48 protein-coding genes (2 of these 48 only partly in view) are annotated in these 57,671 nt (G+C 55.1%); 19 read left to right on the forward strand and 29 right to left on the reverse strand.

The features are described from left to right. From gspE to nadC, 3 genes are all read right to left on the reverse strand, one after another. Positions 1–876, reverse strand: the 5' portion of a protein-coding gene (gene gspE, locus OGX93_RS13745) for a type II secretion system protein GspE (protein WP_286449864.1). It extends 510 nt beyond the left edge of the window; only the first 876 of its 1,386 coding nucleotides appear in the window; it begins with the start codon at positions 874–876; its stop codon lies beyond the left edge, outside the window. Positions 877–886: 10 nt separating this feature from the next. Then, positions 887–1,324: a prepilin peptidase-dependent pilin gene (ppdD, locus tag OGX93_RS13750; RefSeq protein ID WP_200028976.1), complete on the reverse strand. Its 438-nt coding sequence runs from the start codon at positions 1,322–1,324 to the stop codon at positions 887–889. A gap of 357 nt (positions 1,325–1,681) precedes the next feature. After that, complete coding sequence (gene nadC, locus OGX93_RS13755) at positions 1,682–2,575, reverse strand: carboxylating nicotinate-nucleotide diphosphorylase (protein ID WP_012134056.1); 894 nt, start codon at positions 2,573–2,575, stop codon at positions 1,682–1,684. 87 nt (positions 2,576–2,662) lie between these two features. Here nadC and ampD point away from each other — a divergent pair, with 87 nt between their 5' ends. Next, positions 2,663–3,226: a 1,6-anhydro-N-acetylmuramyl-L-alanine amidase AmpD gene (gene ampD / locus OGX93_RS13760; protein WP_049008869.1), complete on the forward strand. Its 564-nt coding sequence runs from the start codon at positions 2,663–2,665 to the stop codon at positions 3,224–3,226. Beyond that, positions 3,223–4,077, forward strand: a complete 855-nt coding sequence (gene ampE / locus OGX93_RS13765) for a beta-lactamase regulator AmpE (RefSeq protein ID WP_012134054.1) — start codon at positions 3,223–3,225, stop codon at positions 4,075–4,077. The genes ampD and ampE overlap by 4 nt, the downstream gene beginning before the upstream one ends. A gap of 89 nt (positions 4,078–4,166) precedes the next feature. Here ampE and OGX93_RS13770 read toward each other — a convergent pair whose 3' ends face one another. The 3 genes from OGX93_RS13770 to aroP all read right to left on the reverse strand — a co-directional run bounded on the left by OGX93_RS13770 (position 4,167) and on the right by aroP (position 8,051). Then, positions 4,167–5,117, reverse strand: coding sequence for a glycoside hydrolase family 43 protein (locus OGX93_RS13770; protein WP_199976508.1), 951 nt, complete (start codon positions 5,115–5,117; stop codon positions 4,167–4,169). Then, positions 5,117–6,523 (reverse strand): glycoside-pentoside-hexuronide (GPH):cation symporter, encoded by a 1,407-nt coding sequence (locus OGX93_RS13775; RefSeq protein ID WP_101744240.1) that lies wholly within the window; start codon positions 6,521–6,523, stop codon positions 5,117–5,119. The genes OGX93_RS13770 and OGX93_RS13775 overlap by 1 nt, the downstream gene beginning before the upstream one ends. Positions 6,524–6,677: 154 nt before the next feature. Beyond that, positions 6,678–8,051, reverse strand: a complete 1,374-nt coding sequence (aroP, locus tag OGX93_RS13780) for an aromatic amino acid transporter AroP (protein WP_012134051.1) — start codon at positions 8,049–8,051, stop codon at positions 6,678–6,680. Positions 8,052–8,591: 540 nt separating this feature from the next. Here aroP and pdhR point away from each other — a divergent pair. The 4 genes from pdhR (at position 8,592) to lpdA (ending at position 15,718) form a co-directional block, all read left to right on the forward strand. Further along, complete coding sequence (pdhR, locus tag OGX93_RS13785) at positions 8,592–9,356, forward strand: pyruvate dehydrogenase complex transcriptional repressor PdhR (protein WP_012134049.1); 765 nt, start codon at positions 8,592–8,594, stop codon at positions 9,354–9,356. A 163-nt stretch (positions 9,357–9,519) separates the two neighbouring features. Further along, a complete protein-coding gene (aceE, locus tag OGX93_RS13790; RefSeq protein ID WP_012134048.1) occupies positions 9,520–12,183 on the forward strand; it encodes a pyruvate dehydrogenase (acetyl-transferring), homodimeric type in 2,664 nt (887 codons plus the stop codon). A 14-nt stretch (positions 12,184–12,197) separates the two neighbouring features. After that, positions 12,198–14,090, forward strand: coding sequence for a pyruvate dehydrogenase complex dihydrolipoyllysine-residue acetyltransferase (aceF, locus tag OGX93_RS13795; protein ID WP_286449863.1), 1,893 nt, complete (start codon positions 12,198–12,200; stop codon positions 14,088–14,090). A gap of 203 nt (positions 14,091–14,293) precedes the next feature. Then, on the forward strand, positions 14,294–15,718 hold the full coding sequence (gene lpdA / locus OGX93_RS13800; protein WP_047463778.1) for a dihydrolipoyl dehydrogenase: 1,425 nt from the start codon (positions 14,294–14,296) through the stop codon (positions 15,716–15,718). 125 nt (positions 15,719–15,843) lie between these two features. On the opposite strand, the gene OGX93_RS13805 is transcribed toward lpdA, so the two are convergent. Further along, positions 15,844–16,635, reverse strand: coding sequence for a DUF2950 family protein (locus OGX93_RS13805; protein WP_153258779.1), 792 nt, complete (start codon positions 16,633–16,635; stop codon positions 15,844–15,846). A gap of 12 nt (positions 16,636–16,647) precedes the next feature. Continuing rightward, positions 16,648–18,189, reverse strand: a complete 1,542-nt coding sequence (locus tag OGX93_RS13810; RefSeq protein WP_286449862.1) for a DUF3300 domain-containing protein — start codon at positions 18,187–18,189, stop codon at positions 16,648–16,650. A 400-nt stretch (positions 18,190–18,589) separates the two neighbouring features. On the opposite strand from OGX93_RS13810, the gene acnB reads away from it, so the two are divergent. Both acnB and yacL read left to right on the forward strand, forming a co-directional pair. Then, complete coding sequence (gene acnB, locus OGX93_RS13815; RefSeq protein WP_047458888.1) at positions 18,590–21,187, forward strand: bifunctional aconitate hydratase 2/2-methylisocitrate dehydratase; 2,598 nt, start codon at positions 18,590–18,592, stop codon at positions 21,185–21,187. A gap of 176 nt (positions 21,188–21,363) precedes the next feature. Further along, the gene (gene yacL, locus OGX93_RS13820; protein WP_286449861.1) at positions 21,364–21,726 is read left to right on the forward strand and encodes a protein YacL; all 363 of its coding nucleotides are present in this window, start codon (positions 21,364–21,366) and stop codon (positions 21,724–21,726) included. Between the two features lie 33 nt (positions 21,727–21,759). Here yacL and speD read toward each other — a convergent pair whose 3' ends face one another. The 3 genes from speD to OGX93_RS13835 form a co-directional block, all read right to left on the reverse strand. Next, positions 21,760–22,554: an adenosylmethionine decarboxylase gene (speD, locus tag OGX93_RS13825; protein ID WP_012134037.1), complete on the reverse strand. Its 795-nt coding sequence runs from the start codon at positions 22,552–22,554 to the stop codon at positions 21,760–21,762. Between the two features lie 15 nt (positions 22,555–22,569). Continuing rightward, positions 22,570–23,436: a polyamine aminopropyltransferase gene (speE, locus tag OGX93_RS13830; RefSeq protein WP_012134036.1), complete on the reverse strand. Its 867-nt coding sequence runs from the start codon at positions 23,434–23,436 to the stop codon at positions 22,570–22,572. A 118-nt stretch (positions 23,437–23,554) separates the two neighbouring features. Further along, entirely contained in the window at positions 23,555–23,902 is a 348-nt protein-coding gene (locus OGX93_RS13835; protein ID WP_012134034.1) for a YacC family pilotin-like protein, read from the reverse strand. 167 nt (positions 23,903–24,069) lie between these two features. Between OGX93_RS13835 and cueO the strand changes: the two genes are divergently transcribed. Further along, positions 24,070–25,620 carry a multicopper oxidase CueO gene (gene cueO / locus OGX93_RS13840; RefSeq protein WP_286449860.1) on the forward strand — a complete coding sequence of 517 codons (1,551 nt, stop codon included), beginning with the start codon at positions 24,070–24,072 and terminating at the stop codon, positions 25,618–25,620. A 91-nt stretch (positions 25,621–25,711) separates the two neighbouring features. On the opposite strand, the gene OGX93_RS13845 is transcribed toward cueO, so the two are convergent. Next, entirely contained in the window at positions 25,712–28,102 is a 2,391-nt protein-coding gene (locus OGX93_RS13845) for a glucose/quinate/shikimate family membrane-bound PQQ-dependent dehydrogenase (RefSeq protein ID WP_071257587.1), read from the reverse strand. 205 nt (positions 28,103–28,307) lie between these two features. Between OGX93_RS13845 and hpt the strand changes: the two genes are divergently transcribed. Next, complete coding sequence (gene hpt / locus OGX93_RS13850; RefSeq protein WP_024130701.1) at positions 28,308–28,844, forward strand: hypoxanthine phosphoribosyltransferase; 537 nt, start codon at positions 28,308–28,310, stop codon at positions 28,842–28,844. An 86-nt stretch (positions 28,845–28,930) separates the two neighbouring features. Here the strand turns inward: hpt and can are convergent, their stop codons facing one another. Then, positions 28,931–29,593, reverse strand: a complete 663-nt coding sequence (can, locus tag OGX93_RS13855) for a carbonate dehydratase (RefSeq protein ID WP_012134030.1) — start codon at positions 29,591–29,593, stop codon at positions 28,931–28,933. A gap of 232 nt (positions 29,594–29,825) precedes the next feature. On the opposite strand from can, the gene OGX93_RS13860 reads away from it, so the two are divergent. The 3 genes from OGX93_RS13860 (at position 29,826) to OGX93_RS13870 (ending at position 32,062) form a co-directional block, all read left to right on the forward strand. Next, complete coding sequence (locus OGX93_RS13860) at positions 29,826–30,752, forward strand: ABC transporter ATP-binding protein (protein WP_058668582.1); 927 nt, start codon at positions 29,826–29,828, stop codon at positions 30,750–30,752. Beyond that, positions 30,749–31,519 (forward strand): ABC transporter permease, encoded by a 771-nt coding sequence (locus OGX93_RS13865; RefSeq protein ID WP_286449859.1) that lies wholly within the window; start codon positions 30,749–30,751, stop codon positions 31,517–31,519. Before OGX93_RS13860 ends, OGX93_RS13865 begins: the two co-directional genes overlap by 4 nt. A gap of 102 nt (positions 31,520–31,621) precedes the next feature. Further along, positions 31,622–32,062, forward strand: a complete 441-nt coding sequence (locus OGX93_RS13870; RefSeq protein ID WP_012134027.1) for a PTS sugar transporter subunit IIA — start codon at positions 31,622–31,624, stop codon at positions 32,060–32,062. A gap of 55 nt (positions 32,063–32,117) precedes the next feature. On the opposite strand, the gene OGX93_RS13875 is transcribed toward OGX93_RS13870, so the two are convergent. From OGX93_RS13875 to thpR, 16 genes are all read right to left on the reverse strand, one after another. Next, positions 32,118–33,233, reverse strand: coding sequence for a fimbrial protein (locus OGX93_RS13875; RefSeq protein ID WP_080750331.1), 1,116 nt, complete (start codon positions 33,231–33,233; stop codon positions 32,118–32,120). A gap of 8 nt (positions 33,234–33,241) precedes the next feature. After that, the gene (locus OGX93_RS13880; RefSeq protein WP_012134025.1) at positions 33,242–33,850 is read right to left on the reverse strand and encodes a fimbrial-like protein; all 609 of its coding nucleotides are present in this window, start codon (positions 33,848–33,850) and stop codon (positions 33,242–33,244) included. An 18-nt stretch (positions 33,851–33,868) separates the two neighbouring features. Then, positions 33,869–34,435: a fimbrial protein gene (locus OGX93_RS13885; protein WP_012134024.1), complete on the reverse strand. Its 567-nt coding sequence runs from the start codon at positions 34,433–34,435 to the stop codon at positions 33,869–33,871. A 26-nt stretch (positions 34,436–34,461) separates the two neighbouring features. Then, entirely contained in the window at positions 34,462–35,094 is a 633-nt protein-coding gene (locus OGX93_RS13890; RefSeq protein WP_286449858.1) for a fimbrial protein, read from the reverse strand. A gap of 27 nt (positions 35,095–35,121) precedes the next feature. Continuing rightward, positions 35,122–37,722 carry an outer membrane usher protein gene (locus OGX93_RS13895; RefSeq protein ID WP_047458871.1) on the reverse strand — a complete coding sequence of 867 codons (2,601 nt, stop codon included), beginning with the start codon at positions 37,720–37,722 and terminating at the stop codon, positions 35,122–35,124. Positions 37,723–37,786: 64 nt separating this feature from the next. Beyond that, positions 37,787–38,530 (reverse strand): fimbrial chaperone, encoded by a 744-nt coding sequence (locus tag OGX93_RS13900; RefSeq protein WP_047458866.1) that lies wholly within the window; start codon positions 38,528–38,530, stop codon positions 37,787–37,789. A gap of 80 nt (positions 38,531–38,610) precedes the next feature. Continuing rightward, positions 38,611–39,201 (reverse strand): fimbrial protein, encoded by a 591-nt coding sequence (locus OGX93_RS13905; RefSeq protein WP_024130696.1) that lies wholly within the window; start codon positions 39,199–39,201, stop codon positions 38,611–38,613. Between the two features lie 421 nt (positions 39,202–39,622). Then, entirely contained in the window at positions 39,623–40,003 is a 381-nt protein-coding gene (gene panD, locus OGX93_RS13910; protein WP_012134019.1) for an aspartate 1-decarboxylase, read from the reverse strand. Positions 40,004–40,095: 92 nt separating this feature from the next. Further along, entirely contained in the window at positions 40,096–40,950 is an 855-nt protein-coding gene (panC, locus tag OGX93_RS13915; RefSeq protein ID WP_024130695.1) for a pantoate--beta-alanine ligase, read from the reverse strand. A 118-nt stretch (positions 40,951–41,068) separates the two neighbouring features. Then, entirely contained in the window at positions 41,069–41,860 is a 792-nt protein-coding gene (gene panB, locus OGX93_RS13920) for a 3-methyl-2-oxobutanoate hydroxymethyltransferase (RefSeq protein ID WP_012134017.1), read from the reverse strand. A gap of 120 nt (positions 41,861–41,980) precedes the next feature. Beyond that, a complete protein-coding gene (gene folK, locus OGX93_RS13925) occupies positions 41,981–42,460 on the reverse strand; it encodes a 2-amino-4-hydroxy-6-hydroxymethyldihydropteridine diphosphokinase (RefSeq protein WP_012134016.1) in 480 nt (159 codons plus the stop codon). Beyond that, positions 42,457–43,854: a polynucleotide adenylyltransferase PcnB gene (gene pcnB, locus OGX93_RS13930; protein ID WP_204267647.1), complete on the reverse strand. Its 1,398-nt coding sequence runs from the start codon at positions 43,852–43,854 to the stop codon at positions 42,457–42,459. Before pcnB ends, folK begins: the two co-directional genes overlap by 4 nt. Positions 43,855–43,923: 69 nt before the next feature. Continuing rightward, positions 43,924–44,820, reverse strand: a complete 897-nt coding sequence (gene gluQRS / locus OGX93_RS13935) for a tRNA glutamyl-Q(34) synthetase GluQRS (RefSeq protein ID WP_012134014.1) — start codon at positions 44,818–44,820, stop codon at positions 43,924–43,926. 145 nt (positions 44,821–44,965) lie between these two features. Beyond that, positions 44,966–45,421 carry an RNA polymerase-binding protein DksA gene (gene dksA / locus OGX93_RS13940; protein ID WP_001155232.1) on the reverse strand — a complete coding sequence of 152 codons (456 nt, stop codon included), beginning with the start codon at positions 45,419–45,421 and terminating at the stop codon, positions 44,966–44,968. A gap of 177 nt (positions 45,422–45,598) precedes the next feature. Then, entirely contained in the window at positions 45,599–46,303 is a 705-nt protein-coding gene (gene sfsA, locus OGX93_RS13945; RefSeq protein ID WP_012134013.1) for a DNA/RNA nuclease SfsA, read from the reverse strand. A 34-nt stretch (positions 46,304–46,337) separates the two neighbouring features. After that, on the reverse strand, positions 46,338–46,868 hold the full coding sequence (thpR, locus tag OGX93_RS13950; RefSeq protein WP_047458852.1) for an RNA 2',3'-cyclic phosphodiesterase: 531 nt from the start codon (positions 46,866–46,868) through the stop codon (positions 46,338–46,340). Positions 46,869–46,941: 73 nt separating this feature from the next. Here thpR and hrpB point away from each other — a divergent pair, with 73 nt between their 5' ends. From hrpB to fhuB, 6 genes are all read left to right on the forward strand, one after another. Further along, positions 46,942–49,371, forward strand: coding sequence for an ATP-dependent helicase HrpB (hrpB, locus tag OGX93_RS13955; RefSeq protein ID WP_286449857.1), 2,430 nt, complete (start codon positions 46,942–46,944; stop codon positions 49,369–49,371). A gap of 170 nt (positions 49,372–49,541) precedes the next feature. Further along, the gene (gene mrcB / locus OGX93_RS13960) at positions 49,542–52,082 is read left to right on the forward strand and encodes a bifunctional glycosyl transferase/transpeptidase (protein ID WP_012134009.1); all 2,541 of its coding nucleotides are present in this window, start codon (positions 49,542–49,544) and stop codon (positions 52,080–52,082) included. Positions 52,083–52,432: 350 nt separating this feature from the next. Continuing rightward, the gene (fhuA, locus tag OGX93_RS13965; RefSeq protein ID WP_153258115.1) at positions 52,433–54,682 is read left to right on the forward strand and encodes a ferrichrome porin FhuA; all 2,250 of its coding nucleotides are present in this window, start codon (positions 52,433–52,435) and stop codon (positions 54,680–54,682) included. 48 nt (positions 54,683–54,730) lie between these two features. After that, complete coding sequence (gene fhuC, locus OGX93_RS13970) at positions 54,731–55,528, forward strand: Fe3+-hydroxamate ABC transporter ATP-binding protein FhuC (RefSeq protein ID WP_012134007.1); 798 nt, start codon at positions 54,731–54,733, stop codon at positions 55,526–55,528. Beyond that, the gene (gene fhuD / locus OGX93_RS13975) at positions 55,528–56,418 is read left to right on the forward strand and encodes a Fe(3+)-hydroxamate ABC transporter substrate-binding protein FhuD (protein WP_200076018.1); all 891 of its coding nucleotides are present in this window, start codon (positions 55,528–55,530) and stop codon (positions 56,416–56,418) included. The genes fhuC and fhuD overlap by 1 nt, the downstream gene beginning before the upstream one ends. Then, positions 56,415–57,671: the 5' portion of a Fe(3+)-hydroxamate ABC transporter permease FhuB gene (fhuB, locus tag OGX93_RS13980; protein ID WP_286449856.1), read on the forward strand. It continues 723 nt past the right edge of the window; only the first 1,257 of its 1,980 coding nucleotides appear in the window; it begins with the start codon at positions 56,415–56,417; its stop codon lies off the right edge, out of view. The genes fhuD and fhuB overlap by 4 nt, the downstream gene beginning before the upstream one ends.

Consider the following 57,671-nt stretch of genomic DNA (forward strand, 5'->3'; position numbering starts at 1 on the left):
TTCGCCCACCATTATAATGTCGGGGTCCTGACGCAGCAGCGCGCGTAATACGCTCTGAAAGGTAAGTCCGGCGCGCGGATGAATTTGTGTCTGATTAAGGCCCTCGACAGGAATTTCGACCGGGTCCTCTACGCTACAGAGATTCACATCCTGGGTGTTGCGCGCCTGTAGCGCGCTGTAGAGCGTTACGGTTTTTCCACTGCCGGTAGGGCCTGTCACCAGAACCAGTCCCTGCGGTTGCCGTAGCGCCTGCATGAACAGGGCGAGTTGCGTATCAGGCATGCCTAACGCGTTGAGATCAAGCGCCTGCTCGACCTGGTGAAGTAACCGCAGTACCACTTTCTCACCGTCCCGGCAGGGGATGACCGCGACACGAAATGAAACCGCATTGCCCGCAATCGTCACGGTAAATTGCCCGTCTTGCGGGAGTCGATGTTCGGCAATATCCAGATTGCCCAGTACCTTTAACCTTGCCGTCAGTGCCGCGCCAGTGACGGATGACACGCCGGGCAAGGCATGAAGTACGCCATCCACGCGCAGCCTGATTCGGTAGTGGTTTTCCGCAGGTTCAATGTGGATGTCGGAAGCGTGTTTTGCCAGAGCGGATTCCAGCGTCTGCTGCAAAAGTTCCGCCGCCGTGCGGCTATCGTCGGCGATGACGGCCGGGAGCATTTTTCGGGGCTTATGCATATGGCCTTCCATTTGTTGACGAGTCCAGCAGACAATGTCGATCCGCTTTGTTGTGGCAAAGTGCAGGGCGTCCAGCAGTTCATGGGACGGTGAATCTACGACCGCGACGTGAACCACCTCGTTATCGGCATCGAGCAATATTCCCTGATGACGCAGGCACAGCGCCGTAAGTTGCGTGATGTTCATCGCGTTCTCCTTAGCTGGCGTCAAAGCGGAAAACATCTTCACAAGCCTGTTGCAGCGCGCTGTCGCTCTGGATGTTGCAACTGCGCGTCCAGCCGGTGATGCCGTTGGCGTTATCCCAGTTGGGCGTCATGGTGATGCTCAGGCCGTTGAGACTCTCCTGCCCGGTGAGCATTACCACGCCTTTTTCTATGCTCATGCCAGAGACATAGCGGGTGGTGGTCGGAGAGGGGATGCCGTTGCTGCTGGCGTCGCAGGTTGCAATACCGCCGTGTTCCAGCGCGCAGAGTTCGACGGCGGTGCGGTAAGGAACGAATGTCTGCAACATATCCGTCAGTGCGGCTTTGCGCAGGTAGTTCTGGTAGGCCGGAATGCCGGTGGCGCTCAGGATGGCGATAATGCCGATCACCACCATCAGTTCGATAAGCGTAAATCCGCGTTGTTTGTCCATTGTCTGCTCCTTGAGTTAACAGGCGCTACTTTGGCAAACGTAGGGGATAATTCGCGAGCGGCAAAAATCGAAACGGGAAAGGGGATTCAGAAGATTGTTAGCGGGTTGCATAGCAGGGCAGCAGGTTTGCGAGGCCGCCCGAAAAAATGTGCCGGATGGCGGCGTAAACGCCTTATCCGGCCTACGGATTTACATCGTTTGTAGGCCCGATAAGCGAAGCGCCATCGGGCATTATCGGCAGGGCGTTGCATCGTTTGTAGGCCCTGATAAGCGGAGCGCCACCGGGCATTATCAGCCGGGATTTGCATCATTTGTCGGCCCGATAAGCAAAGCGCCATCGGGCATGACAATCCGGCGTTAGCGAAAACGCATGGAGAGATCGAGCGCTCTCACATGTTTGGTCAGCGCGCCAACGGAGATAAAATCCACACCGGTTTCGGCAAATTCGCGCAGGGTTTCATCAGTGACATTGCCGGAAACTTCCAGCCGCGCCTGTCCGTTGGTGCGTTTCACCGCTTCACGCATCTGATCCGTTTCGAAGTTATCCAGCATGATGATGTCTGCGCCCGCTTTCAGCGCGTCGTCCAGCTCATCCAGATTCTCAACTTCAACTTCAACCGGCACATCAGGATGCAGCCAGAAGGCTTTCTCGACCGCCTGGCGCACTGAGCCGGAAGCGATGATGTGGTTCTCTTTAATCAGAAAGGCGTCGGAAAGCCCCAGACGGTGATTCGCGCCGCCGCCGCACAATACGGCGTATTTTAATGCGGTTCGCAGACCCGGCAGGGTTTTGCGGGTGTCCAGCAGTTGCGTTTTTGTCCCCGCCAGTAAATCAACGTATTTACGGACTTCGCTTGCGACGCCGGAAAGCGTCTGAACAAAGTTCAACGCGGTGCGCTCGCCGGTCAGCAGGATGCGAGACGGGCCGTCCAGTTCAAACAGCGGCTGGTTGGCTTTAATGCTGTCGCCGTCCTGTACGCGCCAGGTGATGCTGACATCATCGCCGGCCAGTTGAATAAAGACCTCTTCTACCCAACGTTTTCCGCAGAATACGCCATCTTCACGGGTAATCACCGTGGCGTGAGAACGGGTGTTCTCCGGTAAAAGCTGCGCGGTAATATCGTTATTTGCGTCAACTTCTCCGCCTAAATCTTCACGCAGCGCCTGGGCGACAGCGGTGGGGATATCCAGATTTATGCGTTCCAACAGCGCGTCACGTCGGTAGTCGGGGTTGTAGCGGCGAGGCGGCATGATAAAACTCCAAATTGGTAACGAATCATAAGGTAGAAACATGCTACTCTGAACCGGATAACTGCACCATATAAAAGGAGGTTCTGTATGCTGTTAGACAAGGGCTGGCTGGCGGAGGCGCGACGCGTCCCCTCTCCCCATTTTGACTGCCGCCCGGATGACGAAACCCCTTCTTTGCTGGTGGTGCACAATATCAGCCTGCCGCCAGGCGAGTTTGGTGGTCCGTGGATTGATGCGCTATTCACCGGAACACTCGATCCCGCTGCCCATCCTTTTTTTGCCGAGATTGTCCATTTGCGCGTTTCGGCACATTGTCTGATTCGCCGTGATGGCGAAATTGTGCAGTATGTCCCTTTCGACAAGCGTGCCTGGCATGCGGGCGTGTCGAACTATCAGGGGCGTGAGCGCTGTAATGATTTTTCCATTGGTATCGAGCTGGAGGGAACGGACACGCTAGCTTATACCGATGCGCAGTATCAGCAACTGGCCGCCGTGACGCGCACGCTGATTGCGCTTTACCCGGCGATAGCCGACAACATGACCGGACACTGCAATATTGCGCCTGAGCGTAAAACCGATCCCGGTCCGTCTTTCGACTGGGCGAAGTTTCGCGCGCTGGTCACCGCCTCGTCACACAAGGAGATGACATGACGCTGTTTACGACATTACTGGTGCTGATTGTTGAGCGCCTGTTCAAGCTGGGTGAGCACTGGCACCTCGACCACCGACTGGAGGTCCTGTTCCGCCGGACGACGCATTTTTCGATGGTGCGTACGCTGGGGATGACGATTGTTGCGATGGCGGTGACGTTCCTGCTGCTGCGTGCGCTGGAAGGTTTACTGTTTAACGCTCCCACGCTGGTGGTCTGGATACTGATTGGTGTGTTGTGTATTGGCGCAGGGAAGGTTCGTCTACATTATCACGCGTACCTGAACGCGGCTTCCCGTAATGATGCCCATGCCCGTGAAGCGATGGCTAACGAACTGACGCTGATCCACGGCGTGCCGCCAGACTGCAACGAACGGGAGTTTTTGCGCGAGCTGCAAAATGCGCTGCTCTGGATAAATTTCCGCTTTTATCTGGCGCCGCTGTTCTGGTTTATTGTCGGCGGCCCGTGGGGGCCGGTGACGCTGGTCGGCTATGCGTTTCTGCGCGCCTGGCAGTCCTGGCTGGCGCGTTATCAAACGCCGCATCAACGTTTGCAGTCTGGCATTGACGCGATTCTTCATGTTCTGGACTGGATTCCGGTGCGTCTGGCTGGCGTGGTTTATGCGCTGCTGGGGCATGGCGAGAAGGCGCTGCCCGCCTGGTTTGTTTCGCTGGCGGATCTGCGCACGTCTCAGTACCAGGTGTTGACGCGTCTGGCACAGTTCTCGCTGGCCCGCGAGCCGCACACGGATAAGGTCGAAACGCCGAAAGCCGCTGTCTCAATGGCGAAGAAAACGTCTCTGGCGGTGGTGGTGGCGATCGCATTTCTGACCATTTACGGAGCGCTGGTGTAATGTCGTTTTGCCGGATGGCGCTGCGCTTATCCGGCCTACGTTTGCACGGACTGTAGGCCCGGCAAGCGTAGCGCCGCCGGGCAACGTGCTCAGACGGTATCCGCAGGCGGGATGCCAAAATCTGGCATCCCGTTGTCGTCCCAGCGAATTAACTTCAGGCGGGTATGACGGTTCGGATCGTACAGCGGATCGCCTTCAATCTCCGTATAATTTCGCGCATGGTAGACCAGTACATCATCGCCTTCCGGCGTTTGGGTAAAGCTGTTGTGCCCTGGCCCATACTGGCGGTTTTCATTGCTGGTGGTAAAGACCGGACGCGGTGATTTGTGCCAGTTTGCCGGGTTTTGCGGATCGGCATGCATATCAATCCACAGCAGACCCATACAGTAGTTTTCGTCGGTGGCGCTGGCGGAATAGCTGATAAACAGCTTATCGCCGTGCGTGATAACCGCAGGCCCTTCATTGACGCGAAAACCCCGGCACTCCCAGTCGTATTTCGGCTTGCTGAGCATCACCGGCGCGCCTTTGATCGTCCACGGATTTTCCAGCCCGGCAAGATAGATATTGGAATTTCCGGCGATATCCGGCGCTTTCTGCGCCCACAAATACCACTGTTTTCCCTGATGGCTAAAAGTCGTGGCATCCAGCGCGAAGGTATCAAATGGTGTTTTGACCTGACCTTTTTCTTCCCAGACGCCGCTGAGTGGGTCGGCATCTGTACACTCCAGGACAAACATACGGTGCTGGAACATTCCCAGTTTGTCGAGCGCCTGGGTATGCGCGGCGGCGAAATAGATGTACCACTTGCCGTCGATGCGGTGAATCTCTGGCGCCCAGATAAGCTCGCACATCGGGCCGCTTTCAGGTTTACGCCAGACGACGACAGGGGAGGCGGTGCGTAAGTTTTCCAGCGAGTTTGCCCGACGGATCTCCAGCCGGTCATACTCCGGCACCGAGGCGATAAAGTAATAATGGTTGCCGTCGCGAAGGATAAACGGATCGGCGCGTTGTTCAATAAACGGGTTGGGCCAGTTTTGCATCAGGCTTTCCTTACTGTTTCAGCGACGTTAAATTGCGGGTCATCGTTGAGCTCGCGGTAGCTGGCGCGGCGTTTTTCCAGGTCCTTCTGAATCTGTTTCATCAGTTCGCGATCCACTTTCAGCAGGCGAACCACGCCGGCGGTGATCAGATAGCCGACGCCGGGGATCACCGTGAAGAGCAGAACAATACCGCCGATTGCCGTGTCGCTCTGCGCTTTAGCGCCAGCGTCGTAGCCATACCAGGATAACAGGAAACCGACCATTGCTCCGGCAATCGCCAGGCCCAGTTTCAGGAAGAACAGGTTGCCGGAAAAACTGATGCCGGTGATGCGCTTGCCGGTTTTCCATTCGCCGTAGTCATCGACGTCTGCCATCAGCGACCAGTGCAGCGGGGAAGGGATCTGATGCAGGATGTTAAGCAGGAAGTAGAGCACCACGATAAGCGTAGTGGCTTTTGGATCGAAGAAGTAAAAAGCGCAGGAGAACAGCGCCAGCGCGATATTGGTCCAGAAGAAGACCTTCAGTTTGCACCAGCGGTCGGTCAGCACTTTCGCCAGCATACTGCCGATCATCATTCCCACCACGCCGAGGCTAATGAAAAGGGTGGCGAAGTGAGTGCTTTGCCCCATTACCCAGGTCACGTAATACATGGTTGCCGCCATGCGGATAAACCCCGGACAGACGTTGCACAATGTCAGCAGCAGGATGCGCACCCATTGATCGTTTTTCCATACGTCTTTGAAATCGTTCTTCATGTCATCATGGGTAGGAACGGCAGGACGAATGCGTTCACGAACGGTGGCGAAGCAGAACAGGAACATGCACATGCCGATAATCGCCAGTACGGTCATCGCCATCTGGTAGCCTTTGGCTTTATTGTCGCCGCCAAACCACTCCACCATCGGCAGCAGCGTTAATGACAACAGCAGAGTGGCAATCCCGACCAGCACAAAACGGTATGACTGGCAGGCCACGCGCTCTTGCGGATCGTTGGTGATGACGCCGCCTAATGAGCAGTAGGGAATATTGATGGCGGTGTAGGTAATCGACAGCAGGAAATAGGTGACAAACGCATAGATAACCTTGCTGTTATATGTCCATTCCGGGGTGGTGAACATCAGGATGCTGAACAGCGCATAAGGGAAGGCAATCCACAGTAGCCAGGGACGAAATCGCCCGTATTTGCTTTGGGTACGATCGGCGATTGCGCCCATAATCGGGTCGGTAACGGCATCAATCACGCGAACGGAGAGGAGTAATACGCCGACCAGAGCGGGAGCCAGCCCAAAAATATCTGTATAAAAATAGTTAACAAACAGCATTATGGCGCCAAAGATGATGTTGCATCCGGCGTCACCCATGCCATAGCCGATTTTTTCTTTTATCGACAGCTTACCCTTTTCCATTGAAACGTCTCCCATCAGATGATGTAGAGAATTATTCTGCGCAAGCGAAGTAATTGCGTTGCAGGATAACGCCGCTGATATGGATAAAATGGCTATACAGAGGAAAATGTGAGGCAGGTTGCAACCCTCACTCTTGCAAGTGAGGGCTGTGGGATTAATGCGCTTTAACGGTTTTTGCGGTTTTCTGTTTACACAGATAGCCTACGCCCAGAATGACAATCCACACCGGAATCAGGTAAACCGAGATGGCCATGCCCGGCGTCATCAGCATAATGACCAGCACCGCCGCCATGAACAGCAGGCAGACCCAGTTACCCAGCGGGTAGAACAGCGCCGGGAAGCGAGTTTTCACTCCCTGCTGCTGTTTGGCGCGACGGAACTTTATGTGCGCGAGGCTGATCATTGCCCAGTTGATCACCAGAGCAGAGACCACCAGCGCCATCAGCAAGCCGAATGCCGAGTCCGGCGCCATATAGTTAATCAGCACGCAGAGCGCGGTAACCAGTGCGGAAACCAGAATGGTGTTCACCGGCACGCCGCGTTTATCCACGCTTAAAAACACTTTCGGCGCGTTGCCCTGCTGAGCCAGGCCGAACAGCATACGGCTGTTGCAGTATACGCAGCTGTTATAGACGGACAGCGCCGCGGTCAGTACCACGATATTCAGCGCGTTGGCTACGAGGGTATCGCCCAGTTCGTGGAAGATCAGGACGAACGGGCTGGTATCAGCCGTTACGCGCGTCCACGGCAGCAGAGAAAGCAGCACCGCCAGCGAACCAATATAGAAAATCAAAATACGGTAGATAACCTGGTTCGTCGCTTTCGGAATGCTTTGCTCTGGGTTGTCCGCTTCCGCCGCCGTGATCCCGACCAGCTCCAGTCCGCCGAAGGAGAACATGATAATCGCCATCATCATGACCAGCCCGGTGAAACCATGCGGCAGGAAGCCGCCCTGTTCCCACAGGTTACGCACGGTTGCCTGCGGGCCGCCGTTGCCGCTAAACAGCAGCCAGCCGCCGAAGAGGATCATCGCCACCACTGCGATAACTTTAATGATGGCAAACCAGAACTCCATCTCACCAAACACTTTCACGTTGGTCAGGTTGATGGCGTTGATGAGCACAAAGAAGGCCGCAGCGGAGACCCAGGTGGGGATTTCAGGCCACCAGAACTGAATGTATTTCCCGACCGCCGTCAGTTCCGCCATCGCAACCAGCACATACAGCACCCAATAGTTCCAGCCGGAAGCGAAGCCTGCAAATCCGCCCCAGTATTTATAGGCGAAGTGGCTGAACGAACCGGCAACCGGCTCTTCAACCACCATTTCACCTAACTGACGCATGATCAGAAAAGCGATAAAGCCCGCGATGGCATAACCCAGAATAATCCCTGGCCCTGCTGACTGGATAACGGATGCGCTGCCCAGAAACAGCCCGGTACCGATTGCGCCCCCCAGGGCGATTAGCTGGATATGGCGGTTTTTAAGACCGCGCTTTAGCTGCTCGCCATGCTGTTGACCTTCCATCATGAAACCTCGTGTGTGGTTATTTTTGAACTACGCAGTGACGCGTGTGTAAGTTTGCAATTCCATTTGTTGTATTAATATGTTTACGCTGATAACAATCTTAATTGTTACCGAAAGTCTTTCGTCGGCTAAAGAATAATGGTATGCGGGCGTTAATGCACCTGCTTTATGAAGGGACGATGACGAGTTGAATAAAAAGAAACCATTTGTAAATACCACCTCTCCCACCTCAAATTTTAGCCGATAAATATTTATTCATTATTTGTGAATATAAAAGCATTAAATAAGCGGTTGAATCGGTTCAGATAAAATTTTTCTTCGTTTCAATTACGTTAAATCTACTCCCAGGGGAGTAAATTTAACATTTGTGCATAGTTACATCTTTGAAACGTTATTTCTGTAATCTTGTTAAAATGTGCGTGGTTTACTGATTTCAATCAAAACCTGTATGGACAGAAGGTGAATACTTTGTTACTTTAGCGTCACGAACGTGAAATTGGTAAGACCAATTGACTCCGGGCAAATGGCTTAAGACAGGAAATCATGGCCTACAGCAAAATCCGCCAACCAAAACTATCCGATGTGATTGAGCAGCAGCTGGAGTTTTTAATTCTTGAGGGGACTTTGCGCCCCGGCGAAAAACTCCCACCGGAACGTGAACTGGCTAAACAGTTCGACGTCTCCCGCCCCTCTTTACGCGAGGCGATCCAACGTCTCGAAGCGAAGGGTTTGCTGCTTCGTCGCCAGGGCGGCGGAACTTTTGTGCAGAGCAGTCTGTGGCAGAGCTTTAGCGACCCACTGGTAGAACTGCTCTCCGATCATCCTGAATCCCAATTTGACCTGCTTGAGACGCGCCATGCGCTGGAAGGCATTGCCGCTTATTACGCGGCATTGCGTAGCACGGATGAAGACAAAACCCGCATTCGTGAACTCCATCATGCCATCGAGCTTGCACAACAGTCCGGCGATCTGGATGCCGAATCCGACGCGGTTCTCCAGTATCAAATCGCTGTCACCGAAGCGGCGCACAATGTGGTGCTGCTCCATCTGCTAAGGTGTATGGAGCCGATGCTGGCGCAAAACGTTCGTCAGAACTTTGAATTGCTGTATGCGCGCCGGGAGATGCTTCCGCTGGTGAGCAGTCATCGTACCCGTATTTTTGAAGCGATCATCGCCGGTAATCCGATCGATGCGCGTGAAGCGTCGCATCGTCACCTGGCGTTTATCGAAGAGATTCTCCTGGACAGAAGCCGTGAGGAAAGCCGTCGTGAACGCGCCTTACGCCGTCTGGAGCAACGAAAGAATTAGTGATTTTTCTGGCAGAACGTTAACCAGAAGATGTTGTAAATCAAGCGCAAATTATAGCGCGCGGCAACTAAACGCAGAACCTGTCTTATTGCGCTTTCTGGCGAAAGCTCAATGGGACAGGTTCCAGACAAATCAACGTATTAGATAGATAAGGAATACCCCCATGTCAGAACGTTTCCCAAATGACGTGGATCCGATCGAAACTCGCGACTGGCTACAGGCGATCGAATCGGTCATCCGTGAAGAAGGTGTTGAGCGTGCTCAGTATCTGATTGACCAGCTTCTTTCTGAAGCCCGCAAAGGCGGCGTGAAAGTAGCGGCAGGTGCAGGGGCTAGCAACTATGTAAACACTATTGCCGTTGAAGATGAACCGGAATACCCGGGCAATCTGGAACTGGAGCGTCGTATCCGTTCAGCTATCCGCTGGAACGCCATCATGACCGTACTGCGTGCGTCTAAAAAAGACCTCGAACTGGGTGGCCACATGGCTTCCTTCCAGTCTTCCGCAACCGTTTATGATGTTTGCTTCAACCACTTCTTCCGCGCACGCAATGAGCAGGATGGCGGCGACCTGGTATACTTCCAGGGCCACATCTCCCCGGGCGTGTATGCACGCGCATTCCTGGAAGGCCGTCTGACTGAAGAGCAGATGGACAACTTCCGTCAGGAAGTTCATGGCAAAGGCCTCTCTTCCTACCCGCACCCGAAACTGATGCCGGAATTCTGGCAGTTCCCGACCGTATCTATGGGTCTGGGGCCAATTGGTGCGATCTACCAGGCTAAATTCCTGAAATATCTGGAACACCGTGGTCTGAAAGACACGTCCAAACAGACCGTTTACGCTTTCCTGGGCGACGGCGAGATGGACGAGCCGGAATCCAAAGGGGCTATCACCATCGCCACCCGTGAGAAACTGGACAACCTGGTCTTCATCATCAACTGTAACCTGCAACGTCTGGACGGCCCGGTAACCGGTAACGGCAAGATCGTTAACGAACTGGAAGGCATCTTTGACGGCGCTGGCTGGAACGTGATCAAAGTGATGTGGGGCGGTCGTTGGGATGAGCTGCTGCGTAAAGACACCAGCGGTAAACTGATCCAGCTGATGAACGAAACCGTTGACGGCGACTACCAGACCTTCAAATCCAAAGATGGCGCTTACGTACGTGAGCACTTCTTCGGTAAATATCCAGAAACCGCAGCCCTGGTTGCTGACTGGACTGATGAGCAGATCTGGGCACTGAACCGTGGTGGTCACGATCCGAAGAAAGTCTACGCTGCACTGAAAAAAGCGCAGGAAACCAAAGGCAAAGCAACGGTAATCCTGGCCCATACCATCAAAGGTTATGGCATGGGTGACACTGCCGAAGGTAAAAACATCGCGCACCAGGTTAAGAAAATGAACATGGACGGCGTTCGTTACGTCCGCGATCGTTTCAACGTGCCGGTATCCGATGCTGACATCGAAAAACTGCCGTACATTACCTTCCCGGAAGGTTCTGAAGAGCACACTTATCTGCACGCACAGCGTCAGAAACTGCACGGCTACCTGCCGAGCCGCCAGCCGAACTTCACTGAGAAGCTGGAACTGCCGACCCTGGAAGACTTCGGCGCGCTGCTGGAAGAGCAGAACAAAGAGATCTCCACCACTATCGCTTTCGTTCGTGCCCTGAACGTGATGCTGAAAAACAAGTCGATCAAAGATCGTCTGGTTCCGATCATCGCCGACGAAGCGCGTACTTTCGGTATGGAAGGTCTGTTCCGTCAGATCGGTATTTACAGCCCGAACGGCCAGCAGTACACCCCGCAGGACCGTGAGCAGGTTGCTTACTACAAAGAAGACGAGAAAGGTCAGATTTTGCAAGAAGGCATCAACGAGCTGGGCGCAGGTTCTTCCTGGCTGGCCGCTGCGACCTCTTACAGCACCAACAACCTGCCGATGATCCCGTTCTACATCTACTACTCCATGTTCGGGTTCCAGCGTATCGGCGACCTGTGCTGGGCAGCAGGTGACCAACAGGCGCGCGGCTTCCTGATCGGTGGTACTTCCGGTCGTACGACGCTGAACGGCGAAGGTTTGCAGCACGAAGATGGTCACAGCCACATTCAGTCTCTGACTATCCCGAACTGTATCTCTTACGATCCGTCTTACGCGTACGAAGTTGCGGTCATCATGCACGATGGTCTGGAGCGTATGTACGGTGAGAAACAAGAGAACGTTTACTACTACATCACCACGCTGAACGAAAACTACCACATGCCAGCCATGCCGGAAGGTGCTGAGGAAGGTATCCGTAAAGGTATCTACAAACTCGAAACCCTCGAAGGTAAGAAAGGTAAAGTTCAGCTGCTGGGCTCCGGTTCTATCCTGCGTCACGTTCGTGAAGCAGCAGAGATCCTGGCGAAAGATTACGGCGTAGGTTCTGACGTTTACAGCGTCACCTCCTTCACTGAACTGGCGCGTGATGGCCAGGATTGTGAGCGCTGGAACATGCTGCACCCGCTGGAAACTCCACGCGTTCCGTACATTGCTCAGGTAATGAACGACGCGCCGGCAGTGGCATCGACTGACTATATGAAACTGTTCGCCGAGCAGGTTCGTACTTATGTACCGGCTGATGATTACCGCGTACTGGGTACTGACGGTTTCGGCCGCTCTGACAGCCGTGAGAACCTGCGTCACCACTTCGAAGTGGATGCATCTTATGTGGTTGTTGCGGCTCTGGGCGAGCTGGCTAAACGTGGCGAAATCGATAAGAAAGTGGTAGCGGAAGCCATCACCAAATTCAACATCGATGCAGATAAAGTTAACCCGCGTCTGGCGTAAGAGGTAAAAGAATAATGGCTATCGAAATCAACGTACCGGACATCGGGGCTGATGAAGTTGAAATCACCGAGATCCTGGTCAAAGTGGGCGACAAAGTTGAAGCTGAACAGTCGCTGATCACCGTAGAAGGCGACAAGGCCTCTATGGAAGTTCCATCGCCGCAGGCGGGCGTCGTTAAAGAGATTAAAATCTCTGTTGGCGACAAAACCGCGACGGGCGCACTTATCATGATTTTCGATTCCGCCGACGGTGCAGCTGACGCTGCGCCTGCTCCGGCAGAAGAGAAGAAAGAAGCCGCTCCGGCAGCCGCTCCTGCTGCTGCGGCAGCGAAAGACGTACACGTACCGGATATCGGCGGCGACGAAGTTGAAGTCACCGAGATCCTGGTGAAAGTGGGCGACACCGTTGCGGCTGAGCAGTCGCTGATCACCGTAGAAGGCGACAAAGCCTCTATGGAAGTGCCGGCGCCGTTCGCGGGTACGGTTAAAGAGATCAAAGTCAACGCTGGCGATAAAGTGTCTACCGGCTCTCTGATCATGGTCTTCGAAGTGGCGGGCGCTGCGCCTGCTGCTGCGCCAGCTCAGGCGGCAGCACCAGCAGCGGCGGCTCCGGCAGCAGCGGCTGGCGCGAAAGACGTTAACGTACCGGACATCGGCGGCGACGAAGTTGAAGTCACCGAAGTGATGGTTAAAGTCGGCGATAAAGTTGAAGCCGAACAGTCGCTGATCACCGTAGAAGGCGACAAAGCCTCTATGGAAGTGCCGGCGCCGTTCGCGGGCGTGGTTAAAGAGCTGAAAGTTAACGTTGGCGACAAAGTGTCTACCGGCTCTCTGATTATGGTCTTCGAAGTGGAAGGCGCTGCCCCTGCCGCGGCTCCGGCTGCTGCTGCTCCGGCACCTGCCGCTGCACCTGCTCAGGCCGCTAAACCGGCTGCTGCGCCTGCGGCAAAAGCGGAAGGCAAATCTGAGTTTGCTGAAAATGACGCTTACGTTCACGCGACCCCGCTGATTCGCCGCCTGGCGCGCGAGTTCGGCGTTAACCTGGCGAAAGTGAAGGGTACTGGCCGTAAAGGTCGTATCCTGCGCGAAGACGTTCAGGCTTACGTGAAAGACGCTATCAAGCGCGCTGAATCCGCGCCAGCGGGCGCAACCGGCGGTTCTCTGCCAGGTCTGCTGCCGTGGCCGAAAGTGGACTTCAGCAAGTTTGGTGAAGTGGAAGAAGTTGAACTGGGCCGCATCCAGAAAATCTCTGGTGCTAACCTGAGCCGTAACTGGGTGATGATCCCGCACGTTACGCACTTCGACAAAACGGATATCACCGATCTGGAAGCGTTCCGTAAGCAGCAGAATGCGGAAGCTGAAAAACGTAAGCTGGACGTGAAATTCACGCCAGTGGTCTTCATCATGAAAGCCGTTGCCGCTGCTCTGGAACAGATGCCGCGCTTCAACAGCTCTCTGTCTGAAGACGGTCAGCGCCTGACGTTGAAGAAGTACATCAACATTGGTGTCGCGGTCGACACGCCGAACGGTCTGGTTGTTCCGGTGTTCAAAGATGTGAACAAGAAGAGCATTACTGAGCTGTCCCGTGAACTGACGACCATCTCTAAGAAAGCGCGTGATGGTAAGCTGACCGCTGGCGAAATGCAGGGCGGTTGCTTTACTATCTCCAGCATCGGCGGCCTGGGCACCACCCACTTCGCGCCGATTGTGAACGCGCCGGAAGTGGCTATCCTCGGCGTTTCTAAGTCCGCAATGGAACCGGTGTGGAATGGTAAAGAGTTTACTCCGCGTCTGATGATGCCGATTTCTCTCTCCTTCGACCACCGCGTGATTGACGGTGCTGATGGTGCTCGCTTTATCACCATCATCAACAACACGCTGTCTGACATTCGCCGTCTGGTGATGTAAGCAAGCAAAAAAGTCGGCCTGACGGCCGGCTTTTTTCTGGTAATCTCATGAAGTGAGTGAGGTTATCGTGCGAAAGACAAATCGGTTGCCGTTTGTTGTTTCAAAATTGTTAACAATTTTGTAAAATACGGGCGGATAGAACGACCCGGTGGATGATGGGCGACAAGACCAGGGATCGCCGGGAATAAATTAAGAGGTCATAGATGAGTACTGAAATCAAAACTCAGGTCGTGGTACTTGGGGCAGGCCCGGCAGGTTACTCTGCTGCCTTCCGTTGCGCTGATTTAGGTCTGGAAACCGTAATCGTAGAACGTTACAACACCCTTGGCGGTGTTTGTCTGAACGTCGGCTGTATCCCTTCTAAAGCTCTTCTGCACGTAGCAAAAGTTATCGAAGAAGCCAAAGCACTGGCTGAACACGGTATCGTTTTTGGCGAGCCGAAAACCGATATCGACAAAATTCGTACCTGGAAAGAGAAAGTTATCACTCAGCTGACCGGCGGTCTGGCTGGTATGGCGAAAGGCCGTAAAGTGAAAGTGGTAAACGGTCTGGGTAAATTCACCGGGGCCAACACCCTGGAAGTGGAAGGCGAGAACGGCAAAACCGTGATCAACTTCGACAACGCGATTATTGCAGCAGGTTCCCGTCCGATCCAACTGCCGTTTATTCCGCACGAAGATCCGCGCGTCTGGGACTCCACCGACGCACTGGAACTGAAATCCGTACCGAAACGTCTGCTGGTTATGGGCGGCGGTATCATCGGTCTGGAAATGGGTACGGTGTACCATGCGCTGGGTTCAGAGATCGACGTGGTTGAAATGTTCGACCAGGTTATCCCGGCGGCAGACAAAGACATCGTTAAGGTCTTCACTAAACGCATCGGCAAGAAATTCAACCTGATGCTGGAAACCAAAGTGACTGCCGTTGAAGCGAAAGAAGACGGTATTTACGTTTCTATGGAAGGCAAAAAAGCACCAGCAGAAGCACAGCGTTACGATGCGGTGCTGGTGGCTATCGGCCGTGTGCCGAACGGTAAAAACCTCGATGCTGGCAAGGCTGGCGTAGAAGTTGACGACCGTGGCTTCATCCGCGTAGACAAACAGCTGCGCACTAACGTACCGCACATCTTTGCTATCGGCGATATCGTCGGTCAGCCGATGCTGGCGCACAAGGGTGTTCACGAAGGTCACGTTGCCGCTGAAGTTATCGCTGGTAAGAAACACTACTTCGATCCGAAAGTTATTCCGTCCATCGCTTACACTGAGCCAGAAGTTGCATGGGTAGGTCTGACGGAGAAAGAAGCGAAAGAGAAAGGCATCAGCTACGAAACCGCCACCTTCCCGTGGGCTGCATCTGGCCGTGCTATCGCTTCTGACTGCGCAGACGGTATGACCAAGCTGATTTTCGACAAAGAATCTCACCGTGTTATCGGTGGTGCGATTGTCGGCACCAACGGCGGCGAGCTGCTGGGCGAAATCGGTCTGGCGATCGAGATGGGCTGTGATGCTGAAGACATCGCGCTGACTATCCACGCTCACCCGACTCTGCACGAGTCCGTTGGCCTGGCAGCCGAAGTGTTCGAAGGCAGCATCACCGACCTGCCGAACCCGAAAGCGAAGAAGAAATAATCTTCTGAGTGGATAAAGAAAAAGCGGCTTAGCGGCCGCTTTTTTATTGGGGCAAATCCTGCCCCGGGTTTTGCCGGATGGCGGCATCAACGCCTTATCCGGCCTTTAATCTTTGATAACCGCTTTTACTCAACGGTCTGCCAGTGGGCATCGGCATTGAATTTATTGATTTTCGCGACGTTCTTCTCCGTCTCTCTTCCCAGGTTCGCCTGATACACCTTATCGTCCTGATTCACCATAAAGCTCATGACGCCCGTCTTCCCCCAAATTACCGGCCAGGCCAGTAGGGCGAAACCGTCCTTTTCGCTATCGGGAATAATGCGGAAATGGTAGCCGTGATAACCCTCACCGGGTGCCGAAGGACTGAATGCCGGGCCTAACGGGCTGGGCATCTCGCCGGGTTGTGCCGGCCAGTACAGTCCATCCTGCTGACCTTTGCTACTGATGAGTTTTGTCGCGAACCTCTGTTTGCGTTGCCAGTAATCGTATTGGGCATCCACATAGGCGCGCATCGCTTCTATCGCCGACAGTTCATTGCGGCCGATGGCGCGGGTGAGGATCTCGTCCTGAGCGGCCGCCATATCAAAATGCCAGCCATCAGCATCTTTCATCATCGGTACAGGCAGTTGCCACCCGTCGCGCCCGACGTTCAGGTGCGCGGTATCGCCTTGCTGCACGATACGGTGGCTGATTTTCCAGTCGCGGTTAAAGCGGGCAACGGCTTCGGGATCGGCGCCTTCCTGCGGCAGAAACTGTCGCCAGTTGTCGCCCAATAGCGCGGTCAACTGCGCCTCGTTTTGCGTGGCGACTGCGGTCGCGAACGCCGTTGCCGCGTCGTCAGGCGAAGGGAAGCGTTGTTGCGCGTAGCTCAACAACGGCAGCGACAGCAGCAGGGTGCTTAACAGGATTTTTTTCATCATCGACTCCGGTTAACGACGGCGAAATTCATGGCGCTCGGAAAGGTGTTCACGCGCAGCGGCACGCTGTTCAGTATTGAGATTGCCGACGTGACGACTCTGCTGGCCGCGCTGCTGCTGAGATTGCCAGGAGGGCGAACGGCTGTCGTTACCGCTGAACACATTGGCATGGTTCTGCCGGAAGGTCTGACGCTGCTGCGGCGTGGCGGATGCGACGCGCTGGTGAACGGTCTCCCGTTGCTGCTGTGACAGTGAATGTGACTGAACCGACTCCCTGTGAACGCTGTCTTGCCGGGTGTCGTAGCCGCGATAGTTATTCCGCTGGGCAATCTGGTTTAGCTGCTGCGAGGCCGCTTTGCGCTGGGCATCGCGGGACGTCGTGGCAGGCGGTTGGGTTCGCGTGGCGGGAGACGCGTGGCTGTGCTGCTGGAATTGCGCCATCGCCGCCTGACGCTGGCTGTCGCGGGAGGCTGGCGTCTGTTGAGTGGCGCTTAACCCGCCGCTGACATCGGTTTGATGAAAACGTTGGGACACCGCGTTGTTCTGATAGGGCACGCCGTTGCGATACGCCGGGTTGTGCTGCCAGGCCATTGTCTGCCCTTTGAGATTTTGCCCGGTAATGTGATTGAAGTTATTCACATTGATATTGATGTTATCCCCGTTGTGCTGGTAGCCATTGCCGCCGTGATGGTCGTTATCATCGTGGTGGTGATGGTCATCGTCGTGGTGATGATGATCGTCGTCCCAGTCGATGCTGCTGAACAACGCGTAGGTGGTGGCGACGCCGAGGCTATAACCAAAGCCTTTCACGAAACTGTCGGCGAATTGCTGTCCGGGAGGCGGCGGTAGATACACGGGCGGGTAAGCGGTGTTCGGCCAGGCGCCGTAAACGGTCGCGGGATTATAGTTGGGAACATAGACGACCTGTGGATCGGCGGGCTCAATTTTGATCACCGTCGGCGTCGTGCTCTGTACGTTAGCGGCGGCGCTCTGCTTCGGCGTGCTGCTGACCGTTTGCTGCGGCGTGGATTTCAGCGAGCCGGTTTGCTGCGCCAGTAAACGCAACCGTTGCACCGCGTCCATGACGTCCTGCGGCTGGGCCAGAAAAGCGTCACCAAGGTTTTGCACCCACGTTGGGTTTTCGCCCATCAGCGCCATCAACTGGGGAAACGCCACCAGTGATTTCACGCTCGGGTCCCAGGGCTGACCGGAGACGGCCTGTATTGCCGCATCGCCTTGCAGGGTTGGGTTGTCATGCGACCACTGCACTGCCTGAACCACGTTCGCCGGATAGGTGGCGGCCATCAGCACCTGAGAAAGCAGCGAGTCAGGGTAGAGCGCTATCGGGGCGACCCATTGATCGATTTGCGCTGCGGTAAACGCGGCTTTTGCTTCAGGTTCCGCGGCGGCGGTCGGCTGCGGCTGCACGGCGACGGGCGCGGGTTGAAGCGGGGCTTCGGGCGTGCGGCTTTTTACATACAACACACCCGAAGCGGCAAATAACCCTGCGCTGCATACCAGCGCAATTACATGGGGCTTAAAGGGCAACGTCATTTTATCTCTCCCGATTCCTGAAGAATCGTCATGGTCATTATGCCTGCCGCCAGCGGGTGCGGTGTTGCGTGAGTATAGGGCGGCGGGAGTTTAATTTTTGACTAATATTGGGATCGCTACCGTCAGGTGATGATTAGCGTTCGAAATAATGTGAGCAAACGTTGCAGGGGAAAATGTCTCTTTCCTGAAAAGGCGAAGGGCAATAGACCATGCGTAACGATTCAGCCACTTTTTTATGTTGCTTTTTTGTAAACAGATTAACACCCCACTAAAATCCTGCTATTCTGCCCGTTGCGGTATCGGGCATTTACCCTACAAACTGCTGTCTCACAGGAGCGTGAAGAGAATCGCCCATATACAAAAGCGCCGCACTATGACAATGAGAGCGAGGAGAACCGTCGTGCTAGAAGAATACCGTAAGCACGTAGCTGAGCGTGCCGCCCTTGGGATTGTGCCCAAACCCTTAGATGCAACCCAAATGGCCGCACTTGTCGAGCTGCTGAAGACCCCGCCTGTGGGCGAAGAAGAATTCCTGTTAGACCTGTTAATCAACCGCGTTCCCCCTGGCGTCGATGAAGCCGCCTATGTAAAAGCGGGCTTTCTCGCTGCCGTCGCGAAAGGCGACACCACCTCCCCGCTGGTTACTCCAGAAAAAGCCATTGAACTGCTGGGCACCATGCAGGGTGGTTACAACATTCATCCGTTGATCGACGCGCTGGACGATGCCAAACTGGCGCCGATTGCCGCCAAAGCGCTGTCCCATACCCTGCTGATGTTCGACAACTTCTATGACGTTGAAGAAAAAGCCAAAGCGGGCAACGAATACGCGAAGCAGGTGATGCAGTCCTGGGCCGATGCCGAATGGTTCCTGAACCGTCCTGCTCTGGCTGAAAAAATCACCGTTACCGTCTTTAAAGTGACCGGTGAAACCAACACCGACGACCTCTCTCCGGCGCCAGATGCCTGGTCCCGCCCGGACATTCCGCTGCACGCGCTGGCGATGCTGAAAAACGCCCGTGAAGGCATTGAGCCGGATCAGCCTGGCGTGGTGGGGCCGATCAAACAGATCGAAGCGTTGCAGCAAAAAGGCTATCCGTTAGCCTACGTGGGCGACGTTGTCGGCACCGGTTCTTCGCGTAAATCCGCTACCAACTCCGTGTTGTGGTTCATGGGCGATGACATCCCGAATGTGCCGAACAAACGCGGCGGCGGTCTGTGTCTTGGCGGCAAAATTGCGCCTATCTTCTTTAACACGATGGAAGATGCGGGCGCGCTGCCCATTGAAGTGGACGTGAATAACCTGAACATGGGCGATGTGATTGACGTTTACCCGTACAAAGGTGAAGTCCGCCATCACGAAACCGGCGAACTGCTGGCGAGCTTTGAACTGAAAACCGACGTGCTGATCGACGAAGTGCGCGCGGGCGGTCGTATTCCGCTGATCATCGGTCGCGGCCTGACCACCAAAGCGCGCGAAGCGCTGGGTCTGCCGCACAGCGATGTGTTCCGTCAGGCGAAAGACGTGGCGGAAAGCGCTCGCGGCTACTCGCTGGCGCAGAAGATGGTGGGCCGCGCCTGCGGCGTTGCCGGTATCCGTCCGGGCGCTTACTGCGAACCAAAAATGACCTCCGTAGGCTCTCAGGATACCACTGGCCCAATGACCCGTGACGAACTGAAAGACCTGGCGTGCCTGGGCTTCTCGTCTGACCTGGTGATGCAGTCTTTCTGCCATACCGCGGCGTATCCGAAACCGGTTGACGTAACTACGCACCACACGCTGCCGGATTTCATCATGAACCGTGGCGGCGTCTCTCTGCGTCCGGGCGATGGCGTAATTCACTCCTGGCTGAACCGTATGCTGCTGCCGGATACCGTTGGTACCGGCGGCGACTCCCATACCCGTTTCCCGATTGGCATCTCCTTCCCGGCGGGTTCTGGCCTGGTGGCATTTGCGGCGGCGACCGGCGTCATGCCGCTGGATATGCCGGAATCAGTGCTGGTGCGCTTTAAAGGCAAAATGCAGCCGGGTATCACCCTGCGCGATCTGGTACACGCGATCCCACTGTACGCGATCAAACAGGGTCTGCTGACCGTTGAGAAGAAAGGTAAGAAAAACATCTTCTCTGGCCGTATTCTGGAAATCGAAGGGCTGCCGGACCTGAAAGTGGAACAGGCGTTTGAGCTGACCGATGCCTCTGCGGAGCGTTCTGCGGCAGGCTGTACCATTAAGCTCAACAAAGAGCCGATCATCGAGTACCTGAACTCCAACATTGTTCTGCTGAAGTGGATGATCGCGGAAGGTTACGGCGATCGCCGCACCCTGGAGCGCCGTATTCAGGGCATGGAAAAATGGCTGGCGGACCCGCAGTTGCTGGAAGCGGATGCGGATGCCGATTATGCGGCGGTGATCGAGATCGATCTGGCTGATATCAAAGAGCCGATCCTCTGCGCGCCGAACGATCCTGACGATGCGCGTCTGCTGTCTGATGTGCAGGGTGAGAAGATTGACGAAGTCTTTATCGGTTCCTGTATGACCAACATCGGTCACTTCCGTGCGGCAGGTAAACTGCTGGATGCGCACAAAGGCCAGCTGCCGACCCGCCTGTGGGTGGCGCCGCCAACCCGTATGGATGCCGCGCAGTTGACCGAAGAGGGCTACTATAGCGTCTTTGGTAAGAGCGGCGCGCGGATTGAAATTCCAGGCTGTTCACTGTGCATGGGGAATCAGGCGCGTGTGGCTGACGGGGCGACGGTTGTTTCTACCTCAACCCGTAACTTCCCGAACCGTCTGGGAACCGGGGCGAACGTCTATCTGGCTTCTGCGGAACTGGCGGCGGTTGCGGCGCTGATCGGCAAACTGCCGACGCCGGAAGAGTACCAGACCTACGTTGCGCAGGTGGATAAAACCGCCGTGGATACCTACCGTTATCTGAACTTCGATCAGCTTTCCCAGTACACCGAGAAAGCCGACGGCGTGATTTTCCAGACCGCGGTGTAACGGCTCCGACCTGTTCTGCGTAAAAACGCATCAATGCCCGGTGAACCTTGCGTCACCGGGCATTTTTATTTCTATTCCTTCCGCCCGTTCCGCTTTTTTTCTTCCGTTGTGCTGCGATAATTACAGCATGGGCGCAATGCGGTAATGGCGCATTGCCGGGAGCAGAGGAACACATTATGGATTACGAATTTCTGCGCGATATTACCGGAGTGGTAAAAGTGCGAATGTCCATGGGCCACGAGGTGGTGGGGCACTGGTTTAACGAAGAAGTGAAAGAGAACCTGGCCTTGCTTGATGAAGTGGAACAAGCGGCGCGTGCGCTAAAGGGCAGTGAGCGTTCCTGGCAACGGGCGGGACATGAATATACGCTCTGGATGGATGGCGAAGAGGTGATGGTTCGCGCTAATCAACTGGAGTTTACCGGCGACGAAATGGAAGAGGGGATGAACTACTACGACGAAGAGAGCTTATCGTTCTGCGGCGTGGAGGACTTTCTTCAGGTTGTTGCGGCTTACCGTCATTTCATTCAACAACGCTAAATACGGTGGAGCCTCCGTGCTCCGCCGTTACGCTTATACCGCAGGGATATTGCGGCCGTAGTAAATCTCGCGCATCTCTTTCCACAGCGCAGCGGTAATCTCTTTGCGCTCGGTTTCCGTCAGATCTTCCGGTTTAGTGTGGAACATGTAGTGCTTAAGATCGAACTCTTTAAGCAGCATCTTGGTATGGAAGATATTTTCCTGATACACGTTCACATCCACCATGTCATACAGCGACTTCATGTCGTCGGACATAAAGTTCTGAATGGAGTTAATCTCATGATCGATAAAGTGTTTCATGCCGTTGACGTCGCGGGTAAACCCACGCACGCGGTAGTCGATGGTGACGATATCGGACTCTAACTGGTGGATCAGGTAATTCAGTGCCTTCAGCGGGGAAATCACGCCGCAGGTCGAAACTTCAATGTCGGCGCGGAAGGTGCACAATCCGCCTTCCGGGTGGCTTTCCGGGTAGGTATGCACGCAGATATGGCTCTTATCCAGATGGGCGACGACGGCCTCGGGCAGCGGGCCGGGATGCTCTGTTTTGTCGATAAGCTGCGGGTCGACCGGCTCTTCGCTTACCAGAATAGTGACGCTGGCGCCCTGGGGTTCATAATCCTGGCGGGCGATATTCAGGATATTCGCGCCGATGATGGAGCACGTCTCTGACAGAATTTCCGTCAGGCGATTGGCGTTATAGAGTTCATCGATATAGGCAATGTAACCATCGCGCTCTTCTGCGGTTTTGGCATAGCAGATATCGTAAATACAAAAACTCAGACTTTTGGTCAGATTATTAAAGCCATGCAGTTTCAGTTTTTTCAATTTCTTATCTTCTCCTTAGGACGACGGTGTTGCGAGCGCGTCTTGCAAATACTGAGGTAAGGCAAAAGCTGCCGTGTGAACAGACGGATTGTAGTAACGGCATTTCAGGCCGGAGGTATGGAAACGCGCCTGAATAATCTCGGTCGACAGGTGGCGCAGCGCGTCATTGTCCGTCGCCCATGCGAAGGTCATAATGCCGCCGTAGTAGGTCGGAATGGCTGCCTGGTAGAAGCTGACATCGCCAAAGTAATGGCTGAGCTTGCGGTGGCTGTCAATGGCTTCATCCTGTTGCAGGAAGCAGACGCCGTTCTGTGCGACAAAGATCCCGCCAGGATTCAGACAGCGCTTGCAACCTTCATAGAAGGTTGAGGTGAACAGACTCTCGCCGGGGCCGATCGGATCGGTACAGTCGGAGATGATCACATCAAAGGTCTGGCTGGTCTGATTCACGAAGTTAACGCCATCGTCGATCACAAGATTAAAACGCGGATCGTCATAGCTGCCTGCGTTGTGATTCGGCAGATACTGACGGCAGAAAGAGACCACGCCTGCGTCGATCTCCACCATCGTGATGGTTTCGACATTTTTATGCCGTGTCACTTCACGCAGCATTGCGCCGTCGCCGCCGCCGATGATCAGCACATGTTTCGCGTGGCCGTGCGCCAGCAGCGGAACGTGGGTCATCATCTCGTGATAGATAAACTCATCGCGCTCGGTGGTTTGCACCACGCCGTCCAGCGCCATTACGCGGCCAAACGCGGCGTTCTCGAAAATAATCAGATCCTGGTGATCGGTTTTCTCGTGATACAGCACGTTGTCCACGGCAAAGTACTGACCAAACTGGTCGTGTAGCGTTTCATGCCACTTCGTATTTTCGGCCATTGGCTGATACCTCCATTGTTAACACCCGTAAAAAATGGGCGCAACATAATAGCTAACAATGACCGATGATGCACGGTCATTATTTCAGCAATAAGGTATCCGTTGGGTATAACGCGAGTTATTTTACGTAGGCCAGCAAACTCAGGGAATCGCGCGCCAGCGCTTTGCATTTTTTGGCGACGGGAATACCGATGCCGCTCAGATCGCGGTAGCTGTCTTCACCGAGGGATTTCATGTCGAAGGAGTCGTAATTGCTGAGGTCCCACTGGTTTTGCTGGGCAAAAAAGACCAGTGCGCGACGAATCTGACCGTTCGGGAGATTCTGGTAGCCGCAGTCATTTTTCAGAAAGACGAACACCGCCGTTAAATCTGCCATATCTTCGGCTTCAGATTCACTGAGCGCATAGCTGTTTGCGCATACGGCCATCAGGCTGCCGAACAACACTGTTCTGAAAAACGTCTTCATTGCTTCTACCACTGCATCACGGAAATTAAACGTTAGCACACTGCGGGCGAGGCGACGACATTTATTATTGTATCCGACGGGCGTCTGTGACTTGACCTTCCCGTAAGGGGAGGGTCTATGCTCAAAGGTCAGACTGCTTCCCGCCGGTTGAAAATAAGGAAGTGATTATGCAACGTCGTGATTTCTTAAAATATTCTGTGGCGCTTGGGGTCGCATCGGCACTGCCGTTGTGGAGCCGCGCCGTGTTTGCTGCGGAACGTCCCGCGTTACCCATTCCCGATCTTTTAACCGCCGACGCGCGCAATCACATTTCGCTGATTGTCAAAGCCGGACAGTCGACCTTCGCGGGTAAAACGGCAACGACCTGGGGCTACAACGGCACGCTACTCGGGCCGGCGCTTAAGCTGCGCAAAGGTCAGCGTATTACCGTGGATATTCATAACCAGCTTGCCGAGGAGACGACGCTGCACTGGCATGGGCTGGAAGTTCCCGGCGAGGTGGACGGCGGCCCGCAGGGGGTGATTGCGGCGGGCGGCAAGCGCTCCGTCACCTTCACGCCTGAACAGCGTGCGGCAACCTGCTGGTTCCACCCTCATCAGCATGGGAAAACCGGTCGTCAGGTGGCGATGGGACTGGCGGGCCTGGTACTGATTGAAGATGAAGACATTGGCAAACTGCTCCTGCCGAAACAGTGGGGGATAGACGATGTGCCGGTGATTATTCAGGACAAACAGTTTTCCCCTGACGGACAAATCAATTATCAGCTGGATATGATGACCGCCGCCGTCGGGTGGTTTGGCGACACGCTGCTGACCAACGGGGCGATTTATCCGCAACATGCTGCGCCAAAAGGCTGGCTGCGTCTGCGCCTGCTGAATGGCTGCAACGCGCGTTCATTGAACATCGCCACCAGCGACAACCGCCCGCTGTATGTTATCGCCAGCGATGGCGGCCTGCTGGCGGAGCCGGTGAAGGTAAACGCACTGCCCATATTAATGGGGGAGCGTTTCGAAGTGCTTATCGACATCAGCGACGGCAAAGCGTTTGAGTTGATGACGCTGCCCGTCAGCCAGATGGGGATGACGATCGCGCCGTTTGATAAACCGCACCCGGTTATGCATATTCAGCCGCTGGCGGTCACGGCCTCCGGCACCTTGCCGGATACGCTGACCACGATGCCTGCATTGCCTTCTCTTGATGGCCTGACGCAGCGAAAACTGCAACTGTCGATGGACCCGATGCTCGACATGATGGGTATGCAGATGCTGATGCAAAAGTATGGCGATCGGGCGATGGCGGGAATGGATCATGGGCAGATGATGGGGCATATGAATCACGGTAGTGGTGGACATATGAACCACGGCGGGAAGTTCGATTTCCACAATGCCAATAAGATCAACGGCCAGGCGTTTGATATGACGACATCGATGTTTGCCGCCGCCAAAGGGCAGTATGAGCGCTGGGTTATTTCCGGCGAAGGCGACATGATGCTGCATCCGTTCCATATTCATGGTACGCAGTTCCGCATCCTGTCGGAAAACGGCAGCGCTCCGGCGGCGCATCGCGCAGGCTGGAAGGATACGGTGAGGGTTGAAGGCGGGATCAGCGAGGTGCTGGTGAAGTTTGATCACGAGGCATCGCAAGAACATGCTTACATGGCGCACTGCCATCTGCTGGAGCATGAAGATACAGGCATGATGCTTGGCTTTACGGTATAAACATGCCGGATGGCGCTGGTGCTTATCCGGCCTACAGTAAAATGAGCATCCTGTAGGCCGGATAAGGCGAAGCCGCCATCCGGCATAAACGTTACTGCGCGTCGTCAGGCAGAGCGTACGCGACAATATAGTCGCCCATCTTCGTCCCGAACGAACCGTGACCCCCGGCGGAAATCACGACGTACTGCTTACCGTTGACTTCATACGTCATCGGCGTTGCCTGACCGCCTGCGGGCAGACGGCCTTCCCACAGTTTTTCACCATTGCTCATGTTGTAAGCGCGCAGGTAGTTATCTGCGGTCGCGGCAATAAACAGCACGTTGCCAGCGGTAGAGATTGGGCCGCCCAGCATTGGCATTCCCATATTGAACGGCACCTTAAACGGCATCGGGAACGGCATGCTGTCCTGCGGCGTACCAATACGTTTTTTCCAGACAACTTCGTTGGTTTTCAGATCCAGCGCGGAGATGTAACCCCAGGCAGGCTGTTTACACGGCAGACCAAACGGCGACAGGAACGGATTCAGCGTCACGCCATACGGTACGCCATACTGCGGCTGAATACCCGATTCCGAACCGGTGCCTTTGGCATCTTCCGGCGGCTCCATCGGATTACCTGGGCCGCGTGGGATCAGTTTAGAGACAAACGGCAGCGCCATCGGGTTGGCAATCGCCACCTGACGGTTCGGATCGACGGAAATGCCGCCCCATTCGAACATACCGAGGTTGCCCGGGAAGACCAGCGTGCCTTTTTCTGATGGCGGGGTAAAGATCCCTTCATAACGCATCTGATGGAACATCACGCGGCACACCAGCTGATCGAACATGGTGGCGCCCCACATATCCGCACCGGTCAGGTCTTTCGTCGGACGGAAGCTCAAATCAGAGAACGGCTGCGTTTTGGTGACGTAATCCCCTTTGGCCGCGCCCTGCGGCACCGGTTTTTCCGGGGCAGGCACCACAAGCTGACCATTGCGACGGTCCAGCACGAAAATATTACCGGTTTTTGCCGGGGCGTAGATGACCGGAACGGTTTGCCCTTTCACGGTGATATCCGCCAGCGTCGGCTGGGACGGCATATCCATATCCCACAGATCGTGATGAACGGTCTGATAGCTCCAGGCCAGTTTACCGGTCGTTGCATTGAGCGCCAGGATCGAGCTGGCATAGCGCTCCTGCTCTGGCGTACGGTTGCCGCCCCAGATATCCGGGGTGGTGACGCCCATCGGCAGATAGACCAGATCCAGCTTCGCGTCATACGCGGCTGGCGCCCAGGAGTTTGGCGAGTTTGGTGTGAAGTGGTGCTCATCCGACGGGATCGCGTTCGGGTCTTTCGCACCGGGATCGAATGCCCATAGCAATTTACCGCTGTTCACGTCAAAGCCGCGAATAACCCCGGACGGCTCGCGGGTAGAGAAGTTATCGGTGACGGCGCCTGCAATGACGATCACCTTGTCGGTCACGACCGGCGGTGATGTGGGTTCATACATGCCCGGCGTAGTGACCGGCATATTGGTTTGCAGGTTCAGAATGCCGTTGTTGGCAAAGGATTCGCACAGCTTGCCGTTGTCCGCGTTGAGGGCGAAAATACGGCCATCGTTCACCGGCAGAATAATGCGGCGCGGGCAGTCTGAAACGACATCCGGCGAGGCGTTATCGGCCGTGGCTTCATGATAGGAGACGCCACGGCAGGTAACATGCTGGAAGCTGGGATCGGTATTGAGCTGCGGGTCGAAATGCCACTTCTCTTTCCCGCTCGCCGCGTCCAGCGCGAACAGACGCTGGTGGGCGGTACACAGATACAGCGTATCGCCGACTTTAATCGGGGTCACTTCGTTGGTGATTTCACCCGGATCGTTCGGCTGCTTCAGATCGCCGGTACGGAACACCCACGCCTCTTTCAGGTTGTGGACGTTATCAGCCGTGATCTGCTTCAGCGGAGAGTAGCGCTGCCCTTCCTGATTGCGGCCATAGGCAGGCCAGTCCTGGTCCGCAACCGGAGAGATCGGTTCGGCAGGCACCGCGTCCGCGCTTAGCGTACCGTTGATCTCTTGCGGGTCGTTGAAGCCAGCCCAGGTGAGGATGCCGCCGCTTATCAGCAGGGCAACCACCAGTGCGCTGACAGCGCCGCTGGAAGGGACGCTCAGGCGATGCCAGACAAACGGTAAAATCAGCCAGATGCCGAAGAAGACCAGAATGTCGCTACGCGGGGTCAGCGCCCAGAAGTCGAAGCCGACTTCCCACACGCCCCAGATCATGGTGGCGAGGAGCAGGGCGGCATACAGCCACAGCGCGGAACGCTTGCTGCGCCATAATAGCCCGGCGACGCCAAGCATGACGATGCCCGCAATTGGGTAGTACCAGGAGCCGCCGATGGCGACCAGCCAGCCGCCGCCGATCAGCAGATACAGCCCGCAGAGTGCAGCGAAGAGGGCTGTCAGCGTCACGAGAAGCCGTGGCGCTTTTGCGTTGTTATTTGCCATAAAAAGATACCATCTCAATTTGTTAATTTTTTAGTAGCAATTAATTATAGGATTTAACAAGTGTGATCGTCATCACAAAATGAGCTTTATTAACAGATGCCGCGAATAAATACTTTTGCTGGTATACTGCGTGCCTTGCGCTTCGATGCTGTCTTATCAAGAGCAGGCATGAAGTGATTTGTTTTTAAATCATATGGTTAGAGATATGAAACATACTGTAGAAGTAATGATCCCCGAAGCGGAGATCAAAGCGCGCATTGCCGAACTGGGTCGTCAGATTACTGAACGTTATAAAGACAGCGGCAGTGACATGGTGCTGGTAGGTCTGCTGCGTGGCTCATTTATGTTTATGGCGGATCTGTGCCGCGAGGTACAGGTGTCTCATGAAGTCGATTTTATGACCGCCTCCAGCTACGGTAGCGGCATGTCCACCACTCGCGATGTGAAAATTCTCAAGGACCTGGATGAAGATATCCGTGGCAAGGATGTGCTGATTGTCGAAGATATTATCGATTCCGGGAATACGCTGTCGAAAGTGCGGGAAATCCTGAGCCTGCGTGAGCCAAAGTCCCTGGCGATTTGTACGCTGCTGGATAAGCCGTCTCGCCGTGAGGTTGACGTCCCGGTTGAGTTTATCGGTTTCTCGATCCCGGATGAGTTCGTTGTGGGTTACGGCATCGACTATGCTCAGCGTTATCGCCATCTGCCGTATGTTGGTAAAGTGGTGCTGCTGGACGAGTAAGAACGTTGTGCCGGATGGCGCTACAGGTACTATGTCCGTAGAAATGCAGGCCGGGTAAGGCGTAGCCGCCACCCGGCAATACACGTTTACTTGTGGTTAATATGCTTTTTGCTGAGGTTTGAAACCCCCCGACGATAGCGCTGTTCCAGCGTTTCACGGTTGGTCGCCGTGACTTCCAGATCGCGCAGCAGGCCGTCGTGAATACCGTAGGCCCAGCCGTGAATCGTCACTTTCTGACCGCGTTTCCACGCGGACTGCATGATGGTTGAGTGGCCCAGGTTGTATACCTGTTCCATCACGTTCAGCTCGCACAGGGTATCGATTCGACGCTCCTGCGGCATTTCTCCGAGTAATGAGCTATGTTTGAACCAGATATCGCGAATGTGCAGCAACCAGTTGTTAATTAACCCCAGTTCCGGGTTTTCAACAGCCGCCTGGACGCCGCCACAACCGTAGTGACCACAAATAATAATGTGTTCAACTTCCAGTACATCGACGGCATACTGCACCACGGAGAGGCAGTTGAGATCGGTGTGAATGACCAGGTTGGCAACATTGCGGTGAACAAATAATTCGCCCGGCTCAAGGCCGGTTAAACGTTCTGCGGGAACGCGGCTGTCGGAACATCCAATCCATAGAAAGCGCGGTTTTTGCGCTTGCGCCAGTTTCTCAAAAAATCCGGGATCCTCTTCCACCAGCATTTTTGACCATAGTGCATTGTTGCTGATGAGTGTATCTATGTCTTTCATGGAGGTTAACGACCTGTAACCAAATAAGTGCGTTGGGCTAATATAGGGCAACTCCGGGATTATTTAAACCATATACTCGTCATTCTTCACGTTGCAGGTGCGTTGGCTTCCTCGCTCACCCCGGTCACTTACTGGTGTAAGCTTCCGGGGATTCACTGCGTTGCCGCCTTCCTGCAACTCGAATTATTTAGAGTGTAAATAAAGTGTAAGAACGTAAGGTAAGTAAAAATTCATGACCATTGCACTGGAACTTCAGCAACTTAAAAAAACGTATCCGGGCGGCGTCCAGGCGCTCCGTGGGATCGATTTACAGGTTGAAGCGGGTGATTTTTATGCGCTTCTGGGGCCAAACGGAGCGGGGAAATCAACCACCATTGGCATTATCAGCTCGCTGGTTAACAAAACCTCCGGGCGCGTCTGCGTCTTTGGTTACGACCTTGAAAAAGATGTGGTCAACGCCAAACGCCAGCTTGGCCTGGTGCCGCAGGAATTTAACTTCAACCCGTTTGAAACCGTCCAGCAGATCGTCGTCAATCAGGCGGGGTACTACGGCGTTGAGCGTAAAGAAGCCGTTGCGCGCAGCGAAAAGTATCTGAAACAACTCGATCTGTGGGAAAAACGTAACGAACGTGCGCGTATGCTCTCCGGCGGGATGAAGCGTCGTTTGATGATCGCCCGGGCGCTGATGCATGAGCCGAAACTGTTGATTCTGGATGAACCCACCGCAGGGGTGGATATTGAACTTCGCCGCTCAATGTGGGGCTTTTTGAAGGATTTAAACGACAAAGGCACCACGATTATCCTGACGACGCACTATCTTGAAGAAGCGGAAATGCTGTGTCGCAACATCGGTATCATTCAGCACGGCGCGCTGGTGGAAAACACCTCGATGAAAAATCTGCTCTCTAAGTTGAAATCCGAGACGTTTATTCTCGATCTGGCGGCGAAAAGCCCGCTGCCGAGGCTGGAAGGCTATCAGTACCGTCTGGTGGATACCTCGACGCTGGAGGTCGAAGTATTGCGGGAACAGGGCATCAATAGCGTCTTTTCGCAACTGAGCAGCCAGGGCGTTCAGGTTCTCAGTATGCGTAACAAGGCAAACCGCCTGGAAGAACTGTTTGTCTCTCTGGTGCATGATAAAAAAGGAGCTCGCGGATGATGCAGCTGTATTGGGTCGCGCTGAAAAGCATCTGGGCGAAAGAGATTAACCGCTTTATGCGTATCTGGGTGCAGACGCTGGTGCCGCCGGTCATCACCATGACGCTCTATTTTATTATCTTCGGTAATCTGATCGGCTCACGCATTGGCGAGATGCACGGTTTTAGCTATATGCAGTTTATCGTGCCGGGCTTAATCATGATGGCGGTGATCACCAACGCGTATGCCAATGTGGCCTCATCCTTCTTTAGCGCCAAATTCCAGCGCAACATTGAAGAGCTGCTGGTGGCGCCTGTCCCGACGCACGTCATTATCGTCGGATATATTGGCGGCGGCGTGGCGCGCGGGCTGTGCGTAGGGATTCTGGTTACGGTGATTTCGCTGTTCTTTGTGCCGTTCCAGGTACACTCCTGGGTGTTCGTGGCGTTAACGCTGGTACTGACGGCGGTGCTGTTTTCGCTGGCGGGGCTGCTGAACTCGGTCTTTGCGAAAACCTTTGATGATATCAGCCTGATCCCGACGTTCGTGCTGACGCCGCTCACCTACCTGGGTGGGGTGTTTTATTCCCTGACGCTGCTACCGCCGTTCTGGCAAGGATTGTCGCATCTGAACCCGATTGTCTACATGATCAGCGGCTTCCGCTATGGTTTCCTGGGCATTCACGACGTACCTCTGGTCACTACGTTCGGCGTGTTGGCCGTGTTTATCCTGGCGTTTTACCTGCTGTGCTGGTACTTAATCCAGCGCGGACGCGGCTTGCGCACGTAATGTTTTTCCTCTCCTCCGCCGGGGGAGGGGCAGACTTTGACGTTTATCACCCTTACTCATTTATCACACTGATAAACTACTTGCTTGCTAAGGAGGTAGGCTATGTTGGGTTGGGTGATTACCTGTCATGACGATCGCGCGCAGGAGCTACAGGATCGTCTGGAAGAAAAACATGGCCCGCTGGCGCAGTGCCGGGCGGTGAACTTCTGGCGCGGCCTGAGTACCAATATGCTCAGCCGTATGATGTGTGAAGCATTACACCAGGCGGATTCCGGCGATGGGGTGATCTTTTTAACGGACACGTCTGGCGCCGCGCCTTATCGTGTGGCGTCGCTGATGAGCCATAAACATTCCGGCTGCGAAGTGATTGCCGGTGTGACGTATTCATTGCTTGAAGAAATGCTTGCCGCGCGGGAATCCATGAGCAGCGCGGCGTTCCGTGACACCATTGTTTCCCTCGGCGCGCCCGATGTCACCAGTCTCTGGCATCAACAGCAAAAAAATCCGCCTTTTGTGCTGAAGCATGATTTGTACGCGTACTGACGGTCAATTCGTGGAGGCGATGATGCGGCTGACAGGCAGTCAGCCGCAGGGAACGTTATTCGTAGCTGAGGGTGAAAGTACCGACGGTTTCAAAAGTGCCGGCTTTAATTGTACCGATTTTGATTAACTGCCCGGTGAAATCCAGACCAATAGATTCATGATACCACTCACGATTTCCGCTGTAGGTGATACCGACACGCTCCGAACCGTCTACCTTCATTGTTTGTGTGTTGTTATTGATAATGGAACGAATTTTTACGCCCACGCCCTCTGCGCTCCCTGAAGAGTTGGTGAGAATCGTATTGTCTGCGCCATGATTGCCGGTCAGGGTGACGGTAACGGTCGTCAATGAGCAGCGGAATAAGTTAAACGTAAACGGCTTTTCTACCGACTCGCCCGTTTTTTCGAAATCGGAACGGTAAAAGTCGCCAAAATCCACGTCCCGATCGTATTCGTCATTATTTATCCCCATCCCCTGGCAGGTCGGCTCCATGACGGAAAACGCCATCGATGCTCCACTCATCATAAGGTCGAGATCGTTTTGCCCAGCATCTCCTATGTGCAGAGTACCTATTTTCCCTGGCAGCGCGTTCCCGTCCGTCTGACCATTTCGGGGGTGGTAGTCTGGCGTCTGATACATCGTGACGAAGATATCCCAGTTGCGTGTTGCGCTAGGCCCCGTCCAGGGGGCATCGCCATGGCTTGGGAAGGTTGACGTTCCTCCGGGCAGCGGCAGGTTTAAATCCAGATCGTTAGTGTTGTTGCCGTTGTGGCAGTTCCCGATACACCTCACGGAATAGGTGTAAACAATGCCGGGAATCGAGGTTTTGAGCAGCCCGGTAGGGCCATCTGACCCCTGAGTGGTATATTGATCCCACAAATTGGCGTCGGTAGGGCCGGTCAACGTTACGGCATTGCTCCCATTACCTCCGCATGTGATGGGCGCCGCTCCCTGGAATAAAGGGAAATCACCCTCCATAGACTGAGGGTTCATAATGATGAGCGGCGTATCGATGCCTCCGATGGGGCCGATGAGCGTTCTGGCAGTCCAGAAAGCAGGTATACTGGCCTGCTGTGTCGTAAAATGACATGCGGTGTCTGCTAACGCTTGCCTGGCGAAAATGGAGAGCACGCAAAATAATAGCGGCAGTAAATAGCGTAATTTCATCATAAATCCCTTTACTGATAGGTTACATTGACCACCACATTGCTGGTCACCAGTCCGTTGCCGACATCGCCCGTGTTCTGGTAGCGGGCGTAAAACACATAATCTGCTGGAAAGAGCGGTGCCGCTTGCCCGCTAAGGTCATACGCTACGTCGGAACTGCCATCGCTATTCAATACGTTCGTGTGGTGTGTGGCGGAAAAAACAACCACACCGACATTTCTGGCCTGATCGCTGACCGCGTTATTGATAAATACCTGGCTGTTGTCGGGGTTTATACCGAATTGCGGTTCAAATCGAAAATGAAGCTGCTGGCTTCCTTCGCTTCCTGCTGGCGGCACGTCGCAGTTGACAACCTGAATGGTAAACGTTGTACCGCCAGCGTCCGTTTCCGGCCGCAGGCGATCGCTGTTGTCCGTATTGTAAAACCAACTGCGCGTGACGGTTGGCAACTCGACATTACCGCCATTTTCCAGGCTTACTTGGCAGGTATTGGCCAGAATCTTCGCCTTAAAATTGACGTCCATTCCGCTGTCGTCAGCCTGACTGACGACAGGCCACAGTCCTGCCAGGCCCACCAGCAGGGCGAAAGTAAATCGCATAAAAAATAGTGTCTGTCGCATAGTTGCCCGCTGGCTACATTACTGGTAGGTGACTAAAAAGGTGATAAGCGACGTCGCTTCACCTGTTGTGATATCAGCGGCTGTTTTACCATTCGCAACGACCCAGCGAGCCACCAGAGGATAGGTGTAGCTCTGGTTCATATTCTTCGAACCAAACGAATGCGTCAGTACATTCGAAGGGTTGCCCGTCTGGCAGGCTAACTGGGTGCCTGAGTCTGCGGCGGTTTCCCAGATCTCAACGGCGGTATTCGTGGCGCCTGTTGTCGCGTAGGAGTCGCCGGAACAGGTATTGCCCGCCCCTGGCTGAGCCGCCACGGTTGTGGTTAACACGCCCGCGCATTCGGTCAGTGCGATATTAAAGGATTCGGTACGCGTACCGACTTCGTTCTTATACAGATCGCCGAAGTCAATCGTGCTGGTCGGGCCATCTGCATCCGTCACCTGGGTGTTACAGGTGCCAGGGAGGATCTCAGTGGTAAAGATAGCCTGCAACTGATTGGTGCCTGTCACCGGGGCGGCGTGGGTCAGGCCGCTGAATAATCCACCAGCTACCGCCAGCGCGAGAAAAAGAGAATTAGATTTCATTATGATGCTCCGTTATATCGCAGGAATTATTCATAGCTAAAGTTAAAGGTTGCTGTTGCCTGGAAGGCGCCAACCGCCGGGGTTGTACCGGAGATCCTTGTCGTCACCAGACGCGCCACAAGGTCGACCTGTTTGCTGTCTATTTCAGCAGGACTCCATTTAATCACCTCGGCATCGTTATCTGAGGTCTCCGTTTCGTTGGCAAAAATAGCAAAATAGCTGGTTGGTGCACTGACACGAGAGAATTTCAGGCCAACCCCGGTGGGGCCTGTCTCACCCGTACCGGGGAGGAGGATGGTTTTCGGCGTACCGCCGTCGTAACCGGAGGTCGTGCCGCTGATGGAGGCTTTAATTCCGGTTACGGATTCCGGGCAGTTTTTAATTTTCAGGGCGAATTGCGCCATCGTTGGTCCTGACGCTGTCTCGCTGGTCTGGTATTTAATGATATCGCCCAGCGACACTTTGCCGTCGGCGCCGATGATGATGGTGGAGCTACTGTCCGAGTCATTAATCGTCATATCACAGGTTGTGTCCCGGATATTGGCTCGGAAGGTAATGTCGATGCTGTCGCCGTTGTCTGCATGAACGGATGAACACACCGCCAGCGCTAACATAGCGACAGGTAAACTGCGGAGATATTTATTACTTTTTAAAGTCATTAAGGGAACTCCCTGTAGAAAAATAACTTATTGCATATGACAGAGTTGATTGTTCAGGATTGTGGTTAATCCTGCCTTTTGTGCGCTGTCGGTAATGTGATAATTCACCGTACAGGCGCTACCTGCTTCTTTACCCCAGACAACTCGCAGGGTGCCCTGATCTTCTACGCCGCGCACATAAGCCTGCCCGGCCTGACCGACGGCGCCGACCAGCTCGCCTTTATCGGTCAGGACGTCTGCGCCGAGTGGAATAAAGCCTTTATCGTTGCGTAGAAGTTCAAGGATGAGAGAACGACCTTCGTCGGTTTCGAAGTTGACCAGCACCACGGCGCCATCACGCGGGACGATGGTTTCACTGGTGTTTTTGACCTCGACGTCGGCGTCCAGAGAACTGATATTCAGCCCAACGCGGTTCTCACGGTAAGCCGAGGCATACGGCATAATCGCGTATCCTGAACGACCTATTTCACCTTTGCCGTAACCGAGCTGCGCGCCTTTTGCGCCGCTGGCATGAACCAGAATGATGGGGCCGGTGTCACTTAACGTTCCTGGCGCCATCGTCAGGCCGCCAGTGTGAACCACCATGCCGCCGCTATAGTTGGCGGAATATTGTTTGCTGCTGTCATCGCTAAAAGAGGTAGAGACTGACAGGGGGCCATACGGACTGCTCCACGAGCCGTAACCGCTGATCTGATTCAAATCGCCATAATCACCGGTATTGCTTGCCGTACTGATGGAGTAGTTAATCTTACCGTCTTCAGTATTACCGCTGGCGGTGTTGTTAAAGTTGGCGCTGCCTTCCATATCCGTACGCGCGCTCATATTGACGTTGTTAAAACCGGCAATATTTTTACGTTCACTGGAGAACGTGCTTAACGGAATGCTGACGTTGAGATAAACGCTGTCATCTTTTTCGCCATCTTCATCATAGGTACGCTGGAGCGAGATGCTGTAGCTGCCATAGCGGAAGTCATTGCTGTAACCTGCGCTGTAGTTTGAGGTGGAACCACTCTCATTCCAGTAGTCTTCCCAGGTGCCGGTGACATAGAGCGAGCCGTAGTTTTCACCATTGAACGCCAGCGGTTGACTGACGCTAATCTGAAACTGGTTTTTCATACGCTGATAGTCAGAATAGAGTTCGTCGCTGGACTCATATGACTGATTCTTATAGCTGCCGTATTTCACGTCGTCGTGCAGCGCGGCGGCGTCCCGTAAGCTGAGGTAGTCCTCCGTCGAGAAACGGTATGCCGCCACATTGAATGAGGTGTCGGTGGTTTCGATGACCTTGCTGTACGTCAGGCGATAGCTTTGGCCGGTCAGCGTTCCCAGCTCGTCAATTTGTGCATGTGACTGCGTGACGTCTAACGCGAAGGCGCCGATCGCGGTGTTCATCGCCACGCCAAGCAAACCGGCGTAAAAATCCATGTCGCTGTACTGCACGCCCGCGTAGCCGGTAAAGGTGTTGTTGAGACCGTAATACCAGGTGGCGTAACCAATGTTCGGTCTGTCATGCAGCGAATCGTCGTTCAGTTCGCCCGCGCCAAACTCCCAGCGTGAGGTTCCCGGACGCATCATCTGCGTAACCGAGGAAAAAGGAACCGTGAAGGTTCTCTTGCTGCCGTCAGACTCTTCTACAGTCACCTGTAGATCGTTACCGTAGCCGGTGGTGCTGAGATCGCTCAGTTCAAACGGGCCTGGCGGTACGGTGGTTTCATAAATTTTGCTGCCGCTTTGCATGACGGTGACTTTGGCGTTGCTGTTAGCGACGCCACGAATGACCGGTGAGTAGTTGGTACGGCCTTCCGGGCGCATGCGATCGTCGCTGTACAGGCGCATCCCGCGCAGGCTGACGGAGTCGAAGGTATCGCCGTTGGTGTAGGTTTCGCCCGCCACAACCTGCGCGGTTAACGCCGGAATGTCGCGCTGGAGGTAAATGTCCTGGCTGGAGTAATCCGAACCGTTGTCTTTATCCCAGTTGTAGGTGCCACGGGAGCGCAGCCGCCATGCGCCCAAATTCAGCCCATATTGCAGACCGGCGTAAGCCGTGTCGGAATTATTGCCATCGCTTTCGCTATGCCAGGCGTTGAGGTTGTACGACAGCAACGCCGCCGGAATACCTGCATCCCATAATGATGGATCGACATATCCCGCCGGGCGCTTGAGAACGTAAAGCTGCGGCATCGTCAATTCCAGGGTAAGTTTTGAGGTATCGAAATTCACCGACGAGTGGGGATAATATTTTTTGATATCAATACAGGTTGTATCATCGTCGGAAATAGTATTCCCCAGCACGCTGCTATCAACGCCCGCTTGTTTCAGCAACAATGCGGTAATACACGGTGTGGCGCGTGGCGTTCCGTTATCTTTAAATTCGATGTTTTGCGTCGATTTATTTTCACCGTTCAGGCTTATTTTCGCCCGGTAGGTTCCCGGTAATATTGGATTACCCTGAGCATAACGGCTTACATCGACTGCACTCCCCATATTCAGCAGGAATTGATCGTTAAACTCTACCATTTCCTCTGAGTCGGGAGCAGAGGACTGTGCAGGCGTATTTCCCGTCGCATGAACAGAGAACGGCAATGCCGCACTAATGGCGAGACATAATAGAGATCGTCGAAAAATCATAACAAGTCCAGTCGATTAAAGCGGGTTGCCGTTATATAAGAAGAAAAAATATATTTTTAATTTATTAATTAACGTTGGCGGTGAGTTTTTCCGTTCCGCCAAAATCATTGATAGCGATATACACCACTTCTCCGCTGGCGCTATTCGTTAATCCTTTAACCGTCATGGTTTCGCTGGAGAACGGCTTAATCGACTTACTGTCAATTTCATACTCTTTGGCGCCGACCTTAAACGTTGCGCTGGAGAGTGAAACGTTATAGGGCGAGTCGTTACGGCCAACTAAAGACAGGGTGTTGCCCTGGCGCGTTTGCGACCATTTAACCTGCTTCATCGCCTCACCCGGGGTGCCTTTTAAGCCGTCCGGGCGGAAAAATAGCTTAATACGGGTACGGAAAGCGAGTTGTAGTTGGTTCTGGCTTTCGCCGTCTTTCGCCGTTGCTTTTTTGGGAATTTCCAGCACGTTAAACCAGAATAAGGATTCCCGATCCTGCGGCAGCGGCTGCTGTAAATATGTCACACGCACAGACTGGCCTTTCCCTGGATCGATGCGTGAAATGGGCGGGGTAATGACAAAAGGCAGTTTTAATTCCTGCGGGTTAACGTTCGGGCTCCCGTCATCCAGCCAGATCTGAAGTAACAGCGGGTTTTTGCCTCGGTTATCCAGGTTCACAATCACATCTTTCATGGATTGTTGATATACGATGCGTGTGCCGGAGATAACCACGTCGGCGCATGCCTGAAAAGAGGCGATGCCGATCATGGCGGCGGTGAGGGTTTTTAATCCGGTTTTTAACGTCAGGCTGAACATAATGCTACCCACTCCCTGTTGGATGTAACGAAAACATCCTCTGGCTTAAGCCAGAGGATGAAGAACAACAGTCCTGTTGCTTATTGGTAGTTCATGGTGAAGGCAACCTGTGCCTGCACGGAACCGCTGGTTACGCCAGTAGCCGGACCCATATAAGCGACGGTGTAGTTCAGTTCGCCTTTGCCATCAGTCAGCGTGGTTGACTGAGTGTTGTTAGGATGATCGATTTTGATCAGATCGGTCTTCGTGTTGCCATCGTTGTGCAGAACCAGGCTTACGTTGGTTGCTGAACCTTGCAGGCCAGTTGGTGGAACCAGCGCGCCTTCGTTGTTTGCGGAAGAACCGCCCCAGGAATCAAACTGCGCATCAGCAGACTGCAACTCAGTATCCGCACAGGAAATAGACAGCGCGAACTTAGCCTGGCCCAGGGTGCTGTTAACGTCGGCAGCAGTACCTGGGGTGAAGTCTTCTACTGACACGGTCGGCAGAGTGACGTTGAAGTCTTTAGTTGTCTGGGAGCTCAGTGGATCATCTTTCAGCGTGATGTTACAGGTATTCGGGGTGACCAGGCCGTGGAAGGTGATGGTGCCACGATCCGCGTCTGCTGCGAATGCTGAACTGGAAATAGTTGCCAGAACTGCCGCAGCTAATGCGTATTTTTTCAATGCCATTTTGATAAACATCCGTATTAGATAATAAGTGTACTTTACGTTTTTAGAAAAAGTACTTCGTCTGTTAAGCGTAAAGGCCGGCCGGGGAATTACATTAACTTTGCGGAGTATAGGAAAATATTTATTGATAATTGTAATTATCTTTACTTAAATGGTGTTTAAGTAAACTTAACTGATGGTTATTTTGTTGAAAGGTAAGTGTTTTTATTTTTGGTTATTCACCTGATGAATTTGTGAGGAAAAGAATTTAATGATATAAATAAATATAACGATGGATTGTTGAACGTTTGTTTAAATTTTCTGATAACGCCTCAACTAATATTATTAGTTGTCCTGATAAGAAAGGCCGAAATTATTTAAAATAAAAGGAGCTGAAGTTTTTCGGCTCCTTTTATTAATATAATAATATATTTGGGAAATATCAGGCAACCTGTACCGGGATCGCTTTCGCGGTGCGCTTCATTTCATTATCGCCTTCAAAATAGGCGACGTTGGGCTGCCAGCGACGCGCTTCTTCGTCTGACATGGTAACGAAACTTGCGATGATCACGATATCGCCCACCGCAGCGCAGTGCGCCGCTGCGCCGTTCACGGAGATGATTCTGGAACCACGCTCGGCGGCAATCGCATAGGTTGAGAAGCGCTTGCCGTTAGTCACGTTCCAGATATCAATGGCTTCATTTTCAAGAATACCGGCTGCGTCCAGAAAATCTTGATCAATGGCGCAGGAACCTTCGTAGTGCAGGTCCGCCTGAGTCACTTTCACGCGGTGGAGTTTGCCCTGCAGCATAGTGCGAATCATAACTTCTACCTTTAAATCTTAGCGATAACGAAGCAGGCGTCGCCTGCTTTGAGGAAATTCTCAGGCAGTATTGCCTGATTTTTAACCCCTGTCTACTGGGTTAATGTAACGGACTGATTGTCGATCAGGCGAGCCTGACCCAGCCATGCCGCCATCAGGATCACCGCGCGTTTGCTGCTATCGGTGAGTTCCAGCAGCGTGTCCGCGTCGCGAATCTGAATGTCATCCGCGCGGAAGCCTTTTTCATTCAGCTCCTGCTCGGCGACGGCGATCATCTCTTCCAGATCGCGATTACCCGCCAGCAATTTCTCGGCGACGCTGTTCATCACCTTATTTAAGCCAGGAGCAATTTTGCGCTGTTCGGCGGTCAGGTAACCGTTACGCGAGCTCAGCGCTAAACCATCTTTGGCGCGAATAATCGGTACGCCGACGATCTCGATGTCGTAGCCCATATCGGCCACCATCTTGCGGATTAAAGCCAGTTGCTGGAAGTCCTTTTCGCCAAAGCAGGCGATGTCCGGCTGGACGAGATTGAAGAGTTTGCTGACGATGGTGGAAACACCACGGAAATGGCCCGGACGGCTGGCGCCTTCCAGCATGGTGGACAGCCCAGGAACATCAACGTAAGTCTGGCCGTCGGTGCCTTGCGGGTAAATTTCCGCTGGCGCCGGCGCGAACACGAAATCCACTTTGCGTTTGTTCAGCTTTTCGCAATCTTCCTGCAACGTTCGTGGGTAGCGTACCAGATCGTCCGGGCGGTCAAACTGCATTGGGTTCACGAAAATACTGACCACCACGACGTCAGCGCGCGCTTTCGCTTCCTCAACCAGTTTCATATGACCATCGTGCAGGTTGCCCATCGTTGGCACCAGCGCAATGCGTTTACCGTCCTGGCGCAGGCGGCGAATATGCTGTCGCAGCAGCGGCAGGGTTTCAATAATTAGCACAACAAGACTCCTTAAGTTGCCTGATGGACCGTGGTTTGTAGGCCTGATAAGCGTAGCGCCATCAGGCATTTTGCCGGATGGCGACGCAGGGCGTTTTATCCGGCCTACAAGCACCCCATTAATGGAAGCTGTGTTCTTCGCCCGGATAGACGCTGGACTCAACCTCGGCAATATACTGCCGCACGGCGGCGCGCATGTCGCCTGCTTCCGCCAGGAAATTTTTAGCAAATTTCGGAATGTGGCCGCCGGTAATGCCGAAGGCGTCGTGCATCACCAGGATCTGACCGTCGGTTACGTTGCCTGCGCCAATGCCGATGACCGGAATAGAGAGCGCTTCGGTGACGCGTTTAGCAAGCTCAACCGGCACGCATTCCAGCACCAGCAACTGCGCGCCTGCCGCTTCCAGCGCCAGCGCATCATCCAGCAGTACCTGCCCCGCATCGCCGCGCCCCTGGATCTTATAGCCGCCAAAGATATTGACGGACTGCGGCGTCAGTCCCAGATGGCCGCACACCGGCACCGCGCGTTCGGTGAGCATTTTTACCGTATCGACCAGCCAGGCGCCGCCTTCGATTTTGACCATATTCGCCCCTGCGCGCATCACCACGGCGGCGTTTTCAAACGCCTGCTCCGGGGTGGCATAGGCCATAAACGGCAGGTCGGAGAGCAGGAGACAGTTAGGCGCGCCACGGCGCACCGCACGCGTGTGGTAAGCGATATCTTCTACGGTAACAGGCAGGGTGGAATCGTGTCCCTGAACCGTCATGCCCAGCGAGTCGCCTACCAGCATCACGTTGATACCCTCGTCAGCGAAGAGTCTGGCAAAGCTGTAATCGTAGGCGGTGATAGTCGCGAAGCGCTTTTTCTCTTGCTTACATTTTTGCAGCAAGGCGATAGTCGTCGGTTTCATAACGTTTCCTGATGGTGGAGGTCATATTAACCGGCATTTTAACAGCAGCATTGATGGGGGCAATGGATTTAAGCAATCGATTAACCCGAAAGCAGTAAACGCTAAAGAGGGGCGGGAAATTTACCAGTAGGCAGGTTTTTCTGCTGCGAGGCGTGTGAGGTAATGATGCAGCGTGACGCCGTCCGGGAACACCAGGTCGGGGGCGATTTCAAAGAGCGGCCACAGCATAAAACCGCGATTTTTCATGTCGTAGTGCGGTATCGTCAGGCGGGGCGTGTTTATTACGTCATCACCAAACAGCATGATGTCGAGATCGAGCGTGCGCGGCCCCCAGCGTTCGGCTTTGCGAACGCGACCCTGTTGTAACTCAATACGCTGCGTGTGGTTGAGCAGTTCTTCCGGCGCCAGTTGGGTTTCCAGCGCAACGGCGGCGTTCAGGTAGTCGGGCTGATCCTGCGGGCCTAGCGGGGGAGTGCGGTAAAACGAGGAAACGGCAACAATGCGGCTGTCCGGGATGTCGCCGATAGCCTTCACGGCAGCATTAACCTGCTCCAGCGGAGAGGCTAAGTTGCTGCCGAGCGCGATATAGGCAACCGTCACGCGGTTCCCTCGCGGCGTGGCGCGCGTTTACGCGGACGACGATGGCGGCGGCGCGGCGCGGGGTCTTCATCCAGCTCATTCAGCATGCCTTTCTGATCGGGCGGCGCTGAAACCTGGAACTCGCCCCACCACTGCGCCAGACGTTGCAGTTCAGCGTTGTTTTCCACCTCGGCGCGCAACGCCAGCAGATCGTATGCGGCGCGGAATTTCGGGTGCTCCAGCAGCTTCCAGGCGCGTTTGCCCTGGCGGCGGGACATCCGCAACTGGAGTTGCCAGATATCACGGGTTAACGTTGTGAGGCGTTTCGGGATCGCCAGCGAACGGCACGCTTCGTCCAGCACCTCGTTCATGGCCAGCGCAAAGGCGTCGTAATAGGCCAGGCCGCTCTCCTGAGCGATTTTCTGCGCCATTTCCAGCAACGGATACCAGAACATGGCGGCAAACAAGAACGCCGGGTTAACGCGCATGTCGTTATGAATGCGGTTATCGGTATTTTTCAGCACCTGCGCAATGATGCGCTCCATCGCGCTGTCGCCGTTTTCGGTGAAATAACGCGTAATGGTGGGGAACAGGGGCTGGAACAGGCTGTATTCACGCAGCTTTTTGTAGGTTTCGAAACCATAGCCCGCTTGCAGAAGCTTCAGGGACTCTTCAAACAGACGCGCTGGCGGAATATCGTTGAGTAAGGTCGCCAGGCGCGGAATCGGCTCTGCGGTTTCCGGGCTGATGCGCATATCGAGTTTTGCGGCGAAACGGACTGCACGCAGCATTCGCACCGGATCTTCGCGGTAACGCGTTTCAGGGTTGCCGATCAGGCGAATCACGCCGTCTTTCAGATCCTGCATACCGCCGACGTAATCGCGCACGGTGAAATCCGCCACGCTGTAATAGAGACTGTTAATGGTGAAGTCGCGACGCTGGGCGTCTTCTTCAATGGAGCCGAAGATGTTATCGCGCAGCAGCATGCCGTTTTGCCCGCGCTGGGAGGTGGCGCGGTCGCTGTCGTTGCCTTCATGGTGACCACGAAATGTCGCCACTTCGATAATCTCCGGGCCGAACATGACGTGCGCCAGACGGAAACGGCGACCCACCAGACGACAGTTACGGAACAACTTCCGCACCTGATCCGGCGTTGCGTTGGTGGTGACATCGAAATCTTTCGGTTTTTTGCCGAGCAGAAGATCGCGCACGCCGCCGCCAACCAGCCAGGCCTCATATCCCGCTTTATTGAGCCTGTACATTACTTTCAGAGCATTTTCACTGATATCTTTGCGGGAAATAGCGTGCTGCTCACGCGGGATTACCGTCATATGTGGACGGGCGACGGCCAGCTCAGCCTCGCTCTCCTCGCGGTTTAGCACCTTGCGGCAAAAATTAGCGACTCGGGTAAAAATAGTGCACCTCGGTAGTGTCAAACATCAATCAGGACAAGTTACTGCGTAAAAATAGCGGCTAATCATAGCTCAGCAAGACGCATTTGAGAATGCTGGATTTACACTTGCCGATTCCGGCACCGTCGTAAGCGTCCAGTTATCCACCGCATACTGCAATAATTCGTCGGTATGCATATCCTGCCATTGCGCCGTGGCGTTCTGGCCCAGAAAGCGCAGCGCGGCAATGAGTACGGGGCGTGGATCGCCCTCCGGCAAGGCTGGGGCATGATTCTGTTTGGAAAGTTTAGCGCCTTGTTCGTTGAGCGCCAACGGCAGATGAATATAGTCCGGCGCGCGCCAGCCGAACTGCTGGTACAACGAAATTTGCCGTACCGTGGGTTCGATTAAATCCGCGCCGCGCACGATTTCCGTGACGCCCTGAAAATGATCGTCCACGACCACCGCCAGGTTATAGGCGAACAGACCATCGCGGCGATGAATAATAAAATCCTCGCGCGCCAGCAGCGGGTCGGCCTGGATATCGCCGCGCAGCACGTCATGAAATTGCATCACCGGGCTGAACTGTTTAATCCGCACGGCGGCATTTTCCGGCCCATGCTGCAAGGTTCGGCAATGGCCGTCGTAAACGCCGCCGATGCGTTGAATGCGCGCGCGCGGGCAGGTGCAGTAGTAGCTTAAATTCTGCTGGCGCAGCCAGGCGAGCGCGTCGCGGTAGGCGTCATGGCGTTGAGACTGCCACAATATATCGCCATCCCAGTGCAGGCCGTAATGTTCCAGCTGACGCAGAATTGTCTCTGCGGCACCGGGAACTTCACGAGGGGGATCGATATCTTCAATGCGTACTCGCCAGATCCCATGCTGAGAGCGGGCTCGCAGGTAACTACCGAGGGCGGCGATCAGTGAACCAAAGTGCAGCTCGCCAGAGGGGGACGGGGCGAAGCGGCCAATATAGTGTGCGTTGGTCATACCGGTGGACAATATAAAAGAATAAGGCGGGAGATAACCCCGCCCGGATTTTGCCGGATGGCGGCGCAAACCCTTCATCCGGCCTATGAATTGTTGCCAGGCAGGATAAGCGTAGCGCCATCCGGCGTTCTACGGTCTGACGGGATTAGCCCGCCATTTGTTTTTCGCGGATCTCAGCCAGCGTTTTGCAGTCGATGCACAGATCGGCTGTTGGACGCGCTTCCAGACGGCGAATACCAATTTCGACACCGCAGGATTCGCAGTAGCCAAAATCTTCGTCTTCCACTTTCTTCAGCGTTTTCTCGATCTTTTTGATCAGTTTGCGCTCACGGTCGCGGTTACGCAGCTCAAGGCTAAATTCTTCTTCCTGCGCGGCACGGTCAACCGGATCAGGGAAGTTAGCCGCTTCGTCCTGCATATGAGTCACAGTGCGATCGACTTCATCCCTGAGTTGATTACGCCATGCTTCAAGAATACGCTTGAAGTGCGACAGCTGGGCTTCGTTCATATACTCTTCGCCCGGTTTCTCCTGGTACGGCTCCACCCCAGCGATGGCGAGAATACTCAGGGACGATGTTTTACGGTTTTGCCCTTCTTGCATGTTGCTTCTCCTTAACACGCACTATCGATCCCCATTGTCGGGGGAAAAATCAGGTCGCTATAAATAGCAGATGCTTTTCAGGATAGCAATTATCTAAACGTAACACTTGACAACCCTGTGAGGAAAAGCGTATTTGCGTACGCGACCAGAATACTAATTAACCGATTGTTTACGCCATTATAAAGTCATGGGTAACGGTTCTTTTAGAGTCATACCTTCGGCAGAAAGTTCGGCTTTATAAACCAGAATTTCTACCCCCTTTAGCTGTGCTTCAATCAATAGTTGCGCATATTTTGCATCGATATGCCGCGCGGGTGAAAACCGTGTAATGGCTGAATGCAGCACCGCGAATAACACCACGGCGCGATGGCCTTCAGCCGCTACGCTCATCAGTTCCCGAAGGTGTTTTTGCCCCCGTAAGGTGACTGCATCGGGAAAATAACCATACTCTTGTTCTGCTAATGTGACCGATTTCACTTCAATATAGCAGTCGGGTCGGGAATCTGCCTGTAACATGAAATCAATACGGCTGCGTTCCGCGCCGTATTTTACTTCGCTTTTTAACAGGCTGTAGCCTGAAAGTTCTGAAAGCTGCTCATTCTGAATCGCTTCCTTCGTTAATCTGTTTGCCCACAGGGTGTTAACGCAGATAAGTGCGCCTGTCCGGGTTTGCGTTAATTCCCAGGTGTGCGGATATTTGCGTTTAGTATTTTCTGATGTCGAATACCAGACGGTATCGCCCGGCGTGGCGCATCCGGTCATCGCACCGGTATTTGGGCAGTGTAACGTTAATTCCGTGCCGTCCGGCGTAATGACATCGGCTAAAAAACGTTTGTAGCGCTGAATTAAGGTGGCGCGCTGCAATGGCGGAGAGAACTGCATGTGATTTCCTTAAAGCCTGCTTTTGCAGACTATTTTATTCGGCAAGCGTCCAGCGCTGTAGTTGTGTGTAACGTGTGCGGCCGCGTTCGAACGACGAGGCATAAAGCGCAAATTCATTGACCGGAAACGACCAGCAAAAACCCGGCGCTGGAATGGCGACCGCATGGCTGGCGTCGCGCAGCAGCGTAATATGCGGATGAAAAGGCTGCGGGCTTTGATAACAACCGCTGCGCGCCGCCTGGGCACGTAACATGTTCGCCAGTTGCAGCAGCCCGCGCGGCGGCTGTCGCATCCCCAGCCAGACGACCCGCGAACGTAGCCACTGGCCCGCGTCATCCAGCCTGAGCGTAAAGCCCGGCTGACGGATGCGTCCGGCAAGCTGTGATAATGCCTGTTGCTTGCTCGCGCTCACCTCGCCTAAAAACGCCAGCGTCAGGTGCAAATTTGCTGCGGCGACCGGCCTGCCGTCGTCCGGGGAAAAATGACCGGCGCGCCAGGCGATGATCTGCTCACGAACCTCGTCGGGCAATTCAATGGCAAAGAACAGCCTTTTCGGCTCAGACATGATGGGTACTCGGTTATGAATTAACGCGATGCTACAATGCAGCGCGAAGAATGTTAACCCTCTGGAGCCATTTGTGACGTCGTTGCCCGTTGCCGCCGTACTGCCCGAATTACTTGCCGCGCTTGAAAGCGCGCCCCAGGTTTTGCTCACCGCCCCAACCGGCGCGGGGAAATCGACCTGGCTGCCGTTGCAGTTTCTGACGCATAAAGGCATTCAGGGGCGGATTATCCTGCTGGAGCCGCGCCGCCTGGCGGCACGCAATGTGGCGCAGCGGCTGGCGGAACTCCTGAACGAGAAGCCCGGCGAGACGGTCGGTTATCGGATGCGCGCGCAAAGCTGTGTTGGCCCGCAGACGCGGCTTGAAGTAGTGACGGAAGGGGTGCTGACAAGAATGATTCAGCGCGATCCCGAGCTGAACGGCATCGGGCTGGTGATCCTCGATGAATTTCATGAGCGTAGTTTGCAGGCGGATCTGGCGCTGGCCCTGCTGCTGGACGTGCAGCAAGGGCTGCGTGACGATCTGAAACTGCTGATCATGTCTGCGACGCTGGACAACGGGAAGCTGCAACAGCGCCTTCCTGATGCGCCGCAGGTGGTGTCTGAGGGGCGTGCCTGGCCCGTTGAGCGTCGCTACCAGTCACTTCCGGCCCAACTGCGTTTTGATGAGGCGGTGGCCATCGCCACGGCAGATTTGCTGCGTCACGAAACCGGCTCTCTGCTGCTGTTTTTACCGGGCGTTGGGGAAATCCTGCGCGTACAGGAACACCTGGCCGCGCGCGTGGCGGATGATGTGCTGTTATGCCCGCTGTATGGCGCGTTGTCTCTGGAGGCGCAGCGTAAAGCGATACTGCCTGCGCCGCGCGGGATGCGCAAAGTCGTGCTGGCGACCAATATTGCCGAAACCAGTTTAACCATCGAGGGTATCCGTCTGGTGGTGGACAGCGCGCAGGAGCGCGTGGCGCGCTATGACGTGCGAACCGGCCTGACGCGGCTGATTACCCAGCGCGTCAGTCAGGCCTCCATGACGCAGCGAGCCGGACGCGCCGGGCGTCTGGAACCGGGAGTGTGTGTTCACCTGCTGGCGAAAGAGCAGGCGGAAAGGGTGGCGGCGCAAAGCGAGCCGGAGATTTTACAAAGCGATCTGTCCGGTTTATTGCTGGAGCTGTTGCAATGGGGATGCAGCGATCCCGCGCAGCTCAACTGGCTGGACCTTCCCCCGGCCGCCAGCGTGCAGGCCGCCCGGCGGCTGTTGCAGATGCTGAATGCGCTGGATGGCGAGCGGCTGAGCGCGACGGGGCAGAAAATGGCGCGGCTTGGCAACGACCCCCGTCTGGCGGCGATGCTGGTCAGCGCCGGTAATGACAGCGAAAAGGCGACAGCGGCGAAACTGGCGGCGATTCTGGAGGAACCGCCGCGCGCGGGCAATACCGACCTCAGCGTGGCGTTTTCGCGCCAGCAACCGGGCTGGCAGCAGCGTAGCCAGCAGCTCCTGAAACGGCTCAACGGGCGAGGCGGCGAAGTGGACGGCACGATGCTGGCGCCGCTGCTTGCGCAGGCGTTTGCCGATCGTATCGCGCGTCGACGCGGTCAGGAAGGGCGCTATCAACTGGCGAATGGCATGGGCGCGGTGCTCGACGCCGATGACGCGCTGGGTCGCCATGAGTGGCTTATCGCACCGTTGCTGTTGCAGGGGAGCGCGTCGCCGGATGCCCGTATTCTGCTGGCTTTACCGCTGGATATTGAGGCGCTTATTCAGGCATGTCCGGCGCTGTTGCAGCAGTCCGACACGGTAGAGTGGGACGACGCGCAGGGAACGTTAAAGGCGCTGCGCCGAATGCGCATCGGGCAACTGACGGTAAAAGTTCAGCCGCTGGCTAAGCCTTCGGAAGAGGAACTGCACCAGGCGATGCTCAATGGCATTCGCGATAAAGGGCTAAGTGTGCTCAACTGGACGCCGGAGGCTGAACAGTTCCGCCTGCGTCTGCTGTGCGCGGCGCAATGGTTGCCGGAGTACGACTGGCCCGCCGTTGATGACGCTTCTCTTCTGGCGACGCTGGAAAGCTGGCTGCTGCCGCACATGACGGGCGTTCATACGCTGCGCGCCCTGAAAGCCCTGAATATTACCCAGGCGTTACGTGGCCTGCTGGACTGGTCTATGCTGCAACGTCTGGATAGTGAGCTGCCCGCGCATTACACTGTGCCGACGGGAAGCCGGATAGCCATTCGTTATCACGAAGATAACCCGCCAGCGCTGGCGGTCAGAATGCAGGAGATGTTTGGCGAAGCGAATACGCCTGCTATCGCGCAGGGGCGCGTGCCGCTGGTGCTGGAGTTGCTCTCACCGGCTCAACGCCCGCTACAGATTACGCGCGATTTAAGCGCGTTCTGGCAGGGAGCGTACCGCGAGGTACAAAAAGAGATGAAAGGGCGTTATCCCAAACATGTCTGGCCGGACGATCCGGCGAATACCGCGCCAACGCGGCGCACGAAGAAGTATTCATGACTGCCGGATGGCGCTGTGCTTATCAGGCCTGCTCGCTCAAATGTAGGCCGGATAAGGCGAAGCCGCCATCCGGCATAAACATGGCAGAAAATTGAGAGATTTCTTCTTCTGTCGACTGACGGAAGAACAGAGAATCGGGCCTTTGCGCCTGTATGTTGCGGAGAAAAAGCATGGCCGGGAATGACCGCGAGCCAATTGGACGCAAAGGGAAACCACCGCGTCCGGTGAAACAAAAGGTAAGCCGTCGTCGACTCAGAGATGAAGAGTACGACGACGATTATGATGATGACTATGAGGATGAAGAACCGATGCCGCGTAACGGTAAGGGCAAAGGGCGTAAGCCTCGTGGCAAGCGTGGCTGGCTCTGGCTACTGCTAAAACTGTCGATTGTTTTTGTCGTGCTGATTGCGATCTACGGCGTCTATCTGGATCAAAAAATCCGTAGCCGTATTGATGGCAAAGTCTGGCAGCTTCCTGCGGCGGTATATGGCCGGATGGTTAACCTTGAGCCGGAAATGCCCGTCAGCAAGAATGAAATGGTGAAATTGCTGGAGGCCACCCAGTACCGTCAGGTGACGAAAATGACGCGTCCCGGCGAGTTTACCGTGCAGGCGAACAGCATCGAGATGATCCGCCGTCCGTTTGACTTCCCGGACAGCAAAGAAGGGCAGGTGCGTGCGCGTCTGACCTTTGACGGCGGCCACCTGGATACGATCGTGAATATGGATAACAACCGCCAGTTTGGTTTCTTCCGTCTCGATCCGCGCCTGATCACCATGCTCTCTTCGCCGAATGGCGAACAGCGCCTGTTCGTGCCGCGCAGCGGTTTCCCGGATCTGCTGGTGGATACGCTGCTGGCGACGGAAGACCGTCATTTCTATGAGCACGATGGCGTTAGCCTGTATTCCATCGGTCGTGCGGTGCTGGCGAACCTTACCGCCGGGCGCACGGTTCAGGGGGCGAGTACGCTGACGCAACAGCTGGTGAAAAACCTGTTCCTCACCAGCGAACGCTCCTACTGGCGTAAAGCGAACGAAGCTTACATGGCGCTGCTGATGGATGCGCGCTACAGCAAGGACAGGATCCTTGAGTTGTACATGAACGAAGTCTATCTCGGCCAGAGCGGCGATAACGAGATTCGCGGCTTCCCGCTGGCGAGCCTGTACTACTTTGGCCGCCCGGTCGAAGAGTTGAGCCTCGATCAGCAGGCGCTGCTGGTGGGGATGGTGAAAGGGGCGTCAATCTACAACCCGTGGCGTAACCCGAAACTGGCGCTGGAGCGTCGTAATCTGGTACTGCGTCTGCTGCAACAACAGCAGGTAATCGACCAGGAACTGTACGACATGCTGAGCGCGCGTCCGCTGGGCGTGCAGCCGCGCGGCGGGGTGATCTCGCCACAGCCAGCCTTTATGCAGATGGTGCGTCAGGAGTTGCAGGCGAAGCTCGGCGACAAAGTGAAAGACCTTTCTGGCGTGAAGATCTTCACCACTTTTGATTCCGTGGCGCAGGATGCGGCTGAAAAAGCGGCCGTTGAGGGCATTCCGGCGCTGAAGAAACAGCGTAATCTGAGCGATCTGGAAACCGCGATTGTGGTGGTAGACCGCTTCAGCGGCGAGGTGCGTGCGATGGTCGGCGGGGCGGAGCCGCAGTTCGCCGGGTACAACCGTGCGATGCAGGCGCGCCGTTCTATCGGCTCTCTGGCAAAACCGGCGACCTATCTGACGGCGTTAAGCCAGCCGAAGCTGTATCGTCTGAACACCTGGATTGCCGACGCGCCGATCGCGCTTCGTCAGCCGAACGGGCAGGTCTGGTCTCCGCAGAACGATGACCGTCGTTACAGCGAAAGTGGCAAAGTGATGCTGGTGGACGCGCTGACGCGCTCCATGAACGTGCCGACGGTGAATCTGGGGATGGCGCTGGGACTTCCTGCCGTCACCGATACCTGGATGAAGCTGGGCGTGCCGAAAGATCAGCTGCATCCGGTTCCGGCCATGCTGCTGGGGGCGCTGAACCTGACGCCAATCGAAGTGGCGCAAGCGTTCCAGACCATCGCCAGCGGCGGCAACCGGGCGCCGTTGTCAGCATTGCGTTCGGTGATTGCGGAAGACGGTACGGTGCTGTATCAGAGCTTCCCGCAGGCTGAGCGCGCGGTTCCGGCGCAGGCGGCGTATATGACGTTGTGGACGATGCAGCAGGTTGTGCAGCGCGGCACCGGGCGTCAACTGGGCGCGAAATATCCGGGCCTGCATCTGGCGGGTAAAACCGGAACCACCAACAACAACGTCGATACCTGGTTTGCAGGGATTGATGGCAGCCAGGTGACGATTACCTGGGTGGGTCGCGATAATAACCAGCCGACGAAACTGTACGGCGCCAGCGGCGCGATGTCGATTTATCAGCGTTATCTGGCGAACCAAACGCCAACGCCGCTGACGCTGACGCCGCCGGAAGATGTGGTGGATATGGGCGTTGATTACGACGGTAATTTCGTCTGTAGCGGTGGAATGCGTGCGCTGCCGGTCTGGACGACCGACCCGGACGCGCTGTGCCAGCAGGGCGAAATGATGCAACAGCAGCAGCCGACCGGGAATCCGTTCGATCAGTCTTCTTCGCAGCAACAGCAGCCTCAACAGCAGCAACCGGCGCAGCAGGAGAAGAAAGACAGCGACGGCGTGGCGGGGTGGATCAAGGATATGTTTGGTAGTAACTAACCGTTGTGCCTGATGGCGCTGCGCTTATCAGGCCTACAGAACCAATAAACGCATTGGATCTTGTAGGCCGGATAAGGCGCGCCAGCGCCGCCATCCGGCAAGATGGCAAAAACAGGCGCGAACCGTAGGCCGGATAAGGCGCGTCAGCGCCGCCATCCGGCAAATTTCCGCAGAATAACATTCCAGCCTAAATCATTAACCCTTCCTTTTCATCTGGTTATTTCTTAACCCCTTAGTTTTGATAGGGGCGCGTATTGCTTGCTATCGCGCCAACGTTTCGAATATTATGCTGCGGTCATAAGAATAATTCTCGTTTACGTTATCATTCACTTTTCATTAGAGATATACCAATGGCGCGTCTTAAAACTGCTCAGCCAAACTCTTCGCTGCGTAAAATCGCAGTCGTAGTAGCCACAGCGGTTAGCGGCATGTCTGTCTATGCACAGGCGGCGGTTGAACCGAAAGAAGAAACTATCACCGTAACCGCTGCACCTGCCCAGCAGGAAAGTGCCTGGGGGCCGGCGGCGACCATCGCGGCCAGACAATCCGCCACAGCGACCAAAACGGATACCCCCATTCAAAAGGTGCCACAGTCTATTTCTGTGGTAACTGCCGAGGAGATGGCGCTGCATCAGCCTAAATCTGTGAAAGAGGCGCTCAGCTACACTCCTGGTGTTGCCGTGGGCACCCGTGGCGCGTCTAACACTTATGATTACCTGATCATCCGCGGTTTCGCCGCTGACGGCCAAAGTCAGAACAACTATCTGAATGGCCTGAAGATGCAGGGTAACTTTTACAATGATGCGGTGATTGACCCTTATATGCTGGAGCGCGCTGAAGTCATGCGCGGCCCGGTTTCCGTTCTCTACGGAAAAAGCAACCCTGGTGGTTTGTTGAACATGGTCAGCAAGCGTCCAACCACGGAACCGCTGAAAGAAGTTCAGTTCAAGATGGGCACCGACAGCCTGTTCCAGACCGGTTTTGACTTTAGTGATGCTCTGGATGACGATGGTGTTTACTCTTATCGCTTAACCGGCCTTGCGCGTTCTGCGAATGCCCAGCAGCAAGGTGCGGAAGAGCAGCGTTATGCCATCGCGCCATCTTTCAGCTGGCGTCCGAATGATAAAACCAACTTTACCTTCTTGTCTTATTTCCAGAATGAACCGGAAACAGGTTATTACGGCTGGCTGCCGAAAGAAGGGACAGTGACTAAGTTACCGAACGGTAAGCGTCTCTCTACCGATTTCAACGAAGGTGCGAACAACAATACCTATTCTCGTAACGAGAAGATGGTGGGCTACAGCTTCGACCACGAATTTAACGACACCTTTACCGTGCGTCAGAATCTGCGTTACGCGCAAAATAAAGTCTCGCAGAATAGCGTGTATGGCTACGGTATGTGCTCCGATCCGCTCTATACAAAGGATCCGGCTAATAGTCCTTGCGCCAGCGTTCCTCAGTCAGATTGGGGTCATACGCTGACTCGTCAGTACGTTATCGATAATGAGAAATTGCAGAACTTCGCTGTCGATACCCAACTGCAAAGCAAGTTTGCAACGGCCGATGTGGATCACACGCTGCTGACCGGCGTTGACTTTATGCGTATGCGTAACGATATTGACTCCTGGTTTGGCTATGCTGGTTCTGTAACGCCGTCCGACATCTATAACCTTGATCGCAGTGACTTCGATTTTGGCTCACATCCTGGCCCTTCAGGCCCTTACAAAGTGCTGAATAAGCAGAAGCAAACTGGCTTGTACGTGCAGGATCAGATGCAATGGGATAAGGTGCTGGTTACTCTGGGTGGTCGTTATGACTGGGCTGACCAGGAGTCCTTCAACCGTGTTTACGGTACTACCGATAAGCGCGACGACAAACAGTTCACCTGGCGTGGCGGTGTTAACTACCTGTTCGACAATGGCGTGACCCCGTATTTCAGCTATAGCGAGTCGTTTGAACCGGCTTCGCAGACGGGGGAAAGCGGTAATATCTTTGCTCCATCCAAAGGTAAGCAGTACGAAGCTGGCGTGAAATACGTGCCGAGCGATCGTCCGATCGTGATTACCGGTGCAGTGTATCAGCTCACCAAAACCAACAATCTGATGGCCGACCCGAATGGATCGTTCTGGTCAGTTGAAGGCGGTGAAATTCGTTCACGTGGTGTGGAAATTGAAGCGAAAGCCGCGCTGTCTGCAAGCGTCAACGTGGTTGGTTCTTATACCTATACCGATGCGGAATACACTACCGACACCAACTACAAAGGCAACACGCCTGCTCAGGTGCCTAAACATATGGCATCATTGTGGGGTGATTACACCCTCTATGACGGCGCGCTTTCCGGGCTGACGTTGGGTACGGGTGTTCGTTATACTGGCTCCAGCTATGGCGACCCGGCAAACTCCTTCAAAGTGGGGAGCTATACGCTGGTGGATGCGTTAGTACGTTACGATCTGGCGCGCGTTGGTATGGCTGGGTCTAACGTGGCGCTGCATGTGAACAACTTGTTTGACCGTGAGTACGTCGCAAGCTGCTTTAACACCTATGGCTGCTTCTGGGGCGCGGAGCGTCAGGTCGTTGCAACCGCAACCTTCCGTTTCTAATTTCTCTTTGGGCACGGTTCGCCGTGCCCGCTTTACAAGTTGGCCGCTATGCAGGAAAACATAACCCGTCCCGACACGACTTTCGCCCTACGTAATGTCTCCTTTCGTGTGCCTGGCCGCACGCTTCTGCATCCTCTTTCGCTGACCTTTCCGGTGGGTAAAGTTACCGGGCTTATTGGTCACAACGGTTCAGGTAAATCAACCTTACTGAAAATGCTGGGGCGGCATCAACCGCCGTCGGAAGGCGACGTGTTGCTCGACGATCAGCCGTTGAACAGCTGGAACAGTAAAGCGTTTGCCCGCAAGGTCGCCTATCTGCCGCAGCAACTTCCGCAGGCGGAAGGGATGACGGTGCGCGAGCTGGTGGCGATTGGGCGTTATCCGTGGCACGGCGCGCTGGGTCGTTTTGGCGTAACCGACAGAGAAAAAGTGGAAGAGGCGATTACGCTGGTGGGACTAAAACCACTGGCGCACCGTCTGGTAGACAGCCTCTCCGGCGGGGAGCGTCAGCGGGCGTGGATCGCCATGCTGGTGGCCCAGGATAGCCGCTGCCTGCTACTCGACGAACCCACCTCCGCGCTGGATATCGCGCATCAGGTTGATGTGCTGGCGCTGGTGCACCGCTTAAGCCAGCAGCGTGGGCTGACGGTGATTGCTGTTTTGCACGACATCAACATGGCGGCCCGCTACTGTGATTATCTGGTGGCGCTGCGCGGTGGCGAAATGATTGCCCAGGGAACGCCAGCAGAGTTGATGCGTGGTGAAACGCTGGAGCTGATTTATGGCATCCCGATGGGCATTTTGCCGCATCCGGCTGGCGCCGCACCCGTGAGTTTTGTCTATTAATGAGCGGTTTACATTTTATTACCCGACGTCGATTGTTAACGGCGATGGCGCTTTCTCCTCTGCTCTGGCAAATGGGGCAAGCCCGGGCCGCAACCGTCGATCCTCATCGTATTGTCGCCCTGGAGTGGTTGCCGGTAGAGCTGCTGTTAGCGCTCGGCATCATGCCTTACGGCGTGGCGGATATTCCCAATTATCGCCTGTGGGTTAACGAGCCGGCATTGCCGGAGTCGGTCATTGACGTTGGGCTGCGTACCGAACCTAATCTGGAACTGCTGACCGAAATGAAGCCCTCATTTATGGTCTGGTCGGCAGGCTATGGCCCTTCGCCTGAAAAGCTGGCGCGTATCGCGCCGGGGCGCGGCTTTAGCTTCAGCGACGGCAAAAAGCCGTTAGCGGTAGCGCGTCAGTCGTTAATTGAAATGGCGCAACTGCTTAATCTTGAGTCTGCGGCCAGCCGCCATCTGGCGGAATACGATAGCTTTATCGACAGCCAGAAACCGCGCTTTGCCCGGCGTGGCGACCGGCCTCTGCTGCTGATGACGTTGCTCGATCCGCGCCATATGCTGGTTTTCGGCCCGAACTGCTTATTCCAGGAGACGCTGGACGCGTTCGGCATTCGCAATGCCTGGCAGGGGGAAACCAATTTCTGGGGCAGCACTGCGGTTGGTATCGACCGGCTGGCGGCCTATAAAGACGCTGACGTCCTCTGTTTTGATCACGGCAATAACCCGGATATGGCTGCGCTGATGGCGACGCCGCTGTGGCAGGCGATGCCGTTTGTGCGCGCCGGACGTTTTCAGCGCGTGCCTGCCGTCTGGTTTTATGGCGCGACGCTGTCGAGCATGCGTTTCGTGCGCATTCTGGATAATGCGCTGGGAGGTAAAGCGTGAGTCGACGTATTGCGCTATTTCCGGCGTTGCTGCTGGCGGTGTTATTTATCGCCGCCTGGTTGACCTGGTTTAACTTCTCCATCGCATTGCCGCGCAGCCAGTGGCAGCAAGCGTTCTGGTCGCCGGATATCGACAGCATTGAGCAAATGATTTTCCACTATAGCCTGCTGCCACGCCTGGCGATCGCCTTGCTGGTCGGGGCCGGACTTGGGCTGGTGGGCGTATTGTTCCAGCAGGTGCTGCGTAACCCGCTGGCGGAGCCAACGACGCTCGGCGTGGCGACAGGGGCGCAGCTCGGGATTACGCTAACGACGCTATGGGCGATTCCCGGCGCGATGGCCACGCAATTTGCGGCGCTGGCAGGCGCGTGCGTGGTGGGGGCGCTGGTGTTTGGCGTCGCCTGGGGAAAACGCCTGTCACCGGTTACGCTGATTCTCGCCGGTCTGGTGGTGAGCCTGTATTGCGGGGCGATTAACCAGCTGATGGTGATTTTCCACCACGACCAGTTGCAAAGCATGTTCCTGTGGAGCACCGGAACGCTGACGCAAACCGACTGGAGCGGGGTGCAGAGGCTGTGGCCGCAGTTGCTGGGCGGCGTGATGCTCACCTTGCTATTGCTGCGTCCGATGACCCTGATGGGGCTGGATGACGGCGTAGCGCGCAATCTGGGGCTGGCCTTGTCGCTGGCGCGTCTGGCGGCTTTATCGCTGGCGATCGTGCTCAGCGCGATGCTGGTTAACGCCGTTGGGATTATCGGCTTTATCGGCCTGTTCGCCCCGCTGTTGGCGAAAATGCTTGGGGCGCGTCGCTTACTGGCGCGCCTGATGCTGGCGCCGCTGATTGGCGCGCTGATCCTCTGGCTTTCCGATCAGACCATTTTGTGGCTGACCCGCGTCTGGATGGAGGTCTCCACGGGTTCCGTGACGGCGCTGATTGGCGCGCCGCTGTTGCTGTGGCTGCTGCCGCGTCTGCGCAGCATGAGCGCGCCGGCAATGAACGCCAGTGACCGCGTAGCGGCGGAACGCCAGCATGTGTTGAGTTTTGCGCTGGCAGGCGGTGTCGTGCTGCTGTTAGCGGTGTTCGTGGCGCTCTCTTTTGGCCGTGACGCGCACGGCTGGAACTGGGCGAGCGGCGCGCTGCTGGATGAACTGATGCCCTGGCGCTGGCCGCGTATTCTGGCGGCATTAATTGCGGGCGTGATGCTGGCGGTGGCGGGGGGCATTATTCAACGCCTGACCGGAAACCCGATGGCC

The sequence above is a fragment of the Citrobacter sp. CK195 genome (assembly GCF_030333365.1).
Classification (GTDB): Bacteria; Pseudomonadota; Gammaproteobacteria; order Enterobacterales; family Enterobacteriaceae; genus Citrobacter_B; species Citrobacter_B koseri.

What these genes read in the sequence shown, in the direction of transcription:
- ppdD (WP_200028976.1), bottom strand. Translation starts at nt 1,324, where the DNA reads ATGGACAAACAACGCGGATTTACGCTTATCGAACTGATGGTGGTGATC.
- nadC (WP_012134056.1), bottom strand. Translation starts at nt 2,575, where the DNA reads ATGCCGCCTCGCCGCTACAACCCCGACTACCGACGTGACGCGCTGTTG.
- ampD (WP_049008869.1), top strand. Translation starts at nt 2,663, where the DNA reads ATGCTGTTAGACAAGGGCTGGCTGGCGGAGGCGCGACGCGTCCCCTCT.
- ampE (WP_012134054.1), top strand. Translation starts at nt 3,223, where the DNA reads ATGACGCTGTTTACGACATTACTGGTGCTGATTGTTGAGCGCCTGTTC.
- OGX93_RS13770 (WP_199976508.1), bottom strand. Translation starts at nt 5,117, where the DNA reads ATGCAAAACTGGCCCAACCCGTTTATTGAACAACGCGCCGATCCGTTT.
- OGX93_RS13775 (WP_101744240.1), bottom strand. Translation starts at nt 6,523, where the DNA reads ATGGAAAAGGGTAAGCTGTCGATAAAAGAAAAAATCGGCTATGGCATG.
- aroP (WP_012134051.1), bottom strand. Translation starts at nt 8,051, where the DNA reads ATGATGGAAGGTCAACAGCATGGCGAGCAGCTAAAGCGCGGTCTTAAA.
- pdhR (WP_012134049.1), top strand. Translation starts at nt 8,592, where the DNA reads ATGGCCTACAGCAAAATCCGCCAACCAAAACTATCCGATGTGATTGAG.
- aceE (WP_012134048.1), top strand. Translation starts at nt 9,520, where the DNA reads ATGTCAGAACGTTTCCCAAATGACGTGGATCCGATCGAAACTCGCGAC.
- aceF (WP_286449863.1), top strand. Translation starts at nt 12,198, where the DNA reads ATGGCTATCGAAATCAACGTACCGGACATCGGGGCTGATGAAGTTGAA.
- lpdA (WP_047463778.1), top strand. Translation starts at nt 14,294, where the DNA reads ATGAGTACTGAAATCAAAACTCAGGTCGTGGTACTTGGGGCAGGCCCG.
- OGX93_RS13805 (WP_153258779.1), bottom strand. Translation starts at nt 16,635, where the DNA reads ATGAAAAAAATCCTGTTAAGCACCCTGCTGCTGTCGCTGCCGTTGTTG.
- OGX93_RS13810 (WP_286449862.1), bottom strand. Translation starts at nt 18,189, where the DNA reads ATGACGTTGCCCTTTAAGCCCCATGTAATTGCGCTGGTATGCAGCGCA.
- yacL (WP_286449861.1), top strand. Translation starts at nt 21,364, where the DNA reads ATGGATTACGAATTTCTGCGCGATATTACCGGAGTGGTAAAAGTGCGA.
- speE (WP_012134036.1), bottom strand. Translation starts at nt 23,436, where the DNA reads ATGGCCGAAAATACGAAGTGGCATGAAACGCTACACGACCAGTTTGGT.
- OGX93_RS13835 (WP_012134034.1), bottom strand. Translation starts at nt 23,902, where the DNA reads ATGAAGACGTTTTTCAGAACAGTGTTGTTCGGCAGCCTGATGGCCGTA.
- cueO (WP_286449860.1), top strand. Translation starts at nt 24,070, where the DNA reads ATGCAACGTCGTGATTTCTTAAAATATTCTGTGGCGCTTGGGGTCGCA.
- OGX93_RS13845 (WP_071257587.1), bottom strand. Translation starts at nt 28,102, where the DNA reads ATGGCAAATAACAACGCAAAAGCGCCACGGCTTCTCGTGACGCTGACA.
- hpt (WP_024130701.1), top strand. Translation starts at nt 28,308, where the DNA reads ATGAAACATACTGTAGAAGTAATGATCCCCGAAGCGGAGATCAAAGCG.
- can (WP_012134030.1), bottom strand. Translation starts at nt 29,593, where the DNA reads ATGAAAGACATAGATACACTCATCAGCAACAATGCACTATGGTCAAAA.
- OGX93_RS13860 (WP_058668582.1), top strand. Translation starts at nt 29,826, where the DNA reads ATGACCATTGCACTGGAACTTCAGCAACTTAAAAAAACGTATCCGGGC.
- OGX93_RS13865 (WP_286449859.1), top strand. Translation starts at nt 30,749, where the DNA reads ATGATGCAGCTGTATTGGGTCGCGCTGAAAAGCATCTGGGCGAAAGAG.
- OGX93_RS13870 (WP_012134027.1), top strand. Translation starts at nt 31,622, where the DNA reads ATGTTGGGTTGGGTGATTACCTGTCATGACGATCGCGCGCAGGAGCTA.
- OGX93_RS13875 (WP_080750331.1), bottom strand. Translation starts at nt 33,233, where the DNA reads ATGATGAAATTACGCTATTTACTGCCGCTATTATTTTGCGTGCTCTCC.
- OGX93_RS13880 (WP_012134025.1), bottom strand. Translation starts at nt 33,850, where the DNA reads ATGCGACAGACACTATTTTTTATGCGATTTACTTTCGCCCTGCTGGTG.
- OGX93_RS13885 (WP_012134024.1), bottom strand. Translation starts at nt 34,435, where the DNA reads ATGAAATCTAATTCTCTTTTTCTCGCGCTGGCGGTAGCTGGTGGATTA.
- OGX93_RS13890 (WP_286449858.1), bottom strand. Translation starts at nt 35,094, where the DNA reads ATGACTTTAAAAAGTAATAAATATCTCCGCAGTTTACCTGTCGCTATG.
- OGX93_RS13895 (WP_047458871.1), bottom strand. Translation starts at nt 37,722, where the DNA reads ATGATTTTTCGACGATCTCTATTATGTCTCGCCATTAGTGCGGCATTG.
- OGX93_RS13900 (WP_047458866.1), bottom strand. Translation starts at nt 38,530, where the DNA reads ATGTTCAGCCTGACGTTAAAAACCGGATTAAAAACCCTCACCGCCGCC.
- OGX93_RS13905 (WP_024130696.1), bottom strand. Translation starts at nt 39,201, where the DNA reads ATGGCATTGAAAAAATACGCATTAGCTGCGGCAGTTCTGGCAACTATT.
- panD (WP_012134019.1), bottom strand. Translation starts at nt 40,003, where the DNA reads ATGATTCGCACTATGCTGCAGGGCAAACTCCACCGCGTGAAAGTGACT.
- panB (WP_012134017.1), bottom strand. Translation starts at nt 41,860, where the DNA reads ATGAAACCGACGACTATCGCCTTGCTGCAAAAATGTAAGCAAGAGAAA.
- gluQRS (WP_012134014.1), bottom strand. Translation starts at nt 44,820, where the DNA reads ATGACCAACGCACACTATATTGGCCGCTTCGCCCCGTCCCCCTCTGGC.
- dksA (WP_001155232.1), bottom strand. Translation starts at nt 45,421, where the DNA reads ATGCAAGAAGGGCAAAACCGTAAAACATCGTCCCTGAGTATTCTCGCC.
- sfsA (WP_012134013.1), bottom strand. Translation starts at nt 46,303, where the DNA reads ATGCAGTTCTCTCCGCCATTGCAGCGCGCCACCTTAATTCAGCGCTAC.
- thpR (WP_047458852.1), bottom strand. Translation starts at nt 46,868, where the DNA reads ATGTCTGAGCCGAAAAGGCTGTTCTTTGCCATTGAATTGCCCGACGAG.
- mrcB (WP_012134009.1), top strand. Translation starts at nt 49,542, where the DNA reads ATGGCCGGGAATGACCGCGAGCCAATTGGACGCAAAGGGAAACCACCG.
- fhuA (WP_153258115.1), top strand. Translation starts at nt 52,433, where the DNA reads ATGGCGCGTCTTAAAACTGCTCAGCCAAACTCTTCGCTGCGTAAAATC.
- fhuC (WP_012134007.1), top strand. Translation starts at nt 54,731, where the DNA reads ATGCAGGAAAACATAACCCGTCCCGACACGACTTTCGCCCTACGTAAT.
- fhuD (WP_200076018.1), top strand. Translation starts at nt 55,528, where the DNA reads ATGAGCGGTTTACATTTTATTACCCGACGTCGATTGTTAACGGCGATG.